General features: G+C 73.2%; 36 protein-coding genes and 2 tRNA genes. 19 read left to right on the top strand and 19 right to left on the bottom strand.

Translation table 11 applies throughout. The annotated features are described in order from the left end of the window. Window positions 1-201 precede the first annotated feature (201 nt). A tRNA-Ala gene (locus ACIO5D_RS20970) sits at window positions 202-274 on the top strand. An 87-nt stretch (window positions 275-361) separates the two neighbouring features. Here ACIO5D_RS20970 and ACIO5D_RS20965 read toward each other — a convergent pair. Beyond that, window positions 362-1,204, bottom strand: a complete 843-nt coding sequence (locus tag ACIO5D_RS20965) for a DUF5324 family protein (RefSeq protein ID WP_363613071.1) — start codon at window positions 1,202-1,204, stop codon at window positions 362-364. A 289-nt stretch (window positions 1,205-1,493) separates the two neighbouring features. Here ACIO5D_RS20965 and ACIO5D_RS20960 point away from each other — a divergent pair, with 289 nt between their 5' ends. Next, window positions 1,494-2,399: a rhomboid family intramembrane serine protease gene (locus tag ACIO5D_RS20960; RefSeq protein ID WP_400796934.1), complete on the top strand. Its 906-nt coding sequence runs from the start codon at window positions 1,494-1,496 to the stop codon at window positions 2,397-2,399. Between the two features lie 388 nt (window positions 2,400-2,787). On the opposite strand, the gene crgA is transcribed toward ACIO5D_RS20960, so the two are convergent. Then, window positions 2,788-3,036, bottom strand: a complete 249-nt coding sequence (crgA, locus tag ACIO5D_RS20955; protein WP_350560558.1) for a cell division protein CrgA — start codon at window positions 3,034-3,036, stop codon at window positions 2,788-2,790. 180 nt (window positions 3,037-3,216) lie between these two features. Between crgA and ACIO5D_RS20950 the strand changes: the two genes are divergently transcribed. The 5 genes from ACIO5D_RS20950 (at window position 3,217) to ACIO5D_RS20930 (ending at window position 7,041) form a co-directional block, all read left to right on the top strand. After that, window positions 3,217-3,972 (top strand): DUF881 domain-containing protein, encoded by a 756-nt coding sequence (locus tag ACIO5D_RS20950; RefSeq protein ID WP_363613090.1) that lies wholly within the window; start codon window positions 3,217-3,219, stop codon window positions 3,970-3,972. Between the two features lie 123 nt (window positions 3,973-4,095). After that, window positions 4,096-4,272: a hypothetical protein gene (locus ACIO5D_RS20945; RefSeq protein WP_363613076.1), complete on the top strand. Its 177-nt coding sequence runs from the start codon at window positions 4,096-4,098 to the stop codon at window positions 4,270-4,272. 55 nt (window positions 4,273-4,327) lie between these two features. Further along, window positions 4,328-4,990, top strand: a complete 663-nt coding sequence (locus ACIO5D_RS20940; RefSeq protein WP_363613078.1) for an aminodeoxychorismate/anthranilate synthase component II — start codon at window positions 4,328-4,330, stop codon at window positions 4,988-4,990. Between the two features lie 5 nt (window positions 4,991-4,995). After that, a complete protein-coding gene (locus ACIO5D_RS20935) occupies window positions 4,996-6,180 on the top strand; it encodes a class E sortase (RefSeq protein WP_363613080.1) in 1,185 nt (394 codons plus the stop codon). 51 nt (window positions 6,181-6,231) lie between these two features. Next, window positions 6,232-7,041, top strand: a complete 810-nt coding sequence (locus tag ACIO5D_RS20930) for a class E sortase (protein WP_363613082.1) — start codon at window positions 6,232-6,234, stop codon at window positions 7,039-7,041. Window positions 7,042-7,220: 179 nt separating this feature from the next. On the opposite strand, the gene pknB is transcribed toward ACIO5D_RS20930, so the two are convergent. From pknB to ACIO5D_RS20900, 6 genes are all read right to left on the bottom strand, one after another. Continuing rightward, window positions 7,221-9,347 carry a Stk1 family PASTA domain-containing Ser/Thr kinase gene (pknB, locus tag ACIO5D_RS20925; protein WP_400796929.1) on the bottom strand — a complete coding sequence of 709 codons (2,127 nt, stop codon included), beginning with the start codon at window positions 9,345-9,347 and terminating at the stop codon, window positions 7,221-7,223. Between the two features lie 263 nt (window positions 9,348-9,610). Then, window positions 9,611-11,068 carry a penicillin-binding protein 2 gene (locus ACIO5D_RS20920; protein WP_363613699.1) on the bottom strand — a complete coding sequence of 486 codons (1,458 nt, stop codon included), beginning with the start codon at window positions 11,066-11,068 and terminating at the stop codon, window positions 9,611-9,613. Beyond that, complete coding sequence (locus ACIO5D_RS20915; protein ID WP_363613745.1) at window positions 11,065-12,441, bottom strand: FtsW/RodA/SpoVE family cell cycle protein; 1,377 nt, start codon at window positions 12,439-12,441, stop codon at window positions 11,065-11,067. The genes ACIO5D_RS20920 and ACIO5D_RS20915 overlap by 4 nt, the downstream gene beginning before the upstream one ends. Before the next feature lie 172 nt (window positions 12,442-12,613). Next, window positions 12,614-14,194, bottom strand: coding sequence for a PP2C family protein-serine/threonine phosphatase (locus tag ACIO5D_RS20910; RefSeq protein ID WP_400796927.1), 1,581 nt, complete (start codon window positions 14,192-14,194; stop codon window positions 12,614-12,616). Window positions 14,195-14,247: 53 nt separating this feature from the next. Next, window positions 14,248-14,784, bottom strand: coding sequence for an FHA domain-containing protein (locus ACIO5D_RS20905; RefSeq protein WP_363613703.1), 537 nt, complete (start codon window positions 14,782-14,784; stop codon window positions 14,248-14,250). Between the two features lie 12 nt (window positions 14,785-14,796). After that, on the bottom strand, window positions 14,797-15,669 hold the full coding sequence (locus ACIO5D_RS20900) for a DUF3662 and FHA domain-containing protein (protein ID WP_363613705.1): 873 nt from the start codon (window positions 15,667-15,669) through the stop codon (window positions 14,797-14,799). A 415-nt stretch (window positions 15,670-16,084) separates the two neighbouring features. On the opposite strand from ACIO5D_RS20900, the gene ACIO5D_RS20895 reads away from it, so the two are divergent. Continuing rightward, window positions 16,085-16,168 (top strand) — tRNA-Leu (locus tag ACIO5D_RS20895). Window positions 16,169-16,257: 89 nt separating this feature from the next. Here ACIO5D_RS20895 and ACIO5D_RS20890 read toward each other — a convergent pair. Next, the gene (locus ACIO5D_RS20890) at window positions 16,258-17,403 is read right to left on the bottom strand and encodes a sensor histidine kinase (RefSeq protein WP_400654111.1); all 1,146 of its coding nucleotides are present in this window, start codon (window positions 17,401-17,403) and stop codon (window positions 16,258-16,260) included. Further along, the gene (locus ACIO5D_RS20885) at window positions 17,400-18,050 is read right to left on the bottom strand and encodes a response regulator (protein WP_400797090.1); all 651 of its coding nucleotides are present in this window, start codon (window positions 18,048-18,050) and stop codon (window positions 17,400-17,402) included. Before ACIO5D_RS20885 ends, ACIO5D_RS20890 begins: the two co-directional genes overlap by 4 nt. A 327-nt stretch (window positions 18,051-18,377) precedes the next feature. On the opposite strand from ACIO5D_RS20885, the gene ACIO5D_RS20880 reads away from it, so the two are divergent. Both ACIO5D_RS20880 and ACIO5D_RS20875 read left to right on the top strand, forming a co-directional pair. Further along, window positions 18,378-20,207 (top strand): phosphatidylglycerol lysyltransferase domain-containing protein, encoded by a 1,830-nt coding sequence (locus ACIO5D_RS20880; protein WP_400796924.1) that lies wholly within the window; start codon window positions 18,378-18,380, stop codon window positions 20,205-20,207. A 223-nt stretch (window positions 20,208-20,430) separates the two neighbouring features. Continuing rightward, window positions 20,431-21,192, top strand: coding sequence for a hypothetical protein (locus ACIO5D_RS20875; RefSeq protein ID WP_363613709.1), 762 nt, complete (start codon window positions 20,431-20,433; stop codon window positions 21,190-21,192). Between the two features lie 58 nt (window positions 21,193-21,250). Here the strand turns inward: ACIO5D_RS20875 and ACIO5D_RS20870 are convergent, their stop codons facing one another. Then, complete coding sequence (locus ACIO5D_RS20870; protein ID WP_400796921.1) at window positions 21,251-24,055, bottom strand: SpoIIE family protein phosphatase; 2,805 nt, start codon at window positions 24,053-24,055, stop codon at window positions 21,251-21,253. Window positions 24,056-24,331: 276 nt separating this feature from the next. On the opposite strand from ACIO5D_RS20870, the gene ACIO5D_RS20865 reads away from it, so the two are divergent. The 4 genes from ACIO5D_RS20865 (at window position 24,332) to ACIO5D_RS20850 (ending at window position 29,736) form a co-directional block, all read left to right on the top strand. After that, window positions 24,332-25,534: a rhodanese-like domain-containing protein gene (locus ACIO5D_RS20865; protein ID WP_363613713.1), complete on the top strand. Its 1,203-nt coding sequence runs from the start codon at window positions 24,332-24,334 to the stop codon at window positions 25,532-25,534. A 137-nt stretch (window positions 25,535-25,671) separates the two neighbouring features. After that, window positions 25,672-26,331, top strand: coding sequence for a DUF5819 family protein (locus ACIO5D_RS20860; protein ID WP_363613715.1), 660 nt, complete (start codon window positions 25,672-25,674; stop codon window positions 26,329-26,331). Next, entirely contained in the window at window positions 26,328-27,587 is a 1,260-nt protein-coding gene (locus ACIO5D_RS20855; RefSeq protein WP_400796918.1) for an HTTM domain-containing protein, read from the top strand. Before ACIO5D_RS20860 ends, ACIO5D_RS20855 begins: the two co-directional genes overlap by 4 nt. 10 nt (window positions 27,588-27,597) lie before the next feature. Then, on the top strand, window positions 27,598-29,736 hold the full coding sequence (locus ACIO5D_RS20850) for an FUSC family protein (RefSeq protein WP_400796915.1): 2,139 nt from the start codon (window positions 27,598-27,600) through the stop codon (window positions 29,734-29,736). A gap of 9 nt (window positions 29,737-29,745) precedes the next feature. Here ACIO5D_RS20850 and ACIO5D_RS20845 read toward each other — a convergent pair whose 3' ends face one another. Beyond that, entirely contained in the window at window positions 29,746-30,432 is a 687-nt protein-coding gene (locus ACIO5D_RS20845; RefSeq protein WP_363613719.1) for a hypothetical protein, read from the bottom strand. A gap of 100 nt (window positions 30,433-30,532) precedes the next feature. Here ACIO5D_RS20845 and ACIO5D_RS20840 point away from each other — a divergent pair, with 100 nt between their 5' ends. After that, on the top strand, window positions 30,533-31,180 hold the full coding sequence (locus tag ACIO5D_RS20840; RefSeq protein WP_363613721.1) for a helix-turn-helix domain-containing protein: 648 nt from the start codon (window positions 30,533-30,535) through the stop codon (window positions 31,178-31,180). A 5-nt stretch (window positions 31,181-31,185) separates the two neighbouring features. Then, complete coding sequence (locus ACIO5D_RS20835; protein WP_363613723.1) at window positions 31,186-31,938, top strand: TrmH family RNA methyltransferase; 753 nt, start codon at window positions 31,186-31,188, stop codon at window positions 31,936-31,938. A gap of 114 nt (window positions 31,939-32,052) precedes the next feature. On the opposite strand, the gene ACIO5D_RS20830 is transcribed toward ACIO5D_RS20835, so the two are convergent. The 6 genes from ACIO5D_RS20830 to ACIO5D_RS20805 form a co-directional block, all read right to left on the bottom strand. Next, complete coding sequence (locus tag ACIO5D_RS20830) at window positions 32,053-33,402, bottom strand: peptidoglycan-binding protein (RefSeq protein WP_400796911.1); 1,350 nt, start codon at window positions 33,400-33,402, stop codon at window positions 32,053-32,055. A gap of 232 nt (window positions 33,403-33,634) precedes the next feature. Further along, window positions 33,635-34,384: a CPBP family intramembrane glutamic endopeptidase gene (locus ACIO5D_RS20825; RefSeq protein ID WP_363613727.1), complete on the bottom strand. Its 750-nt coding sequence runs from the start codon at window positions 34,382-34,384 to the stop codon at window positions 33,635-33,637. Beyond that, on the bottom strand, window positions 34,381-36,924 hold the full coding sequence (locus tag ACIO5D_RS20820; protein ID WP_400796908.1) for an MMPL family transporter: 2,544 nt from the start codon (window positions 36,922-36,924) through the stop codon (window positions 34,381-34,383). Before ACIO5D_RS20820 ends, ACIO5D_RS20825 begins: the two co-directional genes overlap by 4 nt. Then, window positions 36,921-37,859: a class I SAM-dependent methyltransferase gene (locus tag ACIO5D_RS20815; protein WP_400761008.1), complete on the bottom strand. Its 939-nt coding sequence runs from the start codon at window positions 37,857-37,859 to the stop codon at window positions 36,921-36,923. The genes ACIO5D_RS20820 and ACIO5D_RS20815 overlap by 4 nt, the downstream gene beginning before the upstream one ends. Next, window positions 37,856-38,395: a hypothetical protein gene (locus ACIO5D_RS20810; RefSeq protein WP_400654129.1), complete on the bottom strand. Its 540-nt coding sequence runs from the start codon at window positions 38,393-38,395 to the stop codon at window positions 37,856-37,858. Before ACIO5D_RS20810 ends, ACIO5D_RS20815 begins: the two co-directional genes overlap by 4 nt. Next, on the bottom strand, window positions 38,392-39,630 hold the full coding sequence (locus ACIO5D_RS20805) for an aminotransferase class I/II-fold pyridoxal phosphate-dependent enzyme (protein WP_363613735.1): 1,239 nt from the start codon (window positions 39,628-39,630) through the stop codon (window positions 38,392-38,394). Before ACIO5D_RS20805 ends, ACIO5D_RS20810 begins: the two co-directional genes overlap by 4 nt. Before the next feature lie 604 nt (window positions 39,631-40,234). Here ACIO5D_RS20805 and ACIO5D_RS20800 point away from each other — a divergent pair. The 3 genes from ACIO5D_RS20800 to ACIO5D_RS20790 are packed head-to-tail and all read left to right on the top strand — an operon-like array spanning window position 40,235 to window position 41,581. Next, complete coding sequence (locus ACIO5D_RS20800) at window positions 40,235-40,765, top strand: TetR/AcrR family transcriptional regulator (RefSeq protein WP_363613737.1); 531 nt, start codon at window positions 40,235-40,237, stop codon at window positions 40,763-40,765. Window positions 40,766-40,795: 30 nt separating this feature from the next. Next, complete coding sequence (locus ACIO5D_RS20795; RefSeq protein ID WP_363613739.1) at window positions 40,796-41,128, top strand: multidrug efflux SMR transporter; 333 nt, start codon at window positions 40,796-40,798, stop codon at window positions 41,126-41,128. Between the two features lie 21 nt (window positions 41,129-41,149). Then, complete coding sequence (locus ACIO5D_RS20790) at window positions 41,150-41,581, top strand: DUF5360 family protein (protein ID WP_363613741.1); 432 nt, start codon at window positions 41,150-41,152, stop codon at window positions 41,579-41,581. A gap of 79 nt (window positions 41,582-41,660) precedes the next feature. Here the strand turns inward: ACIO5D_RS20790 and ACIO5D_RS20785 are convergent, their stop codons facing one another. After that, window positions 41,661-42,668: a hypothetical protein gene (locus ACIO5D_RS20785; protein ID WP_363613743.1), complete on the bottom strand. Its 1,008-nt coding sequence runs from the start codon at window positions 42,666-42,668 to the stop codon at window positions 41,661-41,663. Between the last annotated feature and the right edge of the window lie 322 nt (window positions 42,669-42,990).

The following is a 42,990-nucleotide window of genomic DNA, read 5'->3' as shown; positions in this document are numbered from 1 at the left end:
CGGCCGCGGCCCCCCCCCACATAGTCCCCCCCACGCACGTGGGGGGCCGCGGGGCGCCCCCCCCGGGGCCGCCCCCCCCGCCCCCCCCCCCGCCCCCCCCCACTTCCGGACACCGTCCCGGCGGAAGGTGCGGGGAGAGGGCGTGGGATTCGCGCCAGGACCCGGTACGCTAGTGCCCGTCGGTACGAGTGGTGCCGTCGAGGGGCTTTAGCTCAGTTGGTAGAGCGCTGCCTTTGCAAGGCAGATGTCAGGAGTTCGAGTCTCCTAAGCTCCACAGTTCACAGATGTGGAAACAGCCGATCGGCCGCTGACCTGAATCCGGGTCAGCGGCCGATCGGCGTTCTCGCGCCCGTGCGGCCGGTCAGTGCGGCTTGCGCGGGTCGTGCGGCTTGGGGTGGTCGTCCTCCTCGCCGGGTGGCGGACCGGGCCTGGTGGCGTCGGTGGCCGCCTCGCTCCCGGTCTCCGGGTCCGATTCGTCCACCGGTGATCCGGCCGGAGCGCCGCCGCCCACGGCGTGGGCGCCGGTGTGCGGGGCCGTCGCGGCGGGGCCGCCCTCCCCGCTGGTCGTCGCGGACTGCCCGGCCGGCGGCTCGACCAGCCACTCGGGGTTGCTGCGGTGCCGCCACCACTGCCAGATCACGATGCCGCTGCCGATCGCGACGGCGCCGGCCACCGCCAGGCCGGTGGCCCAGGCGTTGCACTGCTTCTTCCTGAGGTTGCGGGCGGCGAGGTGGCTGATCTCGGCGGAGGTGACATTGCCCTGGAGCGCGGTCAGCGCGGCGGCGCCGCGGGTCTGGGCCTCCTGGGCGACCGGGGTGACGGCCGCGCGGGCCTCCTCGACCACCTGCACCACCTTGGGGCCGACGTTGCTCCTGGCCTGGTCGGCGGCGCGGGCCGCGGAGAGCCGGGCGGCCAGAGCGGCCTCCTGGGTGCGGTGCAGGGCCTTGAGGGCGTGCTGCTGGGCCTCGGGGGGCAGGCTGGCGAAGGCGTGACCGAACTGCGGGGCGACATGTCTGTCGTACTGGACGCGGACGCTGTGGGCGGCCTGGGCGGCCTTCGGGCCGAGTGCGTCCAGGGCGGGCCCCAGGCGTTGCTTCGCGTCGTCCGCCAGCTGTGCCGCGGTGTCCTTGGCGGTGGCGGCATAGGGCACGAGGGCGTCCCGGGTCTTGCCGGCCGTCTCACGGGCTGAGTCCAAACGGGTCACGAGTCTCTCCTCCTGGTGGCGTCCTTTATGCACATATCCACCTGAATGCTGATCATGCATGCTGATTTGTCCACCAGCACTCCGGAGTGGGCCGTACGCGGGGCGCGGGCGGCGCGGTGGCGGCGGTGGCGGCGCCGGGCGGGACGGGTGTGAACGGCCCGGGACGGGGTCACGATCGAGTCGACGGGGATCACCCCGTCGTTGATCCGGCCGCAGTACGCTGACGGTTCCGGTGGTACCCCGTTCGGCGGGTGGCGCCGGGTCCGCGCAGGAGAAGGGACGACCGCTGATGCTCCCGGACGAGCCAAGGCCGCCGGCCGATCCGACGCCGCGGCCCACGGGCGGGTCCGGGCTGCACCGGTGCTACCGGCACCCCGAGCAGGAGACCGGGATCGGCTGCGGCCGGTGCGGTCGGCCGATCTGCCCGCTGTGCATGGTGAGCGCCTCGGTGGGCTTCCACTGCCCGGAGTGCGTCAGCGGCGGCCACCGCGAGGTGCGGCGGGCGACCACCCGGTTCGGCGGGCAGCTGACCGCGGACGGCGCGCTGGTCACCAAGGTCCTGGTCGGGCTCAATCTGGCGGTCTTCGTGCTGGCCGCGTACGTGCTCAAGCCGTGGCTCGCCAATGACCTGTCGCTGTTCAGCGTCGGGCCGCAGATCACCGGCTTCCCGTCCGGCGTCGCGGCCGGGCCCGATCAGTGGTACCGGCTGCTGACCGCGACCTTCCTGCACACCGCGCCCTGGCACATCGCCACCAACATGGTGGTGCTCTGGGTGATGGGGCCGCCGCTGGAGATGGCGCTCGGCCGGCTCCGCTATCTCGGCCTGTACCTGGTCTCGGGCCTGGCCGGCAGCGCGTTCGCCTTCCTGGTGGCCGGTGGCTTCATGAACTCGCTGGGCGCCTCCGGCGCGGTCTACGGCCTGTTCGGCGCCACCGCGGTGATGTACCGCAGGACCAGGACGCCGCTCGCCCCGGTGATCGCGCTGCTGGTCTTCAATCTGATCGTCACCTTCGCGGTGCACTCGATCGACTGGCGGGCGCACATCGGCGGGCTGGTCGCGGGGACGCTGACCGCGATCGGGCTGATGTACGCCCCGCGCGAGCGCCGGACGGCCGTTCAGGGGCTCACGGTGGCGGTGATGGCGGGCGTGGTGCTGCTGCTGGTCCTGATCGGGACCGCCCGCTACGGCGGGTGACGCATCCGGACGTTTGTCCACAACGGGTGCGGGGTTGTGCACAGCCGGTGGGAGAAGTGCGCGGTGGACGGCTGTTCTACGCGTGTCCTGCTGTGTGGATTTGCTATTCGGGGGAGGGCGCGCAGGGGTGCGGAAGGCGCGCCGGGCGCGAGTTATCCACAGCCTGGGGGGACTTTTCCCCAGTGTGGATAACCATGTGGATAAGCCGGATAGCACGATAGTCGCGTTAGCGCGATTGTCGCGTCGGGGTAGGGCAGGGCACAGCGAGGGGCCGCCGACCGGGCCGGTCGGCGGAGTGCGGGCGCACCACCGAGCCGTCCCGGGACGTGACGTCCGGGACGGCGGGTGTGCTCGGGGCCGGAAGACGCTCAGGGGCGGGGCCCCGGCGTCACTTCCACTGGGTGGAGACGCCGAATCCCGCGGCGATGAAGCCGAAGCCCACCAGGATGTTCCAGTTCCGCCAGCTCTCCACCGGCCAGCTGCCGCTGGTCACGTAGTAGGTGACGATCCACACCAGGCCGACCAGGAACAGCGCCAGCATCAGGGGGGCGACCCAGCCGCGGCCCGAACTGATCTTCACCGTGGCCGTCGTCGGCGGGGTGTAGTCGGACTTCTTGCGGAGTCGAGACTTCGGCACGAGGAGCTCTCCTGTCGATGCGCTGTGAGACCGCGCAGGGGGTGCAGCGGAGGTGAGGCGGCTGGTGCTGACGGCTGTGCGGAATGCCATGGGGACCGGCCCCGCACATGCCACCGGCGTCCGTTAGCGTAGTGGCTCTGCGGGTCTGAAGGAGATAAGGGTACGGTGCCTAATTTGTCGATTCCCCCTCGGCCGGCCCGCACCCGGGCTTCCGGCACCCGAATTGTCGGCCGTGCCCTGACCTGCGCCGTCTTCGCGCTCGCCGGACTGCTCTTCTACATCAGCGCGCAGACCGCCCGCGGCACCGATCTGCGCACCGACAACTCCCTGCTGAGCCTCGGCGACGTGATACGCCAGCGGAGCTCGCAGAACCAGCAGGCCCAGGCCCAGCTCGCCGACCTCCAGGCCCGGTCCCAGCAGCTGACCCAGCAGCAGGGCCGCAGCCCGGCCGACGCCGCCCGGCTGGACACCCTGCACCAGGCCGCCGCGCTGGACCCGCTCCAGGGGCCCGGCCTGACCGTCACCCTCAACGACGCCCCGCCGAACGCGACCGCGCGCATCCCCGGGGTGCCCGCGCCCGGCGTCAACGACCTGGTCATCCACCAGCAGGACATCCAGGCGGTGGTCAACGCGCTCTGGCGGGGCGGCGCCGAAGGCGTCCAGGTGATGGACCAGCGGCTCGTCTCCACCAGCGCCGTCCGCTGCGTGGGCAACACCCTGCTGCTCCAGGGCCGGGTCTACTCGCCGCCGTACGTGGTCAAGGCGGTCGGGAAGACGGACGTGCTGCGGGCGGCGGTGGACGCGGACCCGGCGATCCGCAACTACCTGCAGTACGTCCAGGCGTACGGGCTGGGTTGGAAGGTCCAGGAGAGCGGCGACCTCACGGTGCCCGGCTACTCGGGCACCACCGACCTGCGCTCGGCGGGCGGTCAGTAGCGGCCGACCGGCCCGGCGTCCCCCGGATCCGGCACCGCCCGGTGGGCCGTCTCGGCGGGCCGCCCCCCGGGCTCAGATCACGGGTCTACTCTTGACCCCAGTCTGTTACGTCGAGGGAGCACCATGTACGGCTGGATCTGGCGTCACCTTCCGGGGAATTCCCTGGTCCGGGCCATCATCTCGCTGCTCCTCGTCCTGGGGGTGGTCTACCTCCTGTTCACGTACGTCTTCCCGTGGGCGGAACCGCTGCTGCCCTTCGGCGACGTCACAGTGGACGGCGGCGACGGCGCCGTCGGCTGATCCGGCGGCCCTGCTCTTCCTCCCAGCCCCCGCATCCCACGGAGATAGCGCGCGAATGACCTCCCAGCCGGCCTCCCCCCGCATCCTGGTTGTCGACAACTACGACAGCTTCGTCTTCAACCTGGTCCAGTACCTCTACCAGCTCGGCGCCACCTGCGAGGTGGTGCGCAACGACGAGGTGACGGTCGAGCACGCGGTGCGCCGCGACGGCGAGGCGGGCTTCGACGGGGTGCTGCTCTCGCCCGGCCCCGGCGCGCCGGAGGAGGCCGGGGTCTGCATCGAGATGGTGCACCACTGCGCCAGGATCGGGCTGCCGGTCTTCGGCGTCTGCCTCGGCCTGCAGTCGATCGCGGTGGCGTACGGCGCGGTGGTCGGCCGGGCGCCGGAGCTGCTGCACGGCAAGACCTCGCTGGTCGAGCACGAGGACGGCGGGGTGTTCGAGGGCCTGCCCTCGCCGCTCACCGCGACCCGGTACCACTCGCTGGCGGTCGAGCCGGCCACCGTGCCCGACGAGCTGGTGGTCACCGCCCGGACCGAGAGCGGCGTGATCATGGGCCTGCGCCACCGGGAGCTGCTGGTGGAGGGCGTGCAGTTCCACCCGGAGTCGGTGCTCACCGAGGGCGGCCACCGGATGCTCGCCAACTGGCTGGCCGAGTGCGGCGATCCGCGGGCGGTGGGTCGTTCGGCCGGGCTCGCCCCGGTGATCGGCCGGGGCTGAGCGGGATGACCGCGGTGCGTCCGGAGGGGCGTTACCAGTCGGGGGCGGACGGGCCCGGGGCCGGCGACCAGTACAGCCGCACCGATCCGTACGGTGCCCACCAGGGCGGGCCCGGCGACCGGACGTACCAGGAGCGGCAGCTCCGGCTCGGCGGCCACATCCCGGTCCAGCAGTCCCACCCCTCGCAGCAGTCCGGTCCGCCGCAGGGCGGGGCCGACGACGGCTGGGGCGTGTACGAGCAGGCCGAGCAGCCCGTTCCGGGCGGCCAGGGCGGTGCGGACGACCAGGACGGCGCAGGCCTGCCCGAGTACCCCTGGCTGGCCGACCAGACCCTCCAGCTGCGCCTTCCGCAGGCGCGCGAGGAGGAACCGCCCACCGGTGGCCGGGCCGAGCGCCGGCGTGCCGCCCAGGGCCGGATGTCGGTACGCGCGGGCGGCGGGCGCCGCCGGGCGGGCGGCCGGGCCGGCGGAGCGGCGCGGGTGCGGCCCAAGGAGTCGCCGGTCGTGGTGGCCGCCCGGCTGGTCGGTGAGCTGTGCATAACGCTCGGCGTGGTGATGCTGCTGTTCGTCTCGTACCAGCTCTGGTGGACCAATGTGCAGGCCGACGCGGCCGCCGACGGTGCCCGCAACCAGCTGGAGCAGCAGTTCGACGCCGCCCCGGCCCCCGGCGCGCCGGGGCAGCCGGCGCCGGACCCGGCCAAGCCGGAGGTGTTCGAGCCCGGCAAGGGCTTCGCGATCATCCACCTGCCCAAGCTCGGCCTGAAGTTCCCGATCGCGGAGGGCACCGCCAAGTCGTCGGTGCTCGACAAGGGCCTGGTGGGCCACTACTCCGGCACCGGGATGCCGGCCGACAAGGCCGGGAACTTCGCGCTGGCCGCGCACCGCAACACCCACGGTGAGCCGTTCCGGCACATCAACCAGCTCGGCAAGGGCGACAAGATCGTGGTGGAGACCGCGACCGCGTACTACACCTACGAGGTCACCGGCGGCATTCCGGAGACCCCGCCGTCGAACGTCAGTGTGATCAAGCCCGTCCCCAACGGCGCCGGATACAACCAGGCGGGCCGGTACATCACACTGACCACCTGCACGCCGGAGTTCAGTTCCAAGGCAAGGCTGATCGTCTTTGGCAAGATGATCGAGGAACGGCCGCGGAGCCAGGGCAAGCCGGCCGGCCTCACGGTCAACTAGCACCATGGCGGGCGGCCCGTCGCACGGCGCTCAGGCAGAGGGGGAGATCACGTGACCCAGGACGAGACGGCGGAGTGGGCGGAACCGGCGGCAGAGGCCTTTCCACCGCCCGCACCCGCCCGTCGGCGGCGGGGCCGCGCGCTGGCCGCGGTCGGTGTCTTCGGCGAACTGCTGATCACCCTGGGCCTGGTGCTCGGCCTGTTCGTCGTGTACTCGCTCTGGTGGACGGACGTGCTGGCGGACCGCTCCGCCTCCGAGGCCTCCGACAAGCTGCGCAGCGCCTGGGCGGCCGGGGCCGGTCCGGGCACCCCTCAGGCCGCCCCGGGAGCCCCCTCGGGGGCGCCCACAGGGCCCGGCACGGCCTACGCGGCGGGCGACGGGGTCGGCTTCCTGCACGTTCCCGCGATGGGCCGGAACTACCAGGTGCTGATCCGGATGGGTACCGACACCGACACCCTGGCCGAGGGCGTCGCCGGGGTGTACGAGCAGCCCTACCGCGCCGCGATGCCCTGGGACGAGACCGGGAACTTCGCGCTCGCCGCGCACCGGGACGGCCACGGCGCCAAGTTCCACGACCTGGACGCGGTCCACAAGGGCGACGCGATCGTGGTCGAGACCAAGGACAAGTGGTACGTCTACAAGGCGGACAGCACCCTGCCGGAGACGTCCAAGTACGACACCGGCATCGTCGCCCCCGTCCCCAAGGGCTCCGGCTACCAGGCTCCGGGCCGCTACATCACCCTGACGACCTGTACGCCGGTCTACACCTCGCGCTACCGGATGGCGGTCTGGGGCAGCCTGGTCCGGGTGGACGACATGGACGCCAAGCGCACCCCGCCGCCCGAGCTGCGTCACTCCTGACCGGTCGGCGCCGGCCGGTCAGGAGGGTCCGACCGACGGACGGCCGGGGGTCGCGGCGGGCCGCTGCCCGGCGTCGCGAGTGAGGCTGCCGGCAGGAACGCCCACGGGCCCGCCGAAGCCGTTCGTAGCGGCTGCCGGCGGGCCCGTGGGCGTTCCCTCAGAAGAAGGGGAACCAGGGGCTAGGGGTTCCCCCCTTTGGTGGGCGGTGGGTTGGGGGTGTCCCCTTTGGCCGGATCAGCCGGCCTGGTCATCAGGGTCACCTGGGTGTTCGGGTCCAGCTTGGTGCCCGCGGGCGGGTTGACGCCCGTCACCACGGCGTTCGGGTCCTGCGGGCCGGACACACTGAAGCCGAGGCCGGCGTCCTGCAACTGCTTGATGGCGTCCTTGAGCGGGACGTTCTGCAACGCCGGAACGGTGGCCTTGTCCGGCGCCTTGTAGATGGTCAGAACGATCTTCGAGTTGGCCGGGACCTTGCTGTTCGCCTGGAGCGACTGCGAGGCGACGGTGTTGACCTTGGTCGGGTCGTTGGTCAGCGTGGTCTTCGACGCGTCGACCTGGAAGCCGGCGCTCTCCAGGGCGGCCTGCGCGGCCTCCTTCTGCTGGCCGAGCACGCTCGGGACCACCGTCTTGGCCTTGCCCTGCGAGATGGTCAGCTTGACCTGGGCGGTCGGGTCACCGGCCGCGTTGGCCGCCGGGTCCTGGGCGATGACCTGCTCCTGCGGGGCCGTGTCGTCGTCCTTGTACTCGGGGAGGACGTTGGTGAAACCGGCGTCGGCGAGCGCCTTGATCGCCGCGTCCTTGGTCTTGCCGACCACCGACGGAACGTTCGACTTGGCCGGGCCGGAGGAGAGCTGCACCGTGATGGTGGCGGTCTCGGCGACCTGGGTGGGGGCCGCCGGGTTCTGGGTGCAGACCTGGTCCTTCTTGATGTTGGTGTCCGGGCAGGCGATCTTCTCGCCCTCGGTCACCACCAGCTTGGGACCGGCCTGAACGGCGGCCGCCTTGGCGTCGGCCAGGCTCTTGCCCACCAGGTTCGGCGCCGCGATCTTGGGCGGCTCCTTGGTGGTGTCGTCCTTCTTGCCGCCGAACATCGCCTGGGCCACGAAGAAGGTGCCGACCAGGACCAGCACGGCGGCCACCGCCAGCACGATCCAGGAGGTGTTGCTCTTCTTCGGCGGCTCCTCGCCGCGCCGTCCGCCGCCGCGGCCGTAGCCGTCGTCGCTGCCACCGCCGGGGGCACCGGCGTAGGTCTGGCCGTAGCCGTCGTCCGGGTAGCCGGCCTGCTGGCCGTAGCCGGGCTGCCCGCCGGCGTGCGGGAGCACCGTGGTCGGACCGGAGCCGGGCTGCTGCGGCAGCACGTTGGTCTGGCCGTACGGGTCCTGCTGCTGCGGGTAGCCGTTCTGGTCGTAGCCGTAGCCGGCGGCGCCCATGCCGTAGGCGGCGGCCTGCTGGGCGGCGGCCACCGGCAGGCCGTCGAGGAAGCGCTCGATGTCGTCGCGCATCTCGTCGGCGCTCTGGTACCGGTAGTCGCGGTCCTTGGCGAGCGCCTTCAGCACGATCGCGTCGATCTCGGGGCGTACCTCGGGGTCGAAGACGGACGGCGGCTGTGCCTCTTCCCGGACGTGCTGGTACGCCACCGCGACCGGCGAGTCGCCGACGAACGGCGGGCGGACGGTCAGCAGCTCGTACAGCAGGCAGCCGGTGGAGTAGAGGTCGGAGCGGGCGTCCACCTGCTCGCCCTTGGCCTGCTCGGGGGAGAGGTACTGGGCGGTGCCGATGACGGCGGAGGTCTGCGTCATCGTCATGCCGGCGTCGCCCATCGCCCGGGCGATGCCGAAGTCCATGACCTTGACGTTGCCCTGCCGGGTCAGCATGACGTTGGCCGGCTTGATGTCGCGGTGCACGATGCCGGCCCGGTGCGAGTACTCCAGCGCCTGCAGGATGCCGATGGTCATCTCCAGCGCCCGTTCCGGCAGCAGCCGGCGGCCGGAGTGCAGCAGTTCGCGCAGGGTGGAGCCCTCGACGTACTCCATCACGATGTACGGGATGGAGATGCCGTCGATGTAGTCCTCGCCGGTGTCGTACACGGCGACGATCGCTGGGTGGTTGAGGGACGCCGCGGACTGGGCTTCACGGCGGAAGCGGGCCTGGAACGACGGATCCCTGGCCATGTCGGCCCGGAGCGTCTTCACTGCGACGGAACGGCCGAGCCGGGTGTCATGGCCGAGGTACACCTCGGCCATGCCGCCGCGCCCGAGGACGCCGCCGAGCTCGTACCTGCCGCCTAGGCGACGAGGCTCTTCCATAGTTCCGACCCTCTCCCTCACCCGCCGGTGAGGTTGTGACGTAGGTGTCCCCGCACGCTCTGAGTGACGCCGTCCGGGCCGCGGGTGGTTCTACGGCCGGACCTCGCTGCGCCCCGCGGGCGGGCAACGGGCACACCCGCTGCTTGCGGATACGCTACCGGTCGCACCGTCCGTGGCCGGAGTCGGCCGTCGGCCGATATCAGACCGGTATCCGGACAGAGGTGCCGATCGTGACATTCCACTCACTCGTGACGGCGGCCTCCCTACTTGCCGAGGGCCGCCTGCATCACCGCCTTGGCGATCGGCGCGGCCAGCCGGCCGCCGCTGATGCCGTCGCGGTTGTCCGAGCCGTCCTCGACCACGACCGCCACCGCGACCGACTGGCCGTCGGCGGTCTTGGCGAAGGAGGTGAACCAGGCGAACGGCAGGCCGGCGTTGTCCTCGCCGTGCTGCGCGGTACCGGTCTTGCCGCCGACGGTCAGGCCGGGGATCTTGGCGTTCTTGCCGGTGCCGTTCTCCACCACCGAGACCATCAGGTCCTGCATCTTCTGCGAGGTGGCCGGGCTCATCGGCTGGGAGAACTGCTTCTCGGTGTGCTTGGAGATGGTGGTCAGCGAGGCCGAGCGCTCCTGCTCCACCAGGTAGGGCTGCATCAGGCTGCCGTTGTTGGCGATGGCCGCGGAGACCATGGCCATCTGGAGCGGGGTGGCCCGGGTGTCGTGCTGGCCGATCGCGTCCTGCGCGGTGCCGTCCGGGGTGGAGTTGCTCGGGTAGACGCTCTTCTCGGAGCGGACCGGGGTGTCCACCGTGCTGTTGAAGCCGAACTTCTCGGCCTGCGCCCGCATCTTGTCCTTGCCCAGGTCGGCGCCGATCTTGCCGTAGACCGTGTTGCAGGACTGGTCCATGCCGGACTTCAGCGTGGCGTTCTCACACTGCTCGTACTGGCTCTCGTTCTTCAGCTCGGTCTTGGTGCCCGGCAGGACGTACGGGTTCGGGGTGTCGGTGGCGTCGTCGATGTTCTGGTACAGGCCGTTCTCGAACGCGGCGGTCGCGGTGACCAGCTTGAACGTCGAGCCGGGCGGGTACGTCTCGCGCAGCGCGCGGTTGAGCATCGGCTTGTTCGGATCCGCGTTGAGGTCCGTCCAGGCCTTGGTGTCGGCGGCGTCGCCGCCGGCGAAGGTGCCGGGGTCGTAGGACGGGGTGGAGACCATCGCCAGGATCGCTCCGGTGCGCGGGTCGAGCGCGACCACCGCGCCCTTCTTGTTGCCGAGGCCGTCGAAGGCGGCCTTCTGGGCCTTGGCGTTGATCGTGGTGAGGACGTCGCCGCCCTTCTTCGGCTCGCCGGTCAGCATGTCCAGGGTGTTGCGGAAGAACAGCCGGTCGTCGCTGCCGGAGAGGATGCCGTCCTCCAACTGCTCCAGCTGGCTGGCGCCGAAGGACTGCGAGGAGTACCCGGTGACGGGTGCGTACATCGGGCCCTCGAGCCAGGAGCGCTTGTACTTGTAGCGCAGGCCGTTGACGAAGTCCGACTGGGTGACCGGCTGGCCGCCGACGATGATGTTGCCGCGCGGGTGGGCGTAGCGGTCGTACACCTGGCGCTTGTTGTTCTTGTTGGTGGCCCAGGCCTCGGCCTGGACGCCCTGCACCCAGTTGGTGCGCACCATCAGGGCCAGGATCAGGACGAGGCAGAAGATCGAGACCCGACGGATCGGCTTGTTCATGAGGCGGACCCTCCCTGGATCTCGGTGGCGGGGGCCGGTTCGACCCCGGGGCGGCGGGCGCTGTCGCTGATCTTCAGCAGGATCGCGACCAGGGCCCAGTTGGCGACCACCGAGGACCCGCCCTGGGCGAGGAACGGCATGGTCATACCGGTCAGCGGAATGAGCCCGGTGACACCGCCGGCCACCACGAAGACCTGCAGCGCCATGGCCGAGGAGAGGCCGACGGCGAACAGCTTGCCGAACGGGTCGCGGGCGGCGATGGCGGTGCGCAGGCCGCGCTGGATCAGCAGGGCGTAGAGCATGAAGATCGCCATCAGGCCGGTGAGGCCGAGCTCCTCGCCGAAGGAGCCGAGGATGAAGTCGCTCTTGGCGGCGAAGTCGATCAGCCATGAGCGGCCCTGGCCGAGGCCCGAGCCGGTCACCCCGCCGGAGCCCAGCGCCATCAGCGACTGGCCGATCTGTTCGGTGGCGCCCTGTGGCGGTTTGGGCGCGAAGGCGGCCATCGGGTCGAGCCAGGCGTCGATCCGGGTCTTGACGTGGCTGGTGGTCGAGGCGACCGCGACGGCGCCGCCGATGGACATCAGCAGGCCGAAGATGATCCAGCTGGTCCGCTCGGTGGCGACGTAGAGCATCACCACGAAGAGGCCGAAGAAGAGGAAGGACGTGCCGAGGTCGTTCTCGAAGATCAGGATCAGCAGGCTGACCAGCCAGATCGCGATGATCGGACCGAGGTCGCGCCCGCGCGGCAGGTAGAGGCCCATGAACCGGCGGCTGGCCAGGGCCAGCGCGTCCCGCTTGACCATCAGGTAGCCGGCGAAGAACACGGTCAGGATGATCTTGGCGAACTCGCCCGGCTGGATGGAGAAGCTGCCCATCCGGATCCAGATCTTGGCGCCGAAGTCCTCCTTGCGGGACGGGAAGAAGGCCGGCGCCGCGAGCAGGACCAGGGCCAGCGCCATCGAGATGTAGGTGTAGCGCTGGAGGACCCGGTGGTCCTTCAGGAAGATCATGACGAAGATGAACAGCGCCACCCCGAGGCCCGACCACATCAGCTGGTTGGCGGCGGCGGGGTAGTTGTTGTGCAGGAGCTTGCCGGCCTTGTCGAGCCGCCAGATCATCACCACGCCGAGCCCGTTGAGCAGGGTGGCGATCGGCAGCATCAGCGGGTCCGCGTACGGCGCGAAGCGGCGCATCAGCAGATGCGCGATCAGGGCCAGCGCCCCCATGCCGAGCCCGTAGCCGAGCATGCCGGCCGGCAGCGAGTCGTCCATCGCGAGACCCACGTTGGCGTACGCGAGGACCGGCAGCAGCACGGCGAAGGCCAGCAGCGCCAGCTCGGTGTTGCGCCGGTTCGGCGTGCCCTGGGGGGAGATCGTGGTGTTGCCCCGGCGCCGCGAGGCGGCCCGGCCGGTCGGCCCGCCGGGGGTCCGGCGGTCGTCGGACCGGTTGCCCGGGCCACTGCTCAGGTCGAAGGTGCTCACGTGGAGGCCGCTCCCTGACGGCCGGCCGGCCCGCTGCGGGCGGGCCTATGTCGGGTCACGGGCGTCACTGCTTCGGGCAGGAGTCGGCCTTCAGCCGCTCCTCCTCGGTCAGGCCCGGCAGGTCGCTCTGCGGCCCGGCGGCCGGGGCGGCGGCGCTCTGGCTGGGTGCTGCGGCGCTCGGGGCGGCCGTGGCCGTCGCGGGTGCGCGGGTCGCGGACGGGCTCGGGGTGACGGCCGTCGTGAACGCCGCCTGGGTGACCGGCGCGGCCGGGTTGGCCGCGGTCGCCCGGGCGTCGGAGACCTTCCGGCAGAGTGCCGCCTGCTCGCCGAGCTTCTTCACCTTGTCGTCGGCGTCGCCCAGGCTGCTGGCGGAGATGGTGTTGGTGACGTGGGTGCGCTGGTCCTGCGGCAGGTACTTGAGCTCGATGTCCCGGTACGCGGTGTGCACCGAGGATAGGTTCAGGCCGGCCAGGCTCTGGTTGACGCCCTGGTAGACCGCGACGTGGTCGCCGTCCACGCCGACGTAGTACTGGCCCTGCGTCCACCGGTAGCCGAAGAAGCCGGCGCCGCCGAGCAGGCCCAGGGTGATCAGGCTCACCAGTGAGACCTTGAGCGCCCTGCCCTTGCGCTTCGGCCGCTCCTCGTCGTCGTAGTCCTCGGTGCCGTACACCGGGGGCTCGTCGGAGCCGTACCCGTCGTAGCCCTCGGCCGGGCCGAAGCTGGCCTGGCCGGGGTTGCCGTACCCGTCGTAGCCCTCGGCGGGGCCGAAGGCGCCCTGCGGGGCGCGCCCGAGGCCGGCCGCCCGGCCGGCCGGGGTGTCGAGGATCGACTGGTCGGCGGCGGCCGAGGACGGCGGGGTCTCGGCGACCGCGCCGACCACCACCGGGATGTCGTTGAACTGGCCGCTCAGGGTGTCCGTGGCGCCGACGTCGATGACGTCCGCCACGATGCAGGTGATGTTGTCCGGACCGCCGCCGCGCAGCGCGAGCTGGATCAGCTCCTGCACGGTCTGCTCGGGCGAGTAGAAGCTTCCGAGGGTGTCCTCGAGGGTCTGGTGGCTGACCGGGCCGGAGAGGCCGTCGGAACAGATCAGATAGCGGTCGCCGGCCCGTACCTCGCGGATCGACAGGTCGGGCTCGACCTGGCCGCGGCCGTCCAGCGCCCGCATCAGCAGGGAGCGCTGCGGGTGGGTCTCGGCCTCCTCCGCGGTGATCCGGCCCTCGTCGACCAGGCGCTGCACCCAGGTGTGGTCCTGGGTGATCTGCACCAGCGAACCGTCGCGCAGCAGATAGGCGCGGGAGTCGCCGACGTGCACCATGCCCATCCGCTGACCGGTCCAGAGCATGGCGGTGAGGGTGCAGCCCATGCCCTCCAGCTGCGGGTCCTCCTCGACCATCTGCCGGAGCCGGTCGTTGGCGCCCTGGACGGCGTCGCCGAGCAGGGTCAGCAGGTCGGCGCCCGGCACGTCCTCGTCCAGCCGGACGATCGAGCCGAGCACCTCCGAGGACGCGACCTCGCCGGCCGCGGCACCGCCCATGCCGTCGGCCACGGCAAGCAGCCGCGGCCCGGCGTAGCCGGAGTCCTCGTTCCCCTCCCGGATCAGTCCCTTGTGGGAGCCGGCGGCGAAGCGCAGCACCAGGGTCATGCGACCTGAGCCCCCCTCTGGGTCATGGACGGGATGCTGTCCCTCATGCGCTACTACTTCCGCAGTTCGATGACGGTCCTGCCGATACGGATCGGCATGCCCGGCTGGAGCGGGGTCGGCGCGGTCAGGCGCTGCCGGTCCAGATAGGTGCCGTTGGTGGAGCCTAGATCCTCGACCGTCCACTGCCCAGTCTGATCCGGATAGATCCTGGCATGCCGGGAGGACGCGTAGTCGTCGTCCAGCACGATGGTGGAGTCGTGCGCGCGGCCCAGCGTGATGGTCTGGCCCTGCAGCGCGACGGTGGTCCCGGCGAGCGAGCCCTGCACCACGACCAGCTGGGTCGGGGCGCCGCGGCGCCGGCCGCCGCCCTGGGTCTGCTGGGGGGGCGGGCCGGCGGCCTGGCCCTGCGGGGCGCGCCCGGGCCCGGGGGCCGGAGCCGAGGCGGTCGCGGCACCGCCCCGGCGGGAGGAACGGGGGTTCACCCTGGTCCCGAACAGGTCGCTGCGGATCACCTGGATCGCGACGATGACGAACAGCCACAGCACGGCGAGGAAACCCAGCCGCATGACCGTCAGGGTCAGTTCTGACATAACCGGCCCGCTCTACCCTTCGACCTGTCGGTAGACGATGGTGGTGGAGCCCACGACGATTCGCGAGCCGTCGCGGAGCGTAGCGCGCTGGGTGTGCTGTCCGTCCACCACGATGCCGTTGGTGGACCCGAGGTCGAGCACCATCGACGGGGTCCCGGGCCTGATCTCGGCGTGCTTGCGGGAGACCCCGGGGTCGTCGATCCGCACGTCCGCCTCGGTGGAGCGGCCGAGCACGCAGGCGTTCCCGGTGATCTGGTGACGGGCGCCGTTGACCTCGATCCAGCGGCGGACCGAGGTGCCGTGGCCGGCGCCCGGGAACGGGCGCACGTTGCCGCCGCCCGGGGCGGGCTGGCCCGGCGGCATGGCGGGGGGCGCGGCCGGCGGCGGGGGCGCGCCGTACGGGGCGGCGCTCTGCTGCTGCTGCCACGGTGCGCCGGGGGCCGGCGCGGCCGGCGGGCGGCCGTAGCCGGCCTGGGTCGGGTGCTGCTGCGGGGCCTGCTGCTGCGGCTCCTCGGCGGCCAGCGTGCGGCTGCGCACCCGGTACAGACCGGTGTCCAGGTCGTCGGCCTTCTCCAGGTTCACCTGGAGCGGGCCCATGAAGCTGTACCGCTGGGCCTCGGCGTACTCGCGGACCATGCCGGCCAGCTCGGTGCCCAGCTGGCCCGAGTAGGGGCTCAGGCGCTCGTGGTCGTGCGGGCTCAGCTCGACGATGAAGTCGTTGGGCACGACGGTGCGGTCGCGGTTCCAGATGCTCGCGTTGTTGTCGCACTCACGCTGCAGCGCGCCGGCGATCTCCACGGGCTGGACCTCGGACTTGAACACCTTGGCGAAGGTGCCGTTGACGAGACCCTCAAGTCGCTGCTCGAACTTCTTCAGCACTCCCATGGGGCACCCCCTTCCAGGGTTCGTTCGCCTGCCTTCCGACCGGATCCCGGGGAGCCGGTCGCGCCTACTTGCGGTACTTCCGTACTGATCGTATCCACGCCGGGGCCATCCGTACGGTTCCCGGACCGCGTGGTGCCCGGGGGTGGGCTCGGACACACAGGGTGACGCATCCCTGCGGCAGCATGCCAGGAGTACCCGTCCGACCGGGCCCTCATCTCTCGCTCGCCAGTTCGCCGGACATCCGTTCGGATGCGCTCGGCCCCCAGGGAAACGGATTCGGAGGTGACCCGCAGGTCGTGCTAATGTTTTCCACGTCGGAAGGGGCACCCGAAAGGGAGCCGGATCGAAGAACCGCGAAGGCCACATGGTATCGAGCGGATCGGTTGATCGGTTGGCAACCACGACAGGCACCCATGCGCGGGTGGCGGAATAGGCAGACGCGCTGGATTCAGGTTCCAGTGCCCGAAAGGGCGTGGGGGTTCAACTCCCCCCTCGCGCACAGCGAAGCCCCGCAGATCTTCGGATCTGCGGGGCTTTCTCGTTCTCCCGGTCGGGTGCCCGGGGCGGGTCCGGGTGCCCGCGGGCCGCTCACTCGTGGGTGGCGGGCAGCTCGGCCCGGACCTCGAAGCCGCCGTCCGGGGTCGGCCCGGCGGCGAGGGTGCCGCCGAGCAACTGGGCCCGCTCGCGCAGGCCGACCAGCCCGTGGCCGCCGCCCGGCAGGGTCTCGGCGGGCCGGACCGGCGGGATCCCGTTGCGGATCTCGACCCGCAGCCGGCGGCCCTTGGCCCGGACCCTGACGTGCACGGTGGCGTCCGGGGCGTACTTGGTGATGTTGGTGAGCGCCTCCTGGACCGTACGGTAGGCGGCCCGCTCGACCGCCTCCGGCCAGGGCCGGTCGCCGGGGGACAGATCCGTGTCGGCGGCCAGGCCGCTCTCCTCGATCAGCCGGGGCAGGTCCGCCAGCCGGGGCTGCGGGGCCAGCGGCATGTCCCCGCGCGGTCCGGCGGCGCGCAGCACCCCGACCATCTGCCGCAGCTCGTCGAGGGTGCGGACGGAGAGCTCCCGGATGGTCCGGGCGGTGGCCGCGGCGGCCGGGTCGGCGGTGCTCACCTGGAGCGCGCCGGCCTGGATGCTGATCAGGCTGACCTGGTGCGAGACCACGTCGTGCATCTCCCGGGCGAGCCGGCCCCGCTCGCTGATCAGCACCCGCTCGGCCAGCAGCCGGCTCTCCCGCTCCTGGCCGCGGGTCAGCTCGTCCAGCCTGGCCGCCAGCTCCCGGCGGGTGCGGGAGAGCAGGCCGGTGGCGGCCGGCCCGGCCGCCAGCATCACGGACTGGATGGCGTAGAGCGCGGTCTCCCGGGTCAGGGCGAAGGACTGCTCGGAGAGCGGCCAGTGGAAGAACTCGACCAGCGCGAACAGGGTCGCGCAGGGCACCATCACCCGGGGGCGGGGGCGCTCGGCGGCCACCGTGTAGACGGCGGTGATCGGGGAGAGCCAGATGTCGGCGAAGTAGCTGCCGGGCATGGTCAGCAGCAGGACGGCCACCGGGAAGCGCCGGCGCCAGGGCAGCACCACGGCGGCCAGGACCGAGAACACGACCTGCCACCAGGTGGCGTCCCGGGCCACCAGGGTGGCGTCCACCAGGGAGTAGAGGGCGGGCAGCAGCAGCATCAGCCAGGGCGCGGTGAGCCGGGCCGGCAGGTGTCTGGAGGGGAACGGGTCGGTGCCGGTCATGCCCCGTCGCCGGGTTTCGGCCGGACCAGACCGGCCCGGTGGGCGATCACGGCGGCCTGCACCCGGTTGGCGGCGCCGAGCTTGCCGAGGATCGCGCTGATGTGGTCCTTGACCGTGCCGGTGCCGAGGAAGAGCCGGTCGGCGATCTCGGCGTTGGACAGGCCCTCGCCGAGCAGGGCCAGGACGTCGAGCTCGCGGCCGGTGAGGGTGCGGGCCAGTGCGCCGGCCTCGGCGTCCGGGCCGCCGCCGTCGACGTAGCCGCCGATCACGGTGCGGGTGACGGTCGGGGAGAGGATGCTGCCGCCGGCCGCGAGCACCCGGACGGCGTGCACCAGCTGGTCCGGGGCGGTGTCCTTGAGCAGGAAGCCGACGGCGCCGGCCCGCAGCGCGGTGCCGATGTACTCGTCGGTGTCGAAGGTGGTGAGCATCGCCACGGCCGGCGGGTCGGGCAGGGCGCGCAGCCGGCGCAGCACCGAGATGCCGTCGAGGTCCGGCATCCGGATGTCGAGCAGCACGACGTGCGGGCGCAGGCGCTGGACGCATCCCTCGGCCTGGCCGCCGGAGCAGTCGCCGACCACCTCCAGATCGGGGGCGGAGCCGACGATGAGGCCGAGGCCGGAGCGGACCAGGATCTCGTCGTCCACGATCAGCACGCGGGTGGTGGTGATGGTCCCTCCTCGGTTCGGGCGGCCGGGTCCGGCCGGTCCGCAGCAGTGGTTTCGAGCCTAGGGGGTGTCTGACAATTCCCGCGGAACGCGTGGCTGCGGCGGAACCCCCGCCGTTCGGCGGGGGTCGGAATCGGCTACCGGGTTCACGCGATTCTCACGCTGAGTGGGGAACCATGGAGTTGGCTGCCCGTTCGCCGGTTTCCGGCCGTGGCGAGGGCCGCCGGTCAGTCCGTCGGGCCCGTGCGGGCGCCCGGCGCCGGGCCGTGTGCGGATGCGCCCCACCATCTGATCGTTTGGAATTGAGCTGTGTCGTCCACTGTGAAGTCGGAGCCGTCCGCCGCGTCCGCCGGGCCCCGGCCCGTCGGCCTGCTCGAGCGCTGGAGGCCCAGGGCGGCGACCGCGACCGTCTGGTACATGCGGCTGCTGGCCCTGCTGAACCTGGCGACGGTGCTGCTGGCACCGTTCCGGCACCAGGTGACCGAGCACAACGAGGGTGAGTACTTCACCCCGTACCTGATGACGGCCGGCCTGGCGAGCGCGGTGCTGTCGGTGTTCCTGGCGGTCGCCATGCGGCGGCGCAAGCGGGCCGCGTGGATCTTCAACACCGCGCTGGCCGGGGTGTTCGCCCTGCTCTACCTGGTCGTCATGGTGTTGCCCGGCGAGCGGTTCAGCCGGCACCCGCTGAACTACTTCTCCACCGTGCTGACCTGCCTGTTCGTGCTGGCCCTGCTGATCGGGCGGAAGGAGTTCACCTCCAAGGGCGACCGCTCCAACCCGAAGACCGCGGCGGCCGCGTTCGTCGGCGGCCTGCTGTTCGGCGGCGGCGTCGGCGCGCTGCTGGTCTGGATGAACAACAGCCTGCCCGGCGCCGGCTTCTGGGACCTCTTCCGCTACTCGGTCGGCCGGATGATCACCATCACCCCGACCGAGCACCTGCGCTCGGTGATCTCCGCCCCGACCTGGGTGAACGCCGTCATCAACGCGATGGGCGCGGTGCTCTTCCTGCTGGTGCTCTATGTGGCGTTCCGCAGCCCGCGGGACAAGGAACTGCTCACCCCGGAGGACGAGGTCCGGCTGCGCGCGCTGCTGGACAAGCAGGGCGAGCGGGACTCGCTGGGCTATTTCGCGCTGCGCCGGGACAAGGCGGTGGTCTTCTCCGCCAGCGGCAAGGCGGCGGTGACCTACCGGGTGGTCGGCGGGGTCTCGCTGGCCTCGGGCGACCCGATCGGCGACCCGGAGGCCTGGCCGGGGGCGATCGACGCCTGGCTGTCCGAGGCCCGCGAGCACGCCTGGGCGCCGGCCGTGATGGGGGCCTCCGAGGAGGCCGGGGTGATCTACGCCCGGCACGGGCTGGACGCGCTGGAGCTGGGTGACGAGGCGATCGTCGAGCTGGACGAGTTCTCGCTGGACGGCCGGGCGATGCGGGTGGTCCGGCAGGCCTACAACCGGGTCAAGCGGGCCGGGTACACCGTGCGGATCCGGCGGCACGAGGAGATTCCCGAGTGCGAGATGGCGGAGCTGGTGGCCAAGGCCGACCAGTGGCGCGACGGCGCGACCGAGCGCGGCTTCTCGATGGCGCTCGGCCGGCTCGGCGACCCGGGCGACGGGCGCTGCGTGATGCTGGAGTGCCACGACGGGGACGGTGAGCTGAAGGCGCTGCTGAGCTTCGTGCCGTGGGGTGCGGACGGGCTCTCGCTGGACCTGATGCGCCGGGCCCGGGACACCGAGAACGGCCTGATGGAGTTCATGGTGATCGAACTTCTGCAGCGCGCGCGGGAGGTCGATCTGGCCCGGGTGTCGTTGAACTTCGCGATGTTCCGTTCCGTTTTCGAGCGCGGTTCGCGGCTCGGCGCCGGTCCGGTGCTGCGGCTCTGGCGCTCGGTGCTGGGTTTCTTCTCGCGCTGGTGGCAGATCGAGTCGCTGTACCGGGCCAACGCGAAGTACCGGCCGATCTGGGAACCGCGGTATCTGCTGTTCGAGAAGAGCAGCGAGATTCCGCGGATCGGTATCGCGAGCGCGCGGGCCGAGGGCTTCATCACCGCACCGAGCCTGCCCGCCCTGTTCCGTCGACGGCACGCGGGTCCCGCCGTGGTGGCGCCCCGGGTGCCGATGGCGGCACAGGACGGGAAGGGGTAGTCCCTCCGCCGGGGGGCGGAGGGGACCGGCCGTCCGGACGGGGGGTGTTTTCGGGGTGGTTTCTCCCCCCAGAGGATGACGGGGATCCCCTCTTAATGTCGATGTGGATTCTTTAACCGGCTTCTAATGTTGGGGTAGTTGGGGAAGGCGTTCGCGGCTTCGGGGATTTGGAGAGACGGCTGTGATTCACAGGACCCACGCGGGGGGCGTGCGAAAGGGGCCGGTGGCTACTGCCGCCGAGGCCGCTGTCGCCGAGTGGGGAACGTTGTTCGGGACGGTCCGGGAGCGGGTGGCGAGCAGGAAGTTCGCCGCTGTACCGCTGGCCACCACGGCGACGTTTCTGATCCTGCTGTTCAGCATCGTGCAGCACCTGCCGGGCGGGGAGCGGTTCGTCACCCATATCGGGGTGGTGAAGGCCGCGCTGCCGCTGGAGGTCTCGCTGCTGCGTACGCCGCTGTCGCTGTACGTGCCGGCGCTGGACCTGCCGGTCTGGGGGGCGCTGGCCCAGGTGTTCGTGGTCTTCGGGATCGCCGAGATCGTGCTCGGCCGACGGCTGACCCTGGTGGTGGCCTACGCCTGCACCCTGGCCGGGACGCTGTTCGCCCGGGTGGGTGTGGCGATCGGCCCGAGCCACGTGTTCGGCTTCCCGAAGTGGGTCGCGTACGTCCGGGACACCGGCCCCTCGGCCGCGGTGGTGGCGCTGGCGATCTGCATCGCGTTCCGCTGCCGGGCCTGGCTCACCGCCGGGCTGGTGGTGGCGCTGATGGTCGGCGAGGCGGTCGTCCTGCCGAATCTGGCGGGTCTGGAGCACGTCGTCGCGGTGATCACCGCGCTGCTGATCGCGGTCTCGGTGGAGGTGTTCGGGGACTTCTGGCCGCGGGTGCTGGCCGGGGTCGGTGCCGCGACCTCGGTGGCGGCGGCCGCCTCGCTGGAGGTCGCGGCGGAGGCCCGGCGTCGTACCTCGGCGGGCGCGGCGATCCCCTGAAGGCGCACTCCGCCGGCCTGCCCGCCGGGGCGGACGGGCCGGTGCCCGACCCCGGCCGTCAGGCGGTGGGCGGCCGGGGCGGCAGGGGCAGCTCGAACCAGACCACCTTGCCGACCGCCTTGCGGGCGGTGCCCCAGCTTTCGGCGAGCTTGGTGACCAGGGTGAGGCCGCGGCCGGTCTCGCCGAGCTGCTCGGCGGGCTCCAGCGACGGCAGGTTGTGGTTGTCGTCGCTCACCTCGACCAGCAGCTTGTCCACCCGGATCAGCTGGAGCTGGACGCGGTCCCGGGCGACCCGGACGGCGTTCGTCACCAGTTCGCTGACCAGCAGCTCGGTGGTGTCCGAGAGCGCCTCCAGGTGCCAGGCGGCCAGCCGGGCACGGACCAGTGCCCGGGCCCGGCCGACCTCGCGGTGGTCCACGGTGAGGTCCCAGGTGGCGACCTCGGTCGGGGCGACCCCGTCGAAGCGGGCCACGAGAAGGGCGACGTCGTCCTTGCGGTCGTCCGAGTGCAGGCGCTTCAGCACCACGTCGCAGGCCTGCTCGGGGCTCTGCCGCGGGTCGATCAGGTTGCCGCAGAGCGCCGCCAGGCCCGCTCCTATGTCACCGCCCCTGACCTCGACCAGGCCGTCGGTGCAGAGCACCAGCATCGAGCCGTCGCTGACGTCGATGGTCTTGGCGACGAACGGCACTCCGCCGACGCCGATCGGCGCGCCGGCCGGGATCTCCAGCAGCTCGCCGCTGCCGTCCGGGTGCACCAGTACCGGCGGGACGTGGCCGGCGCTGGCCAGCTCACAGGTCCGGTTGATCGGGTCGTAGACCGCGTACAGGCAGGTGGCGAGGTGGTCGTCGCCGAGCTTGTGGGCCAGGTTGTCGAGATGGCGCAGCAGCTGGCCGGGCGGGAGGTCGAGGGCGGCGAGGGTCTGCATCGCGGTGCGGAAGCGGCCCATCGCGGCGGCCGAGTGCAGACCGTGGCCCATCACGTCGCCGACCACCAGGGCGACCCGGCTGCCGGGCAGCTGGATCGCGTCGAACCAGTCACCGCCGACCTCGGCCTTGGGATCGCCCGGCAGGTAGCGGTGGGCGATCTGCACGCCGGGGATCTTCGGCGGGCGGGTCGGGATCATCGAGCGCTGCAGGGTGGTGGCGACCTTGGACTCGGCGCGGTGCAGCCGGGCGTTGTCCAGCGAGAGCGCGGCGCGGACGGCCAGTTCCTTGAGGGTGGCGGCGTCGCTCTCGTCGAAGGGGGCGCGGTCGGGCAGCCGGAGCAGCTTGAGGATGCCGAGCACGGTGCCCCGGGCGGAGAGCGGCACCACCAGCATCGAGCGGCCGGAGACCACCGAGGCCAGCCGGACGCCGCCGAGCGCGGCGGCGTAGTCGACCGCGACGTCCCGGGTGATCACCGGCACCAGGACGGGCTGGTTCAGCTGGAGGGCCATGCCGGGCGGGGTGTGGCGGGGCATCCGGACCAGCGCGCCCTCGGCGAGGACGTGGTCCCACTCGCCGGCGGACTCGTTGCGGACCAGGGCGACCCGGCGGAGCATGGTGTCGTCGTCCGGGCGGGCCTCGGGCAGCTCGGAGTCGGAGATCAGGCCGTCCACCAGGTCCACGCAGGCGAAGTCGGCGACCCGGGGGACGAGCACCTGGCAGAGCTCGTGCGCGGTGAAGCCGAGGTCCAGGGTCGTGCCGACCTTGCCGCCGACCTCGTTGAGCAGGGCCAGCTGCTCGCCGGCCTGCCCGTTGGTGAGGAACGGGCTCAGCCGGCCGGGCGGGGGCGTGCCGCCGCCGACGGGGACGGCGGGTGCGGGCAGGACGGGGTCGGGCCGCCGGGCCTGGTGGCCGTTGGCGGCGGACTCGACGGCGGCCTGCTCGGCGATGACCTGCTCGGCGGTGATCTGTTCGACGCTGGTCTGCTCGATGGCGGGGCCTCCTCTGCCGGGGGCCGGGACGGGCGTACCGCCGGCCGGTGGACCGCTCGCGGCACCGGCGGGCCGGGCGGCGGTCTCGCGCTGGCCGGGCAGCGGGCCCGCCGGGCGGCGCCCGGCGGCGGACGGCTCGGGCTGGGCCGGGTGGCCGAGCCGGGCGGCGCGCTGCTGGGCGGTGGGGTAGCGGCGGCCGATCCCGGCGGCCGCGTGCGCGGTGCCGGACGGTGGATCGGCCGGCAGCACGGGGAGCACGGTGGCCGCGTCCAGCCGCAGGGCGGGCAGCCCGGCCAGGGCCAGCGCGTCGAGCAGCGCCGCCCGGGGGCCGGAGGCGGCCGCGCCGGGCAGCAGCCGGGCGAGCGGCTCGGGTACCGGGCGCCCGGGCGGGGCCAGAGCGGCGGAGAGCCGGTGGAAGCCGCCCCGGGCGGCGGGGGTGGGGGCGAAGGGCAGCAGGCGTTCGCCGAGGGCCAGCCGGGGGCCGGCCGAGCGCAGCGGCTGGGCGTCGGCGGCCAGGGCCAGCAGGGCGGCGGCCGGGCCGCGCAGCGGGTAGGCCCACCAGAGCACGTCGCGCAGGTGTTCCTCGCGGTCGATCACGGGCATCCGCCCGGCCCAGGGGTGGCCGCCGGCGGTCAGCTCGGCCAGGGTGTCCAGCGCGTCGCGGCGGCGGCGGACGGCGGGGGAGGCGGCCGGACCGGGGACGCTGCGCGGCTCGGCGGCGGGCAGCAGGCCGGTGGCGGGGCGGCCGTGGGTGACCTCGGCCCGGTGGCCGAACAGCTCCTCGGCGCCCCTGCTCCACTGGGCGATCCGGCCCTCCCGGTCGACCAGGACGAGGGCGAGCCGGACCAGGGCGGCCACGCCTGACGGCTGGTCACCCGGTGCGGCTCCGGCGTTCGGCGCTGCCTCGGCGCCCGTCGTGAGCGGTGTGGAGTTGGGCTCGTCCACCATGGATTCGGTCTGCTCCCGCCTGGCCGTGACGCCTGGCGTCGGCCGTCTTTCTGGAGGAGGCACGCTGTGCGGATACCAGCGAAGCACGGACAGGGCTGGGCTCGATAGCGAAACGGGGAGATTCATCAGTATCGGTTGCGTGTCGCATGGTGCGCGCCGGTACGCGCTCCCCGGGCACCCGGCCGATGCGTCGCGCGCGGGGGTAGGCTGGCAGGCCGGGCCGCCTCGCGGCGCGGGTACGCAGGACCAGACGGCCGGACGAGACAGAGGCGAGAAGTGACCGCGCAGAGCCCCGCCCGCTGGACGGACCCGGAGCAGCAGGAACTGGAGGAGCGGGTCGCCGCCGCCGAACTCGCCTGGCTCAGCATGGACGTCGACATGCAGACGCTGCGGGTCGAGATCGACAACTTCGCACTGATCCACCATCAGCTCCTCGGCCCGCTCTACGCCCGGCTGGACGAGCTGGACGCGCTGGTCGCCGAGGCGGTGGCCGCCCGTACCGGACAGCCCGAGGACCTGCGACGGGCCGCCGAGGCCCGTCAGCGGGTGGACGAACTGCCGGACCTGGACGCGCTGTTCGACAGCGTCCAGGAGCAGGAGGCGGCCCCGCCGCCGGCCGCGCCGGCCAAGGTCAGGCCCGGCCGCGACGCCCAGCGGATCTACCGCGAGCTGGTCCGCCGCGCGCACCCGGACCTGACCACCGACCCGGCCGAGCAGCAGCGCCGGGCCGCCTTCCTGGTACGGGTCAACGAGGCCTACGCGTACGGCGACACCGCCGTGCTGGAGGGGCTCGCCGCCGAGTGGTCCACCGCTCCCGAGGCCGCGCCCGCCCTGGACTCCCCCGACCGGCTCGGCTGGCTGCGCCGCCGGCTGGAGTGGCTCAACGCCAAGATCGCCGAGACGGCCACCGAGCAGGTCCGGCTGGAGCACACCGCGATGGGCCAGCTGCTCGCGCTGGCCCCGCAGGACCCGGACCGGCTGCTGGAGGAGCTCGCCGAGCAACTGCTCGCCAAGGCCGCCGCCCAGCAGGCCGAACTGGAACGGCTGCTCGGCGGCCGGGACCCCGCCACCGGGGCCGCCCCGCAGGGCGGTGGCGTGCCGCCGGTGGGCGACAATGGCACGGACCGGACCGACCCCCAGGAGAACCAGACGATGTTCGCGCAGATCCCCACCACCGACGCCGCCTCCGTGCCCGCCGACGCCGCCCTGCTGGACGTCCGCGAGCAGGACGAGTGGGACGCGGGCCACGTGGACGGCGCGCTGCACATCCCGATGGGCCAGGTGATCGCCCGGCTCGGCGAGCTGCCGGACGGGAAGCTGTACGTGCTCTGCCGGGTCGGCGGCCGCTCCGCGCAGGTCGTGCAGTACCTGGTGCAGCAGGGCCGGGACGCGGTCAACGTGGACGGCGGCATGTACGCCTGGGAGGGTGCGGGCCGTCCGATGGTCGGCAGCGACGGCCGGGACGCCTTCGTCCTCTAGGCCGCGCCCGGCAGACGCGGCGCGGAAGCGCCCGCGGCCCGTGCGGGACCCGCTCCGCCGGGCCGGCCGATAGGGCAGGATGGGCGCGCGACCGAGCCGGAACGGGACCGGCGGCGCACGTCCACGGGGGGGAGCCCATGGCGGACAGCACGGACCCGCAGCCCGTTCGCCGGGTCTGGTCGGTGCCCGCCCGCGCCGTCCTCGGCCTGGGCGCCGTGGTGCTGCTCACGGGTACCGGACTCTTCCTCGGGGCGGTGTTCCTGCACGTCGCGCCCGCCAACTCGCTCTCCCGGGAGTACCGGGACGAGGTGGACGGCGTGGTGTACCCGGAGTTCGAGCAGAACTGGAAGCTCTTCGCGCCCAACCCGCTCCAGCAGAACGTCAGCCTGGACGCCCGGGTGCGCACCGTCGTGGCCGACGGCGCCACCCGCACCCACGACTGGACCGGGCTGACCGCCCGGGACATCGACGCGATCCGCCACAACCCGGCCCCCAGCCACGCCGACCAGAACCTGCTGCGCCGGGCCTGGGACTTCTACGAGGGTTCGCACAGCTCCCAGGACGACTCGCTGACCAACCCGCGGGGCAAGCTCGCCGAGCAGTACCTCAAGCGGATCGCGCTGCAGCGGATCGGCCGGACCGTCGACGGCGAGCGGATCCTGGCGATCGAGTTCAGGGTGACGACGGCCACCGTGCCGCCGCCCGGCTGGAGCGGGGAGAGCCCGCCGCCCGCGCCGAAGGTCCGGGAGCTGCCGTGGTGGCCGGTGAACGACGAGGACTACCGGGGGCTCGGGTGAACGAGGTGTCGCCGGAGCGGGGGCAGGCGCAGACACAGGACCAGCGGCTGCTCTACGGGATCCCGCGCCAGCCCGGGCCGGAGCCCGGTCGGGAGCGGGCCCCCGCACCCGCGCTCCCCGGCGTCGGGGAGGCGGTCGCCCGGGCCTGGGCGGCGTTCACCGGGCGGGTGCTCGGCCCCTACCAAGCGGCGGTGGTGCGGATCGGCTTCAGTCTGGTCTGGCTGGCGTACCTGCTGCGGGAGTGGCCCAACCGGCGGCTGCTGTACGGCGACCTGTCGCCCTGGTCGCTGGACCTGGCCGGGCGGCTGATCGCCGACAACGGTGCGATGACGGTGCTGCCCTGGTTCGGCGGGCGGCTCTGGTTCGAGCTGGTGTACCACCTGGCGGTGCTGGCCGCCGTCGCGGTGCTGGTCGGCTGGCGGACCAGGGCGAGCACCGTGCTCTTCATGGTCACCGTGCTGTCGCTGCAGAACCGCAACGTGTTCCTCGGCGACGGCGGTGACAACGTCGTCCATCTGATGGCGGTCTACCTGGTCTTCACCCGCTGCGCCGAGGTCTGGTCGCTGGACGCCCGGCGGCCGGCGCCCGGCCGGACGGGGGTGCTGCTCTGGGCGGTGCTCGGCGCGGTGCTGCTGGTCTGCTGCCTCGGGGACTTCTCCGGCACGAGCCTGACCTGGACGGACGCCACCTTCCCGTACCTGGGCTGGACACCGGTGTTCTGGGGCCTCTGGGCGGTGGCCGGGATCTGGTGGCTGCTCGGACGGCTGCGGCCGGACGGCGAGGCGCGGGCCGTGCTGGACGCGCTGGCGACCATGGTGCACAACTGCGCGATGCTGGTGATCGCCGCCGAGGTGGTGCTGATCTACGCCACGGCCGGCTGGTACAAGGTGCAGGGCTCGCGCTGGCAGGACGGCACCGCGCTCTACTACCCGCTGCACCTGGACTACTTCACGCCCTGGCCGTGGCTCTCCACACTGGTCGGCTCGGCGCTGCTGCCGGTCTTCCTGATCTCGTACGGGACGGTGATCACGCAGGTGGCGTTCCCGTTCACGCTGGTCAGCCGACGGGTCAAGAACACGCTGCTGGCGGTGATGATGGCCGAGCACCTGGGGATCGCGGTGCTGCTCGGGCTGCCGGTGTTCTCGCTGGCGATGATCGCGGCGGACGCGGTCTTCCTGCCGACGACGGCGCTGCGCTGGACCGGGAACCGGCTCGGGGCTCTGCGCATCCCCGCCCGGAGGGCGCCACTCCCCTAAGCTGACCGTTATGTCCTGGTTCGCCGCCCTGCGAGACACCGCGCGGACCGGACTGACCCTGGACCGGGCGCTCACCGACCCCAAACGGGCGGTACGCGGGGCCGTCGCCGTCGCGCTGGTGCTCTTCCCGACCCTGGCGCTGGGCGGGCCGCAGCTCGCCACCTCGGCCGCGATGGGCGCCTTCATCGCCGGGACGGCCACCTTCCAGCGCAGCTTCCGCCCCCGGCCCACGCTCGCCGTCGCGGCCGGGATCGGGCTCGGCACCAGCACCTTCCTCGGCTACCTGGCCGCCGGCGTCCCCGGCCTCTTCCCGGCGCTGCTCGCCGTCTGGGCCTTCGGGGCGGGCCTGGCCTGGTCGATCGGGCCGACCGCCGGGGTGGTCGCCGCCAACACCCTCTCGGTGATGCTGATCGTGGTCCAGCTCCCGGTCAGCGCGCCGGCCGCGCTCGGCCACGGGCTCGTCTGCGCGCTCGGCGGTGCCGCCCAGGCGATCGTCATCACGCTCTGGCCGATCGGCAGCTGGACCGCCCAGCGCGCGGCGCTCGCCGACACCTACGCCGAACTCGCCGACTACGCCCGCCGGCTGCGCCATGACCCGACCGCGAACGTCGACCCGGCACCGTTCATGACGGCCCGCCGCGCCGCCGCGCTGACGCCCTGGCAGGAACGCCACCGGCCGGCCGAGCTGCGCGGCCTGCGCGGCATCGCCGAACGCATCCGGCCCACCCTGGCCGCGATCGCCGACCCCAAGGTCGGCGCCCCCGAGGAGGGGCCGGAACGCGACCGGGCCCGGGCCGTGCTGGCCGCCGCCGCCGAGACGATGGACGCCCTCGCCCGGGCCGTCCGCACCGGCGATCCACTGCGACTGCCCCGCTCGGCGCCCGCGCTCACCCTGGCCACCCCGGTCGAGGGCCCGCAACTGCAGGGCGCCGCCCGGCGGGCCGCCCGCCGGCTGGCCGGGCTGCTGCGCAAGGCCGCCGACGCCCTGGAGCGCGGCGACGAGGACACCATCAGCACCCCCGTGGTCGGGGCCGGCGGGGCGCTGCACAAGCCGCCGCTCTCCCGGATGCTGCCGGTCGCCGCCCGGGCGGTGCGCCGTCAGCTCCAGCCGCGCTCGGCGGTCTTCCAGCACGCCGTACGGCTCACCGGGGTGGTCACCGCCGCCTATCTGCTCGCCCGGCTGGCCGGCTTCGGGCACGGCTACTGGGCGCCGATGACCGCCGCCATGGTGATGCGGCCGGACTTCGCGCAGACCTACAGCCGGGGCGTGGCCCGGCTGGCCGGGACGATGGCCGGGGTCGCGGTCTCCACACTGGTGGTGCAGTTCGCCCACCCCGGGCCATGGGCGCTGGCCGCGCTGGCGGTGGTCTGCATCGGCGGCGCGTACCTCACGCTGCGCACCGGCTACGCGCTGATGACGGCCTGCGTCTCCTCGTACGTGGTCTTCCTGCTCGGCCTCCAGGCCGGGAACCCGCTGACCACCGCCGTCGAACGGGTCGGGCTCACCCTGCTCGGCGGCTCGGTCGCGCTGTTCACCTACGCGCTCTTCCCCACCTGGCAGACCGCCCGGCTCGGCGAGCGGCTGGCCGAGTGGCTGGCCGCCGCCGGGCGGTACACGGCGGCCGTCCTCGCCGCCTACGAGAACCCGGGCGCGCCGCGCGGACGGGAGGTCCGCTCGGCGCTGCTGGACTCCAGGGAGGCCCGCTCCGAGCTGCTCCAGGCGATGCAGCGGGCCGACGCCGAGCCGGGGCGGCACGCCTCCGGGCTGCCCGGGGTGAGCCGCCGCCAGCTCGACCGGGCCCGGGCCGCGGTCGGCCACCTCGGGCGGGTCGCCGTCCTGCTGGAGGCCCATCTGCCCGCCGCCGACGCCGACCCGGTGCCCGGCACCGCCGCGTTCGCCGAGGAGCTGCGGCTGGCCACCGCGCTGGCGGCGGCCGCGCTGCTCACCGGCCGGCCGGTGGACTTCGGCGCGGTGCGCGGGGCGCAGGCGGCACTGGAGGAACGGCTGGCGGACGCGCCGCCCAGCGTGCAGCGGGACGTCGTCCGGGCCAGCACCCGGCTGCTGCTCCAGGCGCTGAAGGACCTGGAACGCGCGCTGCGCGGGGGCGGCACGGCCACCGCACAGCGCGCGCGGGAGGACGCGCGGTAGGACGAAGCCTCAGGAGGCCGCCGCCGCTTCCAGCCAGTTGGCGAACTCGCAGGCGAAGTGCCACTGGTGGCCCACCGCGACGCTCTCCGGGGCGGCCTCCGGGAACTCGATGGTGAGCCGGATCCGCAGGCCGTCCGGGGAGTCGGCGAACTCGTGCATGACGCGCAGCACCTCGGAGCCGTCGGCCAGGGTGCCGGTGCCGCCGATCCGTACGGGGTAGTCCTGGTGGCCCGGGCCGGCGATCGGGACGCCGTCGTGGAAGCGGAGGAAGAAGCGGAGCGGTCCGGCGCCGATGGTCTCGATGATCTCCACCCGCTCGCCGGTGGAGTCGGCCAGGTAGTGCTCGGGGTTGGCGGCGAGCAGCGCGGCCCGGTCGGGGGCGTGCAGCCGGCCCTGCCACCAGGTGAGGAAGCGCCGGGCGTCGATGCCGGTGGCGGTCAGCTCGGTGACGGCGGTGCGCCACCGGCCGTCGGAGGCGTGCAGCCAGCCGGCCATCGCGGTGTCGGCGGACGCCAGGTCGGGGGCGAGGAGTTCACGGGTCCGGTCGTCGCCGAGCCGCTGCTTGAGCAGCCGCAGGGCGGCGCGGGCCCGGTCCAGCTCCCAGGCGAGGACGGCGTCCCGGGTGTGCCGGGTGCCGTCGATGTCGGTGCGGAGGGTGAGGGGGGTGGTGGTCGTGCCGGTGGCCGTGGTCGTCATGGCGTCGCTCCTCGATGGCTGCCCGACTATGCGGAGAGTTTTTCTCCGGTTCCCTGACGGTAGCATAGGGGGAGAGATTTTCTCCGCTTAGGGAGTGGTGATGAGGGCGGACGCGGAACGAAGCCGGCGCAGGATCCTGGACGCCGCCTGCGAGGTCTTCCTGGAACGCGGCCCGGACGCCCCGCTGGACGCGGTCGTCCGTCGGGCCGGGGTCGGACCCGGCACCCTCTACCGGCGCTTCCCCGACCGCGAGGCGCTGGTCCGGGCGCTGGTCACCGACCTGCTGGCCCGGCTCGCCGGGGCCGCCGAGGAGGCCCGGCGGGCGGAGCCCGACCCGTACCTCGCGCTGCGCCGCTTCGCGCACGCCGCCGCCGACCTGCGGATGGGCGCGGCGATCGTGGTCCTGCTGGAGCGGCTGGTGGTGGACGAGGAGCTGGTCGCCGTGCGCGGCGCGGCCGTCGAGGCGGTGGAGGGCCTGCTGCGGGCCGCCCAGGACGCCGGGCAGCTGCGTGCGGACGTCGGGATGGGCGACCTGGTGCTGCTCTGCGTCCGGGTCTCCCGCCCGCTGCCGGGCGGTCTGGCCGTGCTGGACGCCGACGGCACGCTGGTCCACCGGCACCTGGACCTCGCCCTGGCCGGGCTGTGCGCGGACGGCGCCGGTCCGCTCGGCGCGCCGCTCGGCTTCGACCAGGTGATCGCGGCCGCCGGACGGCCCGGTGAGCCCGGCGCGGCCGGGGTGGCAGAGTGAGCGCCATGAACGACGAGCTGGTGCGGGCCTGGCGGGCGGGCGCGCAGGCGCCGGAGACGGTGCTGCTGGACGGATTCCACGCGCTGAAGCACGCGTTGCGCTTCGGTGGGGACGTCCGGCAGGTGCTGACCGCCGACCGCGCCGGGCTGCTGGCGCTCGCGGCCGAGTTGGCCGGGGACGTGGTGCCCGCGCTGGACGCGCTGGCGGTGGAGCTGCCGGAGCCGGCGCTGCGGACGCTGGTGCCCCGGCCGCACCCGACCGGGGTGATCTCGCTGGCCACCCGGCCGACCGCCGGGGCCAACCTGGCGGCGCTCGCCCGGCACCCCCGGCAGGCGCCCGTCGTGCTGCTGGAGAACCCGCGCAACCTGGGCAACGTCGGCGCGGTGATCCGGCTGGCGGCCGGCTTCGGGGCCGCCGGCGTGGTGACCACCGGCGACCTGGACCCCTGGCACCCCACCGTCGTCCGGGGCAGCGCGGGCCTGCACTTCGCCACCGCCGTCGAGCGGCTGACGCTGCCTGAGCTGCCCGCCGGGCCGCTGTACGTGCTGGACCCGGAGGGCGATGACATCCGGGCGGTGACGTTCCCGGACGACGCGCTGCTGGCCTTCGGCACCGAGCGGCACGGGGTCTCGGAGGAGCTGAAGGCGCGGGCGGACCGGCTGGTCGCGGTGCCGATGCGGCCCGGGGTGTCCAGCTTCAACCTGGCGACCAGTGTGGCGATGGGGCTCTTCCACTGGATGTCCCGCCGGCCTGCCTGAGCACGACCGCCTGAGCGCGACCGCCCCCCGCCGCGCGGACGGGCGGCGGGGGGCGGTCCTGGGGTGGGGGCGAACGGGGTCGGCGATCAGTGATCAGTGATCAGTGATCGGTGGTCAGGAGAAGAGGCGGCGCCAGGTGTCCGGGCCCGGGTAGCCGTCGGCCTCGCTGCCGCGCCAGCCCTGGGCCTCCTGGAAGGCCTGGATGTTGCGCCGGTCGCTCTCCGTCCAGCGCGGGCCGGGCCCCTGGGTGTAGTAGCGGCCGAACCCCTTGCGCACCAGCTGCTCGCCGAGCTGCCGGACGTAGTCGTTGCTGGCGCCGGGGGTGAACTTGTCCCGGCCGGGGAAGGCGGTCGCCCCCGTCCCGGGGTTGACCGGCGGCGGTGGCGGGATCGGGGAACCGCCGTCGATGTCGCGGCCCTTCTGGTTGACCAGGTAGTCCCAGGTGTCCTTGCCCGGGATGCCGTCCGCCTCGCTGCCCCGCCAGCCCTGGGCGAGCTGGAACGCCTCGGTGGCCTTCCGGTCGGCCTCGCCCCAGCGCGGGCCGGGGCCCTCGCTGTAGAACTTCCCGCCGCCGCGCTGCACCAGCAGCTGCCCGAGCCTGGTGACGGACGCGTTGTTGGCGCCCGGGCCGAACGCGCCGGCGCCGGGGAAGGCGGTCGAGGAGGAGCCGTCGTTGCCGTTGCCGCCGGTGGCGAGCCCCTTGTAGCGGTAGGGGACGTACGAGGCGGAGTTGTTCCAGTACGCGTACGGGGTGTCCCGCTTGAGGGTGCTGGGGGAGGTCTGCTCGTAGGCCAGGTAACGGGTCCGGGAGGAGTCCGTCCAGCCGCCGAAGATGGTGACGTGCGAACCGGCCTGCGGGTTGGCCGGGTTGTTGTAGACGAGGATGTCGCCGGGCTGGAGGTCCGCCTTGGTGATCCGCTCGGCGACGTTGGGCAGGGTCCAGGTGGTCTGGCTGCTGCCCAGGCCCCAGGCCATCGAGACGAAGCCGGAGCAGTCCTGGCGGTAGCCGTCCGACCAGTAGCGGCTCATGCTGTACGGGACCTTCTGGTTGACCCAGCTCTGTGCCCGCTCGATGATCTGCGCCCGGGTGACCGGCTGCGTGGTGGCCCGCGGGGCGGCGAAGGCGCGGGCGCCGGGGGCCTGCCCGTACAGGCCGCTGACCTCGCCCTGCGGGGTCTGCGGCGGCTGGGCGGTGCTGCTGCCGCCCGGGGTGGGGGTGGGGGCCGGTGCGGCGGCCGCGCCGGTGGCTCCGGCCGCGCCGCCGCCGAGGGCGGTGCCGACCGCGGCCATCAGTACGGCGGCGCGACGACGGACGCTGCGGGCCGCGGCGTGCCCGCCCTCGTGCACCGGGGCGGCGTGCCGCCGGGCGCGACGGCGGGCGCTGCAGCCCCCGCATATGCAGTCCTCGTCGGGTTCGACGTCGTCGAACTCCAGCAACGGGGTCAGTTGGTCGGTACGGGTCATTCTCCGCCTCTTTCCTGGTCAGGCCCTGACGGCGTGACAGGACTGACCTTCCCAGGCTGATACCGCGTGTTATCGGGACTAAAGTCCCAAAGCGGACGAGTGTTCGGCGAGGTGGGTTGAGCCGGGCGGGTGACGGCCGTTCGGCGGGGCGGCTCTGGCGCGGGTGGACGGGAGGTGTTAGGGCGTGTCGGGGCCGGGCGCCCGGAGGGGAGGCCGGGGTCGTGACCCGCCCTCAGAGGGCCCAGAGGACCCAGCCGAGCAGCAGGAGGTTGGCGGTGCCCTGGGCGACGGCGCCGGCCAGGGCCGAACCCGTCCAGGCCCGGCAGATGCCGAGGGCGAGGCCCATGGTGAAGACCGACGGCAGCACCCCGCAGATCACCCGGGTGTCGAACGGGTGGAGGCCGTAGTCGCCGAGGTGCACCAGGGCCCAGGCGGCCGAGGTGGCGGCGATCGCCGCGGCCGGACCGCGGGCGTGCTCCACCGCGTGGTAGAGCACACCCCGGTAGCAGACCTCCTCGACCAGCGGGACCAGGACGCCCATGCAGACCACCATGGCGACGCCCGCGACCACCGGCGCGCCCGGTGCCATCTGCCGGAACAGCCCGGGCACCAGGGCCGTCCAGTTGCCGTCGCCCCGGCCGAAGGCGGCCCGGGTGGCGAACACCGTGTCGGCGTAGGCGAGGACCACCAGGCCGGTCCCGGCCGCGGCGGGCCGGAACCGGAACCGGCGCAGGCCCGCCGCCACCCGGTCCGCGCGGTCGAGGACGGCCGGCACCAGGGCGCTCAGGCCCACCGAGAGCACCATCAGCGGGAGCGCGAACGCCCCGGCGATCCGCGCCCCGGCCAGCACCGCGAACAGCAGGGCGGCGGAGGCCGGCGGCGCGGCGCGGTGGTGGGCGCGCAGGCGGTGGACGGTGCGGGCCCGCCCGGTGACGGCGGGCACGGGGGAGCCGGACGCCGTCACCGGACGGTCCGCGGTCATCGCGGGCTCACCTCCGCACGGGCCCGGCGCAGGGTCGGCAGCCACCAGTTGAAGCGGCGGAACAGCAGCAGGGTGGCCGGGACGAAGAGCATCCGGATCAGCGTGGCGTCCAGCAGGACGGCGAGGCCGAGCCCGGCACCGTACTCCTGGAGCATCACCGTGGAGGAGAGCGCCATGGTGCCGAGGCTGCCGGCCATCACCAGGCCGGCCGCGTTGATCACCCGGCCGGTGTCGACCACCGCGCCGATGGTGGCGCTCTCCTGGTCCGCACCGCCGCGGACCAGGTCGCGGACGCGGGTGACCAGGAAGATCTCGTAGTCCATCCCGAGACCCATCATCAGCACGGTGAGGAAGATCGGCAGGTCGTCGATGATCGCCTTGTCGAGCCAGAAGTGGAAGATCAGCACGGTGATGCCGATCGCCCAGACGTTGCTCATCATGATCGTGAGGATCAGCCGGACCGGGATCAGCAGCGACCGCAGGGCGATCACCAGCATCACGAAGACGCCGACCGAGACCAGCCCGATCATCTGCCAGAAACTGGAGTCGAGCGCGTTGCCGTACTGGCGGTCGACCTGGGTGGCGCCGCCGACCTCCAGTGTTCCGACGTCCTTCGCCGCGGCGGTGACGTCCTGGACGCGGTCCACGGCCCGCGCCGCGGCCCCGGAGTACGGCGGGTCGGCGAGCTCGACCACGATCCGCAGGGCGCCGTCGTCGGCCAGGTAGTCCCGCCGCAGCTCCGCGCCCAGGGCGTCGACCTGGTCGGCGGCCAGCGGGGTGCCGAACGGCCTGGTCACCGCGGAGACCCTGGCCACGCCGGGGACGGCGGCGAGCCTGTCGGTGAGCGCCGTGACGGCGGTGCGGCCGGTGTCGGTGAGCCGGTGCTCCGCCGGGTCGACCACCCCCGGGGCCGGCCGGGCCACCACCAGTGTGGGCAGCACGGTCGCGTCGCCCCACGTCCGGGCGACCAGTTCGAAGCCGGTCCGGGAGTCGGTGGCCGGGCTGAGTGCCACCGGGTCGGCGGTCGACCGGTGCTGGGCGGTGGCCACCGCGAACGGCACCGTGACGGCGGCGAAGACCAGCACGATCGCCACCTTGCGGCGGCGGGCCAGGTCGGCGGCCCTGGCCAGGTGCCGGCCGAGGGCGCTGCCGTGCTCCAGGTCGCTCAGCGGCCGTAGGCCCAGCGCGAAGAAGCGGTCGCCGAGCAGCGTCAGCAGCGCCGGGGTCAGGGTGAGCGCGGCCAGCAGCACGATCGGGATGCCGATCAGCCCGCCGTAGCCGAGCGGCGGGATCCAGTCCACCGGCGAGAGCAGGGTGGCGCCGAAGGCGAGGACCACCGCGGCGGCGGCGAGCAGCATCGACTCGCCCGCGTGCGCGGTGGCGTGCACCGCGGCCTCCTTGGGCGGCCGCCCGGCCAGCCGCTCCTGCCGGTAGCGCGAGGAGAGCAGCATGCTGTAGTCGACGCCCGCGCCCAGCATCACGAAGTTCATGATGGTGATGGTGAACTGAGTGAGCGTCACCTGATGGCCGAGGGCGAACAGCGCGGCCTGGCTGACGGTCGTCGCCAGCCCGATCGCGGCGACCGTCAGGACGGCGGGCACCACGGCGCGGAAGAACAGCAGCAGCACCACGAAGATGATCGCGTAGGCGACCGTCTCCATCAGCGCGTTGTCGTCCTCCGCCTTCTTGTAGGTGTCCTTGATCAGGGCGAGTTCGCCGGTGACATGGGCGTTGACGTCCGGGCCCGCGCCGGCGGTGCGCAGCGCGTCGGCGACGGCGGCGCGCAGCCAGTCCACATCGGGGTCGTGGCCGGCCTGCTTGGCGAAGCTGACCGAGACCAGCGCCGCGGTGCCGTCCTTGGCGAGGAGGCGGTCGACGGCGTCGGCGGGCACCGGCACCGGAAAGGCGTGCCAGTCGGCGGTGGCCGCGAAGCCGGCCGCGAGACCGGGCAGCGCGGAGTCGTCGGCGGTCACCGCCTGGCGGGCCGGCCCGGCCAGGGCGGCCGGTACCTGACCCACCGACACCAGGGCGTCCACCGCCTGACGGCGGGCCTCGGGGGAGGTGTCGGCACGGGCGGCGGCGAGCTGCTGGTCCACCTGGGTGCGCAGCTGCCGCAGGTACGCGGTGGTGGAGTCCCGGTACAGGGTGTACGCCGAGCTGGACTGGCGCACCTCGCCGGTGCGCACCTTCTCGGCGATCCGGCCGTCCAGTCCGGCCAGCAGGGCGCGGAGTTGGGCGCCGCGGACGTCCGGGGCCCCGATCGCGACGATCGACTCGCGCTGCGAGCGGTCCGGGAAGGACCGCTCGACCAGTTGGTCGGCGCGGGCGCTGCTGGTGCCGGGCACCACCTTGGAGGCGCCCTGTTTGGTCAGGACGTCGTTCAGCTGCGAGGCGAACGGGAAGCAGACCGCGATGAGTACGGCCCAGGCGATGAGCACGGTCTTCGGGCGGGCGGTGAGCACCCGGGCGAGACGCAGCAGACGGTTGCGCATCGCGCCCGGGGTGGTCTCCGGTGCGGCGGGTGTGACGGTCGCGGTCATGCGGTGCCGACTCCCTCGCGGTGTCGCCCGCCCGGGCCGGTGCCGGTGGTGGCGGCGGCCGGGCTGCTGCCGGTGACCACCACGAAGGTGTGCCGAAGCTCCAACGAGCCGTGCCTGGCGACGTGTTCGGCCAGTCCGGCCCGGATGAGGTCCAGCGCGTGCTGCTCGCGGTGGTGGTCGACGGCGTCCTTGAAACCGGCCGCGGCGCCGGAGCGCTGCACCCACTCCAGGGCCGCCTCGGGGGTGTCGGCGGGCAGCACCTGGTGGCCGTCGCGCCGCACGTCGACGGTGAGTCCGGCCTTGGCGAACCAGCGGGCGACGGTGGCGGCGTCCTTGGGCAGGTTGACCCGGACCAGGCCGGTGAGCAGGGACGGGTCGGCGGCGAACACCTTCTCCAGCTGGTCGATCAGGGTCTTGAGCGCGTCGCCGCGGGTCTCGATCACCACCACCCGGCCGCCGGGCCGCAGCACCCGCCTGATCTGTTCCAGCAGCTTCACCGGCTTGCTGTAGCAGATCGCCCAGCCGACCACGACGAGGTCCGCGCCGGAGGTCGGCCGGTTCCGCAGGAACTCCTCCATGTCCCCCTCCTCCAGGGAGACTTCGAGGCCGGGCGAGCGCAGCGCCGCGGGCAGCACCTTGGCCCGGGCGACCGAGAGCATGCCCGGGGACTTGTCCACCGCGTGCACCGAGCCGCGCCCCTCCAGCCGGCGGACGATCTCGTGGGTCAGATGGCCGGTGCCGCAGGCGAGTTCGATGATGTCGTCGCCCGGGCGGATGGTCACGTGGTCGAGTGCGGCGATCGAGTGCACGCCCATCACCGGGCTGAAGTAGGTGTCGTAGCTGGGACTCGCGGCATCGTAGTCGGGGGTCGGGTCCGCGTGGGTGCGGCTCAGGGTCAGACGCAGGGCACGGGCGGCGAGTCCGAGGCGACTCATGGCTGGCTCCTTGGTGGATGGTCGGGTTCGGTCTCCGCGGCCGGTGCCGCGGCGGCGACGAGCAGCAGGCCGGCCACGCCGGCCAGGGTGCCGAGGACGGCCGCGGACGCCGAGGGGGCCGCCGCTGCCGCGGCGGTTCCGGCGACCAGGGCGGCGGCCGTCCCGGCGAGGGCGGGTGCCCGGGGAGCGGTGGTGCGGTGCGGGCCGAGCGCCGTCGCGGCGGTGAGTGCCGCGACGGTGGTGACCACGGCGGCGAGGACGGTGCTGCCCGCGGTGACTGAGGCCGGGAGAGCGCCGCCGAGCAGCAGCAGCCCGGCGGCGGAGGGCCGGTGGGGCGGCCCTCCGAGGAGACCGGTGGCGGAGCGGCCGCGCAGCAGGACGGCCGCCAGGGCGAGCGCGGCCCCGGCCGCCGCGGCCGCGCACCACGGCCAGTCGGGCGGGCGGCCGCCGGCCGGGGACAGCCCCGCGCCGAGGACGGCGCCCGCCGACCCGGCGGCCAGCACCGCGACCGTCGCGGGGCCGGGGGCGGGTTTCACGGCCGGCCGGCGGCCGACTGGGCGAGTTCGGCCAGACCGGCCAACTCGTCGGTGGCGTCGGGCTCGTCGTCGCGCAGGAACATGGCGGACTCGGCGCTCAGCGCGTCCAGCACCTTGTCCAGGTGTTCGGTGGTGTGGGTGGCCATCAGGCTCAGCCGCAGCCGGGGCGAGGCGGCGGGCGGCACCACCGGGTTGGTGTAGACGCCGTTGTCGATCAGCCGCCGCCACAGCAGCAGGGTCTCGATGATGCCTCTGGTCCGTAGCGGGATCACCGGGGTGCTGCTCTCACCCGGGCTGATGCCGAGCGCGGCCAGACCGGCCCGGATGTAGTCGGCGTTCTGCTGGGCGCGTTCGGCCCGCCAGGGTTCGTCGCGCAGGATGCGCAGCGCGGTCAGCGCGGCCGCCGCGCTGGCCGGGGTGGCGGAGGCGCTGAAGATCAGGCTGCGGGCGTGGTGCTTGAGGTAGTGGATGACGTCCTCGTCGCCGAGGACGGCGCCGCCGAGCGAGGCCAGCGACTTGCTGAAGGTCACCGTGATCAGGTCGACCTGGTCGGTGAGGCCGAAGTACGAGCAGGTGCCCCGGCCCTGGTCGAGCACGCCGAGGCCGTGCGCGTCGTCGACGATCAGGCGGGCGCCGCGGCGCCGGCAGACCTCGACGATCTCGGGCAGGGCGCAGAGGTCGCCCTCCATGGAGTAGACGCCGTCGACCACGACCAGCTTTCCGGCCGACTCGGGGACGGCCGCCAGGGCACGGTCCAGGGAGCGGGCGTCGTTGTGCCGGAAGCGGCGGTGCTTGGCGCCGCTGAGCACGCAGCCGTCGACGATGGAGGCGTGCGCGTCGCGGTCGGCGAACACCACGTCGCCCCGGCCGGCCAGGGCGCTGATCGTGCCGAGGTTGGCCTGGTAGCCGGTGGAGAGGACGGCGGCGGCCGGCTTGCCGTAGAACTCGGCCAGCTCGCCCTCCAGTTGATCGTGCAGTGCGAGGTTCCCGTTGAGGAAGCGGGATCCGGTGCAGGAGGGGCCGTACCGGTCGAGCGCGTCGACGGCGGCCTTCCGGACCCGGGGGTCCGCGGTCAGGCCGAGGTAGTTGTTGGAGCCGCACATCACCAGCTCGCGGTCACCCAGGGTGACCGTGGTGCCCTCGTGGCCGGTGAGCGGAAGGAAGTAGGGGTAGATGCCGGCGGCCATGGCGTCGCGGGCCGCGGTGTAGCCGGATACCTTGGAGAAAATGTCCACCAGATTCCCTCAAATTCAATGATCGGTGAATTCGGCGCATCGGGCCGCGCGATTTTGTTCGCGCATTGCACGAAATGGCCGCCCGCTTGACCGTGAACGGACCGACCGGGCGGGGTGGGTCGTGCGGGACGTCGGCCGGGGGTGCGGCAGCGCGCCGTTGCGCGGCTCGCCCGGCCGGGGACGAAGGCGCGGCCGGATCTGGTCGATGGGCCGGCATGGCGGTTGACGCGGCGTGAACGCCAAGCTCTGGTGCGTTCTTGACGGCGTGTCAGTGAGTGCGCGGGGCCGGTTCCGGCCTGCGCGGACATCGTCCGATCCTCATGTCCTGCATGATCCCCCGTGGATGTCGAACAGCGTTCCCCCTGGCGCGGTAGGAATTACCCGGCGCCGCTTCTTCGATCATCGTGCATATGCATCCTGAGGTGGCCGGCCCGCTGGCTCGCAATATCCCGTCGGTTTGGCCGAGGAAACGTAAGCATGTCCCATTCCGGACTGTCAACACCCTTGCCGGGAGGTGGTGTTGCTTTTCCGGCCGGGTTGTGGGGCTCTGCTAGGCTGAGGCCGACCGTCTGGACGGTCTGTAACGCGGAGAGAGGTACGACCGGTGCGTGATCAACTGCTCGACGCCGTCGAGCGGCTGCTGGTGCGGGGAGGCGTCGACGCGGTGCGCCTGGACGCGGTGGCCGTCGAGGCCGGCGTCAGCAAGGGCGGGCTGCTCCATCACTTCCCCAGCAAGCGGGCCCTCGTCCGAGGGGTGGTCGAGCGGCTGGCCGACCGGTTCGAGGCCGTTCTGCCGGGGCCCGGCGCGGCTCCCGGCGCGTACGCGCTCGCCTGGCTGGACGCGACCATCCCCGCGGAGTCCCCGGCCGGGGACACCAGCGGTGCCGACCAGGTGCCGGTGGCCCTGCTGGCGGCGGCCGGCGGCCCCGAGGTGCTCGACCTTCTGCGCGCCCGGTACGAGCGCTGGCAGCGGCGGCTCACCGAGGACGGGCTGGACCCGGCGGTGGCCACGCTCGTCCGGATGGCGGTCGACGGCTGGTGGTCGGCCCGCCTGCTCGACCTCAGCCCACCGCACGACGGCCTGCACCGGCAGTTGCGCGCTCTGCTGGTCGAACTCATCAATGACAGAACCTAGTTGACCTGAATCGACGACGGGGGACTGGACATGACCGCCTATCTGCTGGTCGGCGCGGCCATCGTGGCCGAGGTGACCGCGACACTGGCCCTGCGGGCCTCGCACGGACTGACCAAGGTGCTGCCCAGTGTGGTCGTGGGGATCGGCTATGTGATCGCCTTCGTCCTGCTCGCCCAGGCGCTCAAGTCGCTGAACGTGGGCCCGGTCTACGCCGTCTGGTCGGGGCTCGGCACGGTCGGGGCGCTGGTCGGCGGGGTGGTGGCGTTCGGCGAGCCGGTCAAACCGGCCTCGGTGGCCGGGGCCGCGCTGGTCGTCGCGGGGGTCGCCGTGCTGTACCTCGGCGGAGGGATGAGCCACGAGTGACCGGATGACCGAGGAGACAGCATGAGCGACCTGCCCGTCCGCAGCCGGGTCCTGCGGTTCACCAAGGCGTCGATGATGGTCACCGACGTCGGCTTCCTGGTGTACTGGGCGGCCACGCTGCTGGCGCTGATCCCGGCCGAGTACGCGTACAAGGACTACGACAATCCGGTGCTCAGCGACTGGAACTACTCGTTCGTCCTGCTGGACGTGCTGGCCAGCGTCACCGGGCTGACCGCGCTGCGGCTCGGCCGGCGCGGCCTCGCGGGGCGTGCGCAGCCGCTGATGCTGGTCTCGCTCGCGCTGACCAGCACGGCGGGGCTCCAGGCGGTGGCGTTCTGGGCGTTGCGGGGGGACTACTCGCTCGCGTGGTGGCTGCCGAACCTGTTCCTGCTGCTGTTCCCGGTGCCCGGGATGGTGCACCTCGTGCGGCGGACGGCTGCGGCCGGGCGGTAGCGGCGGGGCCCGGCCGCGACGGGGCGGTGGCGGCCGGGGCGGTGGTGGTGGCAGTGGTGGCGCGGTGCCGACGGCGGGGCTACTCCCACTCCCAGCGGATGCCGATGTGGCCGGGCTGCTGGTCCGGGGCGAGGACATGGGCGCTGGCCGAGGCGCCGATCCAGAGCTGCTCGCGGTGGCGGTCGACGTCCTCGCCCGGGGCGCGGTCGTAGCGCTCGCAGTGGACCGGGACCGCCGCCGGGTCGAAGTGGACCTGGAGGACGTACTCGCGCACCGGGGCCGCGAAGCGGCGGCTGTACTCCATGGTCGGCCCGCCGGGCGGGATCTCCACCTCGTACTCGAACACCGTGCTGTCGCCGAGCCCGAGCGGGCGGTCCAGCATCAGCTCGCCGACCACCAGGCCGGCCTCCGGGCGGCGGCGGACCCGGCCGAGCCGGCCGTGCCGGACCGAGGTGATCTCGGGGCAGCCGGTGGCACCCTCGTCCGCCTTGTGCACGACGAGACAGCGGGCCACCCCACCGACGGTGGCGCGGACCACCTGGCGCAGCCGCAGCAGGTTGGCGCGCCGCTCGGCGTCGACGTAGTACGCGTCGTGGATGCTCAGCCGCTCCAACTCGCCGACCGGCGGGGCGTCGAGCTCGGCGAAGACGTCCGCGATCTGCTGCTCGCCCGGCCAGACGTCCTCCAGTCGCAGCTGGCAGATGGTGGCCGCGGCGGCCCAGCGGCCGCGTGGCCGGGGCGGGCCGAGCAGCGCGGAGAGGGTGCTGTGCGGCAGACCGAGCAGCTCCTCCAGCAGATGGACGGCGCGCAGTGAGCTGGCCCGTTCGGGCTGGCTGCGGCCGCGCCGCCAGTAACTCAGCGTGGTGACACTGACCCTGACACCGCGTTGGGCCAGCGCCGCCCTGATCCGGTCCAGACTGAGGCCGCTGGCCTCGATCGCCAGATGCAGGGTGTCGGCGAAGCCCCCGGCGGGGGCGGGCCGACCGCTGCCGCCCGGGCCGGGCGGTGCCGCCGCGGGCGTGGACGGGTCGGGACGCCGTCCGGCCGGTTTGAGTCGTGCCGCGTCCCCGGGGTGCTGTGAGCCCATACGGTTACCTTCCCCACCAAGCGAGTTCGGCGGGAGCGCTCCGGCGCCGGAGCGCGCCGTCAGCGGCTTCACCGAGCTGTGGGGAACCCTATGCACGGTCGAGAGGCTACGTCATCAGCCGGACGTATGACAGTGGTCACGGCAGGTGGACCGCAGGGTTATCGATCTTGAAACGGTGCGGAAACACATCGGCGGGGGGGGGCGGGGGGGCCCCCCCCCCCCGGGGGGGGGGGGGGGTGGGGGGGGGGGGGGGGGGGCGGCGGCGGCGCTCAACAAACAGGGGGTGTGCGTGGCGTACTCGGTGGCCGGGGAAGGGTTGGTG

The sequence above is a fragment of the Kitasatospora sp. NPDC087315 genome (assembly GCF_044744345.1).
GTDB lineage: Bacteria > Actinomycetota > Actinomycetes > Streptomycetales > Streptomycetaceae > Kitasatospora.
This window is presented reverse-complemented; position numbering and strand designations above follow the sequence as displayed.

Bases quoted from the DNA above. Each gene is read 5' to 3' on its own strand.
- ACIO5D_RS20960 (WP_400796934.1), top strand. From the start codon at position 1,494: ATGCTCCCGGACGAGCCAAGGCCGCCGGCCGATCCGACGCCGCGGCCC.
- ACIO5D_RS20945 (WP_363613076.1), top strand. From the start codon at position 4,096: ATGTACGGCTGGATCTGGCGTCACCTTCCGGGGAATTCCCTGGTCCGG.
- ACIO5D_RS20940 (WP_363613078.1), top strand. From the start codon at position 4,328: ATGACCTCCCAGCCGGCCTCCCCCCGCATCCTGGTTGTCGACAACTAC.
- ACIO5D_RS20935 (WP_363613080.1), top strand. From the start codon at position 4,996: ATGACCGCGGTGCGTCCGGAGGGGCGTTACCAGTCGGGGGCGGACGGG.
- pknB (WP_400796929.1), bottom strand. From the start codon at position 9,347: ATGGAAGAGCCTCGTCGCCTAGGCGGCAGGTACGAGCTCGGCGGCGTC.
- ACIO5D_RS20920 (WP_363613699.1), bottom strand. From the start codon at position 11,068: ATGAACAAGCCGATCCGTCGGGTCTCGATCTTCTGCCTCGTCCTGATC.
- ACIO5D_RS20910 (WP_400796927.1), bottom strand. From the start codon at position 14,194: ATGACCCTGGTGCTGCGCTTCGCCGCCGGCTCCCACAAGGGACTGATC.
- ACIO5D_RS20905 (WP_363613703.1), bottom strand. From the start codon at position 14,784: ATGTCAGAACTGACCCTGACGGTCATGCGGCTGGGTTTCCTCGCCGTG.
- ACIO5D_RS20900 (WP_363613705.1), bottom strand. From the start codon at position 15,669: ATGGGAGTGCTGAAGAAGTTCGAGCAGCGACTTGAGGGTCTCGTCAAC.
- ACIO5D_RS20890 (WP_400654111.1), bottom strand. From the start codon at position 17,403: ATGACCGGCACCGACCCGTTCCCCTCCAGACACCTGCCGGCCCGGCTC.
- ACIO5D_RS20870 (WP_400796921.1), bottom strand. From the start codon at position 24,055: ATGGTGGACGAGCCCAACTCCACACCGCTCACGACGGGCGCCGAGGCA.
- ACIO5D_RS20860 (WP_363613715.1), top strand. From the start codon at position 25,672: ATGGCGGACAGCACGGACCCGCAGCCCGTTCGCCGGGTCTGGTCGGTG.
- ACIO5D_RS20850 (WP_400796915.1), top strand. From the start codon at position 27,598: ATGTCCTGGTTCGCCGCCCTGCGAGACACCGCGCGGACCGGACTGACC.
- ACIO5D_RS20845 (WP_363613719.1), bottom strand. From the start codon at position 30,432: ATGACGACCACGGCCACCGGCACGACCACCACCCCCCTCACCCTCCGC.
- ACIO5D_RS20840 (WP_363613721.1), top strand. From the start codon at position 30,533: ATGAGGGCGGACGCGGAACGAAGCCGGCGCAGGATCCTGGACGCCGCC.
- ACIO5D_RS20835 (WP_363613723.1), top strand. From the start codon at position 31,186: ATGAACGACGAGCTGGTGCGGGCCTGGCGGGCGGGCGCGCAGGCGCCG.
- ACIO5D_RS20830 (WP_400796911.1), bottom strand. From the start codon at position 33,402: ATGACCCGTACCGACCAACTGACCCCGTTGCTGGAGTTCGACGACGTC.
- ACIO5D_RS20825 (WP_363613727.1), bottom strand. From the start codon at position 34,384: ATGACCGCGGACCGTCCGGTGACGGCGTCCGGCTCCCCCGTGCCCGCC.
- ACIO5D_RS20820 (WP_400796908.1), bottom strand. From the start codon at position 36,924: ATGACCGCGACCGTCACACCCGCCGCACCGGAGACCACCCCGGGCGCG.
- ACIO5D_RS20815 (WP_400761008.1), bottom strand. From the start codon at position 37,859: ATGAGTCGCCTCGGACTCGCCGCCCGTGCCCTGCGTCTGACCCTGAGC.
- ACIO5D_RS20795 (WP_363613739.1), top strand. From the start codon at position 40,796: ATGACCGCCTATCTGCTGGTCGGCGCGGCCATCGTGGCCGAGGTGACC.
- ACIO5D_RS20790 (WP_363613741.1), top strand. From the start codon at position 41,150: ATGAGCGACCTGCCCGTCCGCAGCCGGGTCCTGCGGTTCACCAAGGCG.
- ACIO5D_RS20785 (WP_363613743.1), bottom strand. From the start codon at position 42,668: ATGGGCTCACAGCACCCCGGGGACGCGGCACGACTCAAACCGGCCGGA.